This window comes from Streptomyces sp. NPDC048383 (genome assembly GCF_040651775.1).
In the GTDB taxonomy this organism is placed as follows: Bacteria; Actinomycetota; Actinomycetes; order Streptomycetales; family Streptomycetaceae; genus Streptomyces.
Window position 1 is genome coordinate 55,689 of the sequence record NZ_JBEZKS010000021.1, and the last position, 55,942, is coordinate 111,630.

A 55,942-nucleotide genomic window follows, 5' to 3' on the forward strand; every position below is an offset into this window, starting at 1 on the left:
TGGCCGTGCGTCAGGCCCAGTTCCGCGGCGGCCCGTTCCACGTCGGAGGCGGGCAGCGCGCCCGCTGTCGCGGGGCGTCCGCCGTCGCCCGCCCCGAGGTTCAGCTCGGCCCAGCGGGCGAGCCGTACCGCGTCGGCGAGGGAGGCGCGGGCCCGGTTCGCCAGGTCCGCCGTGGCGGGGGTTCCCGCCGGTGGCCGGGGGGCCGGCCGGGTTCGCCGGTCGGTCACCGCCTTGCGCGCCGTGGCGACGGAGCGCGGGGAGACGAGTCGGAGTCTGGAGTCGCGAGCCAACTGCTCATCAGGCTTTCGGGACGTCACGGATGCAGTCTCGCCCGTCACTGGCCGAAAGCCCAAACGGAACCGGTCGTTTCCACAGGTCAAGCAATGGATGAACCGGGACAATCCGCCCGACGGGTCTCGTCCGGCACCCCCCTCATGTGACCGACGCCCGGCCGACCGTCAGACGAGGGGGGTGAGGAAGCGGCGCAGCGCCTCCTCGTACCCGGCGGGGTCGACGTTCCACATCGCCCCGTGCGGGGCGCCCCGCACGGTGTGCAGGGTGACCAGGTCGGGGCGGGCGGCGGCCAGTCGCCGGGAGGGCTCCCAGGGGGCGAGGGTGTCGTCGGGCCCGTGGAGGATCAGTACGGGGACGCGCAGGGCCGCCGGGTCCGCGCCCGGGGGACGGCGGTCGGCGCGCAGGCCCGCCCGGCCCTCGGCGGCCCGAACCGCGAGGGGGAGCAGCGGGCCGGGGGTGCCGCGGGCGGCGGCGAGGGCGCGCAGGGTGGTGCGCCAGTCCAGGACGGGCGAGTCCAGCACCAGTCCGGAGATCCGGTCGGCCAGGGCGGAGCGTTCGACGGCGTGCAGGGCCATGGTGGCCCCGGTGGACCAGCCGTGCAGGACGACCCGTCGGGCTCCGTAGCGCAGGGCGTAGCGGATGGCGGCGTCCAGGTCCCGCCACTCCGATTCGCCGAGGTGGCCGAGGCCGTCCGGGGCGCCGGGGGCGCCGAGGTCGCCGCGGTAGGCGAGGTCGAGGACGGGGAGGTGGTGGCGGTGCAGGAACGGCATGACCACCATCGGGTGCTCCCGGCCGGCGCCGAGCCCGTGGACGGTGATGACCCAGGTGTCCCGGGCGGCGGGCACGAACCAGGCGGGCAGCGCCCCGAGCTCGCCCGGCACGTCCACGTCGGCGTGGTCGAGGCCCAGGGCGGTGCGCGGGTTGCCCAGGTGCACCTGGGGGGTGAGCGTGACCCGGGCGCGCGGGGCGAGGCTGCCGTGGGTGACGGCGAGGAGGCCGCGCACGACGACGTCCGGTTCGTGCGGGACGTCGGGCAGGACCGGGCCGACCACGGCGTGCACGCCGGGCGCGGACAGGCCCCAGGTGCCGGGGAGCAGGGAGGCGAGCGATCGGGTGAGCGTCACCCGGCCCTCGCTGGTGGAATGGACGCTCAGCCGGGGCCCGCCGGGCAGCGGGCGCCCGGGTTCGGGCCGCAGGGCGGCGTCGGCGGCGTACCGGCCGGCCGCGACCGCGGCTGCTCCGGCACCGATCAGGGTCGTCGTGACGGCCGCTGCCGTCGCTGTCGCGGTACGCACGCCTTCAGTCTCGGGGCGTACCGGCGGGCGGGCCACCGGAGGTGATCCTTTCGCGCCGTCGTCCGGCAGGACCGGAACGCGAACGGGACTCCACCGGAACCCGGTCGCGGCGGTGGCCGGAGCGGATCCGACGGGCGCCGGAGAGGGGGCCCCGGCGCGTGATCTGAGTCTCTTCACCGCCCCGCCGGGCATGGACCGCCGGCGGAAGTCCTTCCGGAAGAGGCGTGTTCGCCCCGCTCTGACGTGCATGAATCGCTATATTCGCGGAGGAACCGGGAGGTAGGTCCCGATCGTGACCCGCACCGAGACACCGCACCGCCCAACTCAGTTCACCTTCCGTTCATCCAGGTTGCCTACGGTCGCCGAGCCAATGACGTCAAACAGAAGCCTGGGTAAATGGAGCACATAACGCTTCTCCTCGGGATCGTGATCATCACCGCTCTCGTGTTCGACTTCACGAACGGTTTCCACGACACGGCCAACGCGATGGCCACCACCATCTCGACCGGCGCCCTCAAGCCCAAGACCGCGGTCGCCATGTCCGCCGTGCTGAACCTCGTCGGCGCTTTCATGTCCGTGGAGGTCGCCAAGACGATCTCCAAGGGCCTGGTCAACGAGGAAGGCATTCAGCCGGAGGTGATCTACGCCGCCCTGGTCGGCGCGATCCTCTGGAACCTCGTCACCTGGCTGGTCGGACTGCCCTCCAGCTCCTCCCACGCCCTCATGGGTGGCCTCATCGGCGCCGCGGTCGCTTCCGCCGGCCTCGACGCGGTCAACGGCAGCGTCGTCGTGACGAAGGTGCTGATCCCCGCGATCGCCGCCCCGCTCGTCGCCGGTGTGGCCGCCATGCTGGCCGCGAAGCTGACGTACAAGCTGGGCAACCAGGTCGGCGAGAAGACCTCCGCCAAGGGGTACCGCGCCGGTCAGATCGCCTCGGCCGGTCTCGTCTCCCTCGCGCACGGCACCAACGACGCGCAGAAGACGATGGGCATCATCACCCTGGCGCTGATCGCCGGCAACGCCCTGCCCGCCGGCGCCAACCCGCCGGTCTGGGTCATCGTCTCCGCCGGTCTGGCCATCGCGATGGGCACCTACCTGGGCGGCTGGCGCATCATCCGCACCATGGGCAAGGGCCTCACCGACCTCCAGCCGCAGCAGGGCTTCGCCGCCCAGACCTCGGCCGCGAGCGTCATCCTGGCCTCCTCCACCCTCGGTTTCTCCCTCTCCACCACCCACGCCTGCTCCGGCGCCGTCATGGGTGCGGGCCTGGGACGCAAGGGCGGCGTGGTCCGCTGGTCCACCGCCACCCGCATGTTCATCGCCTGGGGCCTGACCCTGCCGGCCGCCGCGCTCGTCGCGTCCGTCGCCGAACTGGTCATGCGCACCGGTGACATCGGGATCGCCGCCGTCACGGTCTTCCTGGTCGCCTCCTGCTTCGCCATCTGGGTCATCTCCCGCCGTCAGGTCGTCGACCACACCAACGTCAACGAGCTGGAGACCCCCGGCGCGACGGACGAGCCCGGTGTCGTCACCACGGCCATGGCCGCCGTCACCGTCCCGCCGACCACCGCCGCGGCCGGTACCACCGCCGCCGTGACCGACGAGGACCTCAAGGCCACCATCCCGGCCTCGACCACGACCCCCGCGGCTCCGGCCGCGGCGGTCTGACCCCGAGAACGACAGAGGAATCAGCGGTATGAAGATCGACTGGGCATCACTGGGCTCCGTCTTCGGAGTCAGCCTCACCGCCACGGTCGCCCTCGTGGCCCTGTTCACCCTGGGCCTGGTGGGCCTGTCCAAGCACGAGGCCGCCACCGAGCGCCGTGGCGCCGCGGTCATGGCCCGCAGCGGTGCCTACGCCTGCTTCGCGCTCTGCGCGGCCGCCGTGTCGTACGGGATCTACCTGATCGTCGCCTGAGACGGTGCGTCCGAAGCTCCCTCCGGTCTCCGGGGGGAGCTTTCGCATGCCCCGGCGCACACCCCGCCCCGCCCCCCGTCCCGCACCCGCCCCAGGTCAACGGCAAGTTGACGGGCGTTCGCGGTGCGTGGTGGACTGCGCGAGCCAATACGGCGGCATGGAAGAGGAAGTCCGGTGCGAATCCGGCGCGGTCCCGCCACTGTCACCGGGGCGCACACACCGTGCGCGCCCCGGGAGCCAGGAACTCTCGCCGCCGGACACGTCGAACCAGGGCGCGGACCCTGAGTGAGGACATACCTGCCACCATGCGTGCCGATCGCGTCTTCGCGTACGGCGCCACGGCGGGCCTGATCGGCGACCGGATCCTCGGGGATCCGCGCCGAGGGCACCCCGTGGCCGCCTTCGGGAGAGCCGCCGCCGCCGTCGAACGCGCCCTGTGGCGCGACGACCGCGCCCGCGGCGTCCTCCACACCCTGGTGTGCGCCGGAGGCGCGACCGCCGTCGGCGCACTCGCCGCCCGCGCCGTGCGCGCGCGGCCCGCGGCCGCCCGCGTCGCCCTGACCGCCGCGGCCACCTGGGCCGTCGTCGGGGGCACCTCGCTGGGGCGGGAGGCCCGTGCCATCGGCGGGGCGCTCTCCGTCGGGGACACCGACGTCGCCCGCGAGCGACTGCCCCACCTGTGCGGCCGCGACCCCCAGTCCCTGGACGGTCAGCAGATGGCCCGGGCCGTCGTGGAGTCCGTCGCCGAGAACACCTCCGACGCGGTCGTCGGGGCACTGGTGTGGGGAGCCGTCGCCGGGGTCCCCGGGCTGCTGGCCTTCCGCGCCGTGAACACCCTGGACGCCATGGTGGGCCACAAGTCGCCCCGCCACCTGCGCTACGGCTGGGCCTCCGCCCGCCTCGACGACGTGGCCGGCTGGCCCGGGGCCCGCCTGACCGCGCTCGCCGCCGTCGTGGCCGGTCCCGACCGGCGGGGAGCCGTCCGCGCCTGGCGCGCCGACGCCGCCGCCCACCCCAGCCCCAACGCCGGACCGGTGGAGGCCTCCTTCGCGGGGGCGCTCGGCGTCCGGCTCGGCGGAACCCTGTCCTACGGCGGCCGGACCGAGCACCGCGCCGTGCTCAACGGGGAGACCGGGCGGCCCGTGGAGGTCGCCGACATCGAACGGGCCGTGCGCCTGTCGCGGCGGGTGACCTGGCTGGCGCTGGGCGCCTGCGTCGCGGCCCGGCTGCTGGTGGCCCGTACCGGGCGGAAGGGGCGGCGCGGATGAGCGGCGCGAGGCGCGGCGGCGGAATGCTGGTCGCCGGCACCACATCGGACGCGGGCAAGAGCGTGGTCACGGCGGGCATCTGCCGGTGGCTGGTCCGCCAGGGGGTGAAGGTGGCCCCCTTCAAGGCGCAGAACATGTCGCTGAACTCGTTCGTGACCCGTGAGGGCGCCGAGATCGGCCGGGCCCAGGCCATGCAGGCCCAGGCGGCCCGGGTGGAGCCCACGGCCCTGATGAACCCGGTGCTGCTCAAGCCCGGCAGCGACCGCAGCAGCCAGGTCGTGCTGCTCGGCAAGCCGGTGGGCGAGATGAGCGCGCGCGGGTTCTTCGGCACGGCGGGCCCCGACCGGCTCCCCGGGTCGCCCGTGTCCGGCGGTCACCGGGAGCAGCTCCTCGGCGTCGTCACGGACTGCCTGGAGCAGCTGCGGGGCACGTATGACGCCGTGATCTGCGAGGGGGCGGGGAGTCCGGCCGAGATCAACCTGCGCCGGACCGACATCGTGAACATGGGCATCGCGCGGGCCGCGCGGTTCCCCGTCGTCGTGGTCGGCGACATCGACCGGGGCGGCGTGTTCGCGTCCTTCTTCGGGACCACCGCGCTGCTGTCCCCCGAGGACCAGTCGCTGATCGCCGGCTACCTGGTCAACAAGTTCCGGGGTGACGTATCCCTGCTGGAGCCCGGCCTGGAGATGCTGCGCGGGCTCACCGGGCGGGCGACGTACGGGGTGTTGCCGTTCCGGCACGGGCTGGGCATCGACGAGGAGGACGGGCTGCGGGTGTCGCTGCGCGGCACCGTGCGGGAGTCCGTGGTGGCCCCGCCGGTCGGTGAGGACGTGCTGCGGGTCGCGGTGTGCGCGGTGCCGCTCATGTCGAACTTCACCGACGTCGACGCCCTCGCCGCCGAACCGGGCGTGGTCGTACGGTTCGTGGACCGGGCCGAGGAGCTGGCCGACGCCGACCTGGTCGTCGTACCGGGCACGCGCGGCACCGTGAAGGCGCTCGCCTGGCTGCGGGAACGGGGGCTCGCCGACGCGCTGCTGCGGCGGGCCGCCGAGGGTCGGCCGGTGCTCGGCATCTGCGGCGGCTTCCAACTGCTCGGCGAGCACATCGAGGACGAGGTCGAGTCGAAGGCCGGCGCGGTGGACGGCCTCGGGCTGTTGCCCGTACGGGTCCGCTTCGCCCGGGAGAAGACCCTGGCCCGGCCGGTCGGCTCGGCGTTGGGCGAGCCCGTCGAGGGGTACGAGATCCACCACGGCGTGGCCGAGGTGCTGGGCGGGGATCCGTTCCTCGACGGCTGTCGCGTCGGCGCCGTGTGGGGCACCCACTGGCACGGCTCGCTGGAGTCGGACGGCTTCCGGCGGGCCTTCCTGCGCGAGGTGGCCGCGGCCGCCGGGCGCCGGTTCGTGCCCGCCCCGGACACCTCGTTCGGGCTGCTCCGCGAGGAACAGCTCGACCTGCTGGGCGACCTGATCGAGGAACACGCCGACACCGCCGAGCTGTTGCGGCTCGTCGAGTCGGGCGTCCCGGACGGGCTGCCGTTCCTGCCGCCGGGTGCGCCGTGACGGCCCCGCGCCGGGACCGGCCCCGGACGCACCGGGAACACAAGACCCCCATGGCCGACGGCCGGCGCGGCGCGACGGGCGACCGGCACAGTCCACTCGAAGGAGTGATCAGCGGATGAGCAGCACCCACTTCCCGTTCACGGCGGTGGTCGGGCAGGACGACCTGCGGCTGGCGCTCCTGCTGAACGCCGTCAGCCCGGCGGTCGGCGGCGTGCTCGTGCGCGGTGAGAAGGGGACCGCCAAGTCCACCGCCGTGCGCGCGCTCTCCGCGCTGCTGCCGCAGGTGGACGTCGTGCCCGGCTGCCGGTTCTCGTGCGCGCCCGCCGCCCCCGATGCGGCCTGCCCGGACGGCCCGCACGAGCCCGGACCCGGCAGCGCCCGTCCCGCGCGGATGGTGGAGCTTCCGGTCGGCGCCTCGGAGGACCGGCTCGTCGGCGCCCTCGACATCGAACGGGCCCTGTCCGAGGGCGTGAAGGCCTTCGAGCCGGGCCTGCTCGCCGACGCGCACCGGGGAATCCTCTACGTCGACGAGGTCAACCTCCTGCACGACCACCTCGTGGACGTCCTGCTGGACGCCGCCGCGATGGGCGCCTCGTACGTGGAGCGCGAGGGCGTCTCGGTGCGCCACGACGCCCGGTTCCTGCTCGTCGGCACCATGAACCCCGAGGAGGGCGAGCTGCGCCCGCAGCTCCTGGACCGGTTCGGGCTGACCGTGGAGGTCGCGGCGTCCCGCGAACCCGCCCTGCGCGTCGAGGTGGTGCGCCGCCGGCTCGCGTACGAGGACGATCCCGCGGGCTTCGCCGGCCGCTGGGCCGGGGACGAGCGCGAGGTCCGGGCCCGGGTGGTGGCCGCGCGGGCCCTGCTCCCGAAGGTGGTGCTGGACGACACGGCGCTGCTGCGGATCGCCGCCACCTGCGCCGGCTTCGAGGTCGACGGCATGCGCGCCGACATCGTGATGGCCCGTACGGCGACCGCCCTGGCGGCGTGGGCGGGGCGCACGGTCGTGCGCAAGGAGGACGTCCGGCAGGCGGCCCTGCTGGCGCTCCCGCACCGGCGCCGCCGCAACCCGTTCGACGCGCCCGGCCTGGACGAGGACATGCTCGACGAGATCCTGGACCGCTTCCCCGACGAGGAGCCGGACCAGGAGCCCGAGCCCGACCCGGAGCCCGGGGGCCCGGACGACGACGGCCCCGAGGGCGGTCCGGACGGCGGTCCCGACGGCGGGGGCGCTCCCCCGCAGGACGAGGGTCCGGGTCCGTCGCGGGAGCCTGCTCCGCCCGCGCCCGAGGACGCCGCGGACCCCGGGGCCCCCGACGCCGAGCCGGCGGAGCAGCAGCCGTCGGAGCCGCAGCCCGCGCGGGGCGACGCCGGCCCGGACGGGCCCGAGCAGGCCGCCGTACGGGCCTCCGAGCCGTTCCGCACCCGGATGCTCAGCGTGCCCGGCCTCGGCGAGGGCGGCGCGGCCGGGCGGCGCTCGCGCGCCCGTACCGCGCACGGCCGGACCACCGGCGCCCGGCGGCCCCGGGGGCAGCTGACGAAGCTGCACCTGGCGGCGACCGTGCAGGCCGCGGCCCCGCACCAGCGGGCGCGCGGGCGCAGCGGCACCGGTCTGGTGGTCCGCAAGGACGACCTGCGGCAGGCGACCCGGGAGGGCCGCGAGGGCAACCTCGTGCTGTTCGTGGTCGACGCCTCCGGTTCGATGGCCGCCCGGCAGCGGATGAGCGCGGTCAAGGGTGCGGTCCTGTCGCTGCTGCTCGACGCCTACCAGCGCCGCGACAAGGTCGGTCTGGTCACCTTCCGGGGCGCGGCTGCCGATCTGGTGCTGCCTCCGACCTCCTCCGTGGACGCCGCGGCGACCCGGCTGGAGCAGCTGCCCACCGGGGGTCGTACCCCGCTGGCCGCCGGGCTGTTGAAGGCGCGTGAGGTGTTGCGGATCGAGCGGCTGCGCGATCCCTCGCGGCGACCGCTGCTCGTGGTCGTCACCGACGGCCGGGCCACCTCGTCCGGCGGCGTCGGCGGTTCGGTCGGGGGGACGCCCCGCGAGCTGTCCGAGCGGGCCGCGCTGCTGCTGCGCGCGGAGGGGGTCACCTCGGTCGTCGTGGACTGCGAGGCCGGCCCGGTCCGGCTGGGGCTGGCCGGGGTGCTGGCCGCGGACCTCGGTGGTCCGTCGGTCACCCTCGACGGGCTGCGGGCAGACGCGCTGGCCGGGCTCGTGAAGAACGTACGTACCTCGGTGGCGTCCAGCGCCGGGCACAGCAGCAACAGGAGGGTCGCGTAATGCCCCAGGGACAGCCGTCCGTCGTTCCGGACGACGGGCTCACGACGCGTCAGCGCCGCAACCGGCCGCTCGTCTTCGTCCACACCGGCCCGGGCAAGGGCAAGTCGACGGCCGCCTTCGGGCTGGCGCTGCGCGCCTGGAACCAGGGCTGGCCGATCGGGGTGTTCCAGTTCGTCAAGTCGGCGAAGTGGAAGGTCGGCGAGGAGAACGCGCTGAAGGCGCTCGGGGAGACCGGCAAGGGCGGCAGCGTCGTCTGGCACAAGATGGGCGAGGGCTGGTCCTGGGTCCAGCGCGACGCCCAGCTCGACAACGAGCAGGCGGCCAAGGAGGGGTGGGAGCAGGTCAAGCGCGATCTGGCCGCCGAGACCCACAAGCTGTACGTGCTCGACGAGTTCGCCTACCCGATGCACTGGGGTTGGATCGACGTCGACGAGGTCATCGAGGTGCTGCGGAACCGGCCCGGGACCCAGCACGTGGTCATCACGGGCCGCAACGCCCCGGAGAAGCTGGTCGGGTTCGCGGACCTGGTCACCGAGATGACGAAGGTCAAGCACCCGATGGACACCGGCCAGAAGGGCCAGAGGGGCATCGAGTGGTGATGTCCGTGAACGTGCCCCGGCTGGTCATCGCCGCGCCGGCCTCCGGCAGCGGCAAGACCACCGTGGCGACGGGCCTGATGGCGGCCTTCGCGGAGCACGGCCTGGCCGTGTCCCCGCACAAGGCCGGGCCCGACTACATAGACCCGGGGTACCACGCGCTGGCCACCGGCCGGCCGGGCCGCAACCTCGACGCCTTCATGTGCGGGCCGGAGCTGGTGGCGCCGCTGTTCGCGCACGGTTCCGCCGGTTGTGACCTGGCCGTGGTCGAGGGCGTGATGGGGCTGTACGACGGGGCCGCGGGGCGGGGCGAGCTGGCTTCGACGGCGCAGGTCGCGAAGCTGCTGCGGGCGCCGGTGGTGCTGGTGGTGGACGCCTCCTCGCAGTCGCGTTCGGTGGCGGCGCTGGTCCACGGCTTCGCCTCCTTCGACCCGCTGGTCCGCCTCGGCGGGGTGATCCTCAACAAGGTGGGTTCCGACCGGCACGAGGTGATGCTGCGGGAGGCGCTGGAGGAGGCCGGGATGCCGGTCCTCGGCGTCCTGCGGCGCGCCCCCCAGGTGGCGACCCCGTCCCGGCACCTGGGCCTGGTCCCGGTCGCCGAGCGGCGTACGGACGCCCTGGCCGCGGTGGCGGCGCTGGCCGAGCAGGTCCGGGCGGGCTGCGACCTGGAGGCGCTGATGGCGCTGGCCCGGACGGCGCCGCCCTTGGAGTGCGAGCCCTGGTCGCCCGCGGCGGCCCTGGCCGAGGAGACCGGCGCCGCGGACGCGGCGGCTCCCGACGCGCTCGACGGGCGGCCCGTGGTGGCCGTCGCGGGCGGGGCGGCGTTCACGTTCTCGTACGCCGAGCACACGGAGTTGCTCACCGCGGCGGGCGCGCGCGTGGTCACCTTCGACCCGCTGCGGGACGAGGCGCTGCCGGACGGCACGGCCGGCCTGGTGATCGGGGGCGGTTTCCCCGAGGTGTACGCGCCGGAGCTGTCGGCCAACGAGCCGCTGAGGAAGGCCGTCGCCGCGTTCGCCGGGGCGGGCGGGCCGGTCGCCGCCGAGTGCGCCGGGCTGCTGTACCTGGCCCGGACCCTGGACGGGAAGCCGATGTGCGGGGTCCTGGACGCGGACGCCCGGATGTCGGAGCGGCTCACGCTGGGCTACCGCGAGGCGGTCGCGGTGTCGGACAGCGCCCTCGCCGCCGCCGGCACCCGGCTGCGCGGGCACGAGTTCCACCGGACGGTGATCGAGCCGGGCGCCGGCTCCGCCCCGGCATGGGGGTTCACCCATCCGGAGCGCCGCGTCGAGGGCTTCGTCCTGGACGGGGTGCACGCCAGCTACCTGCACACCCACTGGGCGGCCCGGCCGTCGGTGGCCCGCCGGTTCGCGGAAGCCGCGGCGCGGCGCCGGTGACCGGCAGGTGAGTTCACTCCGCGAGGCCCACGACGAGCCAGATCCCCGCCACCCCGCCCACCGTGCACATCAGTGTCGACAGGGCGGGGTGCTCGTGGTGCGCCTCGGGCAGGATCTCGGCCGCCGCGAGGTACAGCAGGACCCCGCCGAAGAAGCCGAGGTACGCCCCCAGAGGTTCCTCCGGAAGGGTGAACAGCAGGGTGGACGCGGCGCCCACGACGGGTGCGGCGGCGTCCGCGAAGAGCATCAGCACGGCCTTGCGGCGGGCGTTCCCGTACAGCCGGGTCAGCGTGTACGTGTTGAACCCGTCGGCGAAGTCGTGGGTGATGACGGCCAGTGCGACGGCGACGCCCATGCCGCCGCCGACCTGGAACGCGGCGCCCAGCGCCACCCCGTCGGCGAGGCTGTGGCCGACCATCGCGGCGGCCGCGGTGAGCCCGACCTGGGGGACCCGGGCGCCGTCCTCGGCGCCGTGCGCGGCCTGACGTACGGCCAGCAGGCGTTCCACGACGTGGCCGACGAGGAAGCCCGCGACGAACAGCAGCAGCGCGAGGGGCACGCCGAACACCTCGCTGCCCGCCGCGTGCATCGCCTCGGGGAGCAGGTCGAGGCCGACGACGCCGAGCATCAACCCGCCGGCCAGGCCCAGCACGAGGTGGCGGCGGTCGGTGACGCGTTGCGCCGTCCAGCCGCCCGCCAGCGTCATCAGGAACGCGCCCAACGCCACGATCACCGCCATGTGCCCCTGCATACCGATTGCGGGGGGCGGGCGCACGTCCGGGCGCGGGTGGCGGATGACGCCGTGTTGACGTGGGAACCCGGTCGTCGGCGAGGGTCGACGGGCGTACGGACGGACGGCCGACGGGTGACCGCGGCCGTGACGAAGGAGGCAGGATCCCGGTGGGCGACTACGTGACGCGGCTGGTGGTCGGGGTCGGCGGACGCGCGGGGGTTTCCGTGGCGGAGGTCTGCGCGCTGATCGAGGAGACCTTGCGGGGGGCCGGACTCACCGCGGAGGCGGTGGCGGCGCTGGCGACCGTGGAGGCGAAGGCGGCGGAGCCGGGCCTCGTCGGTGCGGCGGAACGTTTCGGCGTGCCGTTGGTGGGCCACCCCGCCGCGGAACTCGCGCTGATCTCCGTACCGCACCCGTCGGGGGCCGTGCGCGAGGCCGTCGGGACCGGGTCCGTCGCGGAGGCGGCGGCGCTGGCGGGCGGCGGGGAACTCCTGGTGCCCAAGCGCCGGTCGATGGCGGCGACCTGCGCCGTGGCCACCCTCCGGGCGCACGACCTGCGCCACCACGGGGACGCGGAGGTGCTGGACGCGGACGACGCGCTGGTCGACCTGGCGGTCAACGTACGGGCGGACACGCCGCCGGCGTGGCTCAAGGAGCGGATCGCGGCCTGCCTCGGGGACCTCGCCGCGTACCCGGACGGCCGGACGGCCCGCGCGGCCGTGGCCCGACGGCACGGGCTGCCGGCGGAGCGGGTACTGCTGACGGCGGGGGCGGCGGAGGCGTTCGTACTGATCGCGCGCGCCCTGGACGCGGTGCGGCCCGTGGTGGTGCACCCGCAGTTCACCGAGCCGGAGGCGGCCCTGCGGGACGCCGGGCACCGGGTGGAACGGGTGGTGCTGCGGGCCGCCGACGGCTTCCGGCTGGACCCGGCGGCGGTGCCCGAGGACGCGGACCTCGTGGTGATCGGGAACCCGACCAACCCGACGTCCGTCCTGCATCCGGCGGCGACCCTGGCCGCGCTGGCCCGGCCGGGCCGGATCCTGGTGGTCGACGAGGCGTTCATGGACGCCGTCCCGGGCGAGCGGGAGGCCCTGGCCGGGCGGCTCGACGTGCCGGGTCTGGTGGTGTTGCGCAGCCTGACCAAGACGTGGGGGCTGGCGGGGCTGCGGATCGGCTACGTCCTGGCGGAGCCGGAGGTGATCGCGAAGCTGGCGGCCGCGCAGCCGCTGTGGCCGGTGTCGACCCCGGCGCTGGTCGCGGCCGAGGCCTGCCTGGAGCCGGCCGCGCTGGCCGAGGCGGAGGCGGCCGCCGGGCGGATCGCCGTGGACCGGGCGCACCTGCTGGCCGGGCTCGCCGAGTTCGACGAGGTCACCGTCGTCGGCGAGGCCGAGGGGCCGTTCGTGCTGATCCGGGTGGAGGGGGCGATGGAGGTGCGGACGCGGCTGCGCGCCCTCGGCTTCGCCGTCCGGCGCGGGGACACCTTCCCGGGCCTCGACGGATCCTGGCTGCGCCTGGCCGTCCGCGACCGCACCACGACGGGCCGCCTCCTCCAGGCCCTGGACCACGCGCTGGCCCTGGTCGGGCGGTAGCCGGGGGCCCGGAACCGGCTGCGGACCCTGGGGGCTCGGGCCGGGCGGCGGGGGTGGTGGGGGACGCCTACGATGGCGGCCTCGGCGGGTGTGGCGACAAGGTGCGACGACAAGGGGGGCGGCGGCCGTGAAGGCTTCCATACGGATAGGCGTGGTGCTGGCGGGGCTGGTGGTGGCGGGCGGCGCTACCGTGTACGCGGTGCCCGGCCTGCTGGACAGGGGCGGCGACGCCGCGACCGACCAGCGTTTCCAGGGTCGACCCGGCGAGACCGGATCCGACGCGCCGGAGGGCGGCGGCGGCTCCGGAAAGCCGTTCACGCTGGTGGCGACGGGCGACATCATCCCGTACCCGTCGATCATCCAGCGGTCGGCGACCGACGCGGGCAAGGCCGGCGAGTACGACTTCCGGAAGATACTCGCGGGGGTCAAGCCCCTGGTGTCCGCCGCCGACCTGGCGATCTGCCACCACGAGATACCGTACGGGCGGCCCGGCGGCCCCTACACCGGGTACCCCACCTTCAAGGCCCCCCACCAGCTGGCCGACGCCCTCAAGGACGCCGGGTACGACAGCTGCTCGACCGCCTCGAACCACACCCTGGACGACGGCTGGGACGGCCTCGTCCGCACCCTCGACCACCTCGACCGGGTCGGGATCCCCCACGTCGGTTCCGCCCGCAGCGCCGAGGAGGCCAAGGCCCCCGCCCTGCTCTCGGCGGGCGGCGCGAAGGTCGCCCAGCTGTCGTACACGTACGGCACCAACGGCATCCCGCTGCCCGCGGGCAAGCCCTGGGCGGTCAACCTCATCGACCAGCAGCGGATCATCGCCGACGCCCGGGCGGCCCGGGCCGCCGGGGCGCACGTGGTGGTGCTCAGCATCCACTGGGGCACGGAGTGGCAGACCGCGCCCGACCAGCAGCAGCGCGATCTCGCGCAGGCGTTGACCGCCTCCCGTTCGGCCGACGGCCTCGCCGACATCGATCTGATCATCGGCACGCACAACCACGTGCCCCAGCCGTACGAGAAGATCAACGGCACCTGGGTGGTCTTCGGCATGGGCGACCAGGTCGCCAGCTTCGTACCGGCCGACAAGCTGCGCGGCAACCAGTCCTCGATCCCCCGCTTCACCTTCTCCCCCTCGGCTGCGCACAAGGGCCGCTGGGAGGTGGTGAAGGCCGAGTACCTCACCCAGTACTCGGACATGGGTCCCCCGTTCCGGGTGGTCTGCGCCTCCTGCGCGGCCTCCGACACCGCGCTCCCCGCGGCCAAGCGCGCGGAGTACGGGCGCATCGACCGCCAGGTCACCGAGGCCGTCACCTCGCGCGGGGCGAGCGCCCAGGGCCTGGAGCACGCGGGCCGCTGAGCCGGTCGCGGGAGGGGCTCCGCACCGCCCCGCCGCGGAACCCCGTAGCCACGGGTTACGAACCCTGCGGGGCCTTGCCGCGCCGGGTGACGACGAGCGCGCCCCCGCCGATGCCGAGCAGGAGCAGCGCGCCGCCCGCCACGTACGGGGTCACCGAACCGGCGCCGGTCTCGGCGAGGTTGGCCTGGGCGGCGGGCTTGCCGCCCGTCGCGGTCTGCGGTTTGACGTCGGCGACGGCCGCCGGCTTGGTCTCCGGCTTCGTCACCGGCTCGGCGCTCGGGGCGGGGCCCGCCGGGGCGGTGCAGTGCGCCTCGGCGAGCACGATCTCGCCGTTGACCTCCGCGACGTTCAACTTGGCCGGGTTGACCGCCACCTTGAGCCGCAGCGCGGTCGCGGCGGCCGTGGTGGAGGTGGTCCCGGTGGCGGACAGCTCAAGGGTGACCGCGCCGACTCCGGGCACGTCCACCACGGTGGGTCCGGCGGCGGACAGGGTGGTCCTCTTGCCCAGGGCGGTCACCGAGCCGAGGACGTTGGAGGTGGCCACGGGCTTCTTGCCGGCTTCGCAGACGGCCTTCGAGGTGACCTTCTCGACCTCGATGAGGGAGAGTCCGGGCAGCCCCGGGACGTGCACGCGGGCCTTGGCGAGGTTGGCCTCGGCCTCGGCCCGGTTCTTGTCGGCGCTCGCCTTGGAGGTGGCGACGTCCGCCTTGAGGATGCTGACCGGCTGCCCCTGCTCGACTCCGTCGAGGGTCACGGTGAGAGCCGTCTTCTGAGCCGTCGCGGGCGCGCTGACCTCGTTGAGCGAGGTCCGCACCGGTACGTTCACGGTCTTGTTGAGCAGGCTCACGTCCAGTCCGGCCCGTAGGACGACGGCGCCGGAACTGCCCTCGCGGCCACCGCCGGCGGCGCCCGTGGCGAGGGCGGGCGGAGCGGCGAGCAGGGCGACCGCTCCCGCGGCGAGCAGGGTGGCCGCGGGCATGCGGAAGGTGTTGCTGTTCAAGGTGGTGGAACCCCCGGGGAGATGGGAGCCGTCGCGCCGCCAATGGGGGACATTGCGCGCGCCGACGGCCTCGACCCTGGGAATTTTTACGCACTCCGAGTGAACGGGCGGAAACCTGGAGTGAGTTCACCCCAACGGGTGGTTTCCACGCACACATTCGATTCATTGCGCCCCGCGCGGCCCACGCGTTCCCTTTCGTCCCGCCCGCCGGGCCCCGCACCCCTTTGACAGGGCGTTTCAAACGACGGACGGGCCGTGACGTCACGGCCCGTCAACCCGGAGCGCGCGGGTACCGGGACTCGTCAGGCGCGGACCGTCCCGTTCACGATCACCCGCTCCGGCTGCGCCAACACCCGTACGTCGGCTCGCGGATCGGTGCCGTAGACAACGAGGTCCGCCGGCGCGCCCTCGGTCAGACCGGGTCTGCCGAGCCACTCGCGTGCCGCCCAAGCCGTCGCCGAGAGCGCGTCCCGGGCCGGGATCCCGGCCTTGACGAGTTCCATGACCTCGGCGGCGACCAGGCCGTGCGGCAAGGAACCCCCCGCGTCGGTGCCGACGTACACCGGGACGCCCGCGTCCCAGGCCGCCCGGACGGTGTCGTACCGCCGCTCGTGCAGCCGCCGCATGTGCGTCGACCAGCGGGGGAACTTGGCCTCGCCGCCCGCGGCCATCTTCGGGAACGTGGCGATGTTGACGAGGGTCGGCACGATGGCCACGCCGCGCTCCGCGAACAGCGGGATGGTGTCCTCGGTGAGCCCGGTGGCGTGTTCCACGCAGTCGATGCCCGCCTCGACGAGGTCCTGCAGGGAGTCCTCGGCGAAACAGTGCGCGGTGACCCGGGCGCCCAAGCGGTGGGCCTCGGCGATGGCCGCCTCGACCTCGGCGCGCGGCCAGCAGGCCGTCAGGTCGCCGACCTCGCGGTCGATCCAGTCCCCCACCAGCTTGACCCAGCCGTCGCCGCGCAGCGCCTCGCGGCCGACGTACGCGACGAGGTCGGCCGGTTCGATCTCGTGGGCGTAGTTGCGGATGTAGCGCCGGGTGCGGGCGATGTGCCGGCCGGCCCGGATGACCTTCGGGAGGTCGTCGCGGTCGTCGATCCAGCGGGTGTCGGAGGGGGAACCGGCGTCGCGGATGAGGAGGGTGCCGGCGTTCCGGTCGGTGAGGGCCTGCCGTTCGGCGGTCGGCGCGTCGACGGCGCCGTGTCCGTCCAGGCCCACGTGGCAGTGCGCGTCGACCAGGCCCGGCAGCGCCCAGCCCGTGACCGTGGTGACCTCGCGGGCGGTGCGCGGCCGCTCGTAGGAGATCCGGCCGCCGACGACCCAGAGTTCGTCGCGCACCTCGTGGGGCCCGACGAGCACGCGTCCCTTCACATGCATGACTGCGCCGTCATGCATGGCCATTGCATCGGTCATGTCGGCACTGTACGTGCGTGCTGGGTACGCTCGACCGGTAACCCCGGACGAAGAGAGCACCCCTGTGACGCACCCCCTCCTGGACCTTCCGCCGCTCACCGCCGAGCACTTCGCGTCGATCGAGCGGGGGGTCGCGCGGCTCCTCGACACCCGGCAGGACGTGGTGATCACCCAGGGCGAGGCGCTGCTCCCGCTGGAGGGCTGCATCCGGTCGGGGGCGCGGCCCGGCTCTACGGCGCTGAACATCGTCACCGGCCCGTACGGGACCACGTTCGGCAACTGGCTGCGCGACTGCGGGGCGAGCGTGGTGGACCTGGCGGTGCCGTTCGACACGGCGGTGACGGGCGCGCAGGTGGCCGAGGCGCTGGCCGCGCATCCGGAGATCGACTTCGTGTCGCTGGTGCACGCCGAGGCGGCCACCGGCAACACGAACCCGGTCGCCGAGATCGGCGAGGCCGTACGGGCCCACGGGGCGCTGTTCATGCTGGACGCGGTCGCTTCGGTGGGCGCCGAGCCGCTGCTGCCGGACGCGTGGGGCGTCGACCTGTGCGTGATCGGCGCGCAGAAGGCGATGGGCGGCCCGGCGGGCGTCTCGGCGGTGTCGGTGTCGGAGCGCGCGTGGACGCGGTTCGCGGAGAACCCGGCGGCTCCGCGCCGCTCGTACCTCTCGCTCCTGGACTGGAAGGACCGCTGGATCGACGGGGGTCGCACGACGCTGCTGCACGCGCCCGCGCAGTTGGAGATGTTGGCCCTGGAGGCCTGCCTGGAGCGGATCGGGGCGGAGGGCCTGGACGGGGTGCTGGCCCGGCACCAGGGCGCGGCCCGGGCGACGCGGGCGGGCGCCGCCGCGCTGGGCCTCTCCCCCTGGGTGCGGGAGGCCGCGCAGGCCGCTCCGGTGGCGACGACGCTGCGGGTGGCGGACGCCTCGTCACTGGTGGCGAAGGCCTTGGCGGCGGACCCGACGGTCCCGCTCGCGGCCGGCGGTGGGGCGCTGGCCTCGGAGATGATCCGGGTCAACCACTACGGCCCGGCGGCCTCGCCGGAAGCGGTCGACGCCTCGCTGCGCGCCTTGGCCGCGGCCCTCACCGCCGACCCGACCCCGGCCCTGACGGCCGCGGCGGCGGCCTGGCGGTAGGGGCGGGGGCGGGCGGTAGGAGCGGGGGTCGGGCGGTAGGGGCGGGGGCGGGCCGAAGGGGTGGGGGTCGGGCGGTAGGAGCGGGGGCCCGGGGCACGCCTGACCGCGGACGCCGTCGCCGACGGGCCCGGGCCGCGGGTGGGGCAGCGGCCGGTGCGGGCTCGTGTCGGCAGTGGTGGTCAGCCGGCCAGTACGTCCAGCAGGCGGTCCACTTCCGCCTCCGTGTTGTAGAGGTGGAAGGAAGCCCGCAGGGCGCCCGCGCGGGCGGCGGTGGACACGCCGGCGGCGAGCAGTTCGGGCTGGCGGTGGGCCAGGCCGGGGACGGAGACGATCGGGGCGGTGCCCGGCACGGGTTCGTGGCCGAGGCGGGCCAGGCCGGCCCGGTAGCGGTCGGCCAGGGCGGTGTCGTGGGCGTGGACGACCTCGATGCCGATCCGCTCCAGCAGCGCCAACGAGGGCTCGGCGGCGTGGTAGGAGAGGAAGGCCGGTGACTCGTCGAAGCGGCGCGCGTCGTGGGCGAGTTCCGGCATCGGCCCGTAGGTGGCGTCCCACATGGACTCCGCCGCCACCCACCCGGCGTGCAGCGGCGTCAGGTCCCGCTGGGCCTCCTCGGACACCGTGAGGTACGAGGCGCCGCGCGTGCCGAGCAGCCATTTGTAGCCGGCGGTCACGGTGTACTCGTACGGCGCGGCGTCGAACGGCAGCCAGCCCGCCGCCTGGGTCGCGTCGACGAGCATGCGCGCTCCGTGGGCGCGCGTCGCCTCGCGGACGGCGGCGAGGTCGGCCGTTCGCCCGTCGGCGGACTGTACGGCGCTCAGAGCCACGAGGGTCGTCTCCGGACCGACGGCGGCGGCCATCGCTTCGAGGGGCGCGTAGCGGACCTTGAGGTCGCCGCGCAGGACGAAGGGGTTGATGACGGAGGCGAACTCGTTCTCGGGGCACAGGACTTCGGCGCCGGGCGCGAGCGAGGCGGCGACCAGCCCGACGTGGGTGGCGACTGCGGAGCCGACGGCGACCCGGGCCGGGGCGACGCCGACCAGTCGGGCGAAGGAGGACCGTACCCGGTTCACCCGGTCGAAGTCGCCGAAGCCGGCGGGCTCCGCGGCTCCGGCCGCGTCGGCCATGGCCCGTACCTCGGCGACGGCCGCCCGCGGGAGGATCCCGCAGGTGGCGGTGTTCAAGTAGGTGGTGGAATGCGCGAACTCGGCGCGGGACACGTCGGAGAGCGAATGATCCATGGCGTCAACTCTGCGCCAGGATCAACCCACAGTCCATTGCCTGGTTCTACGCGTCCGCCCCAAGGTTTCCTTATATGCAAGGGGGGCGGGCAGTCGGGGGCCCCGGCCGGCCCGCCTCCTCGTACCTCAGGACCGCTACCGCGGGACTCCTACCGCGGGACGGCGCAGGAACCGTCGGGCTCGCACGCGTCGGCCGCGGCCGGCTCGGTGACCTCGCGGCCGGCCCAGGCCTGCTCCAGGGCCCGGGTGAAGACCTCGGCCGGCTGCCCGCCGGAGATGCCGTAGCGGCGGTCCAGGACGAAGAACGGCACGGCGTTGGCGCCGAGTTCGGACGCCTCCCGCTCGTCGGCCCGCACCTCGTCGGCGTAGGCGGAGTCGTCGGCGAGGACCGTGCGGGCCTCGGCCTCGTCCAGTCCGGCCTCCACGGCGAGGGCCACCAGGACCTCGGGGTCGAACACGGAGCGTTCCTGGCCGAAGTTGGCGAGGTAGGCCAGGTCGAGCAGTTCCTCCTGCCGGCCGCGGGCGGCGGCCAGGTGCAGGAGGCGGTGGATGTCGAAGGTGTTGCCGTGGTCGCGGCCCTCGGTCAGGTACGTCAGCCCCTCGGCGCGGGCGGCGGAGGCCACCTGCTCCTCCATGCCGCGGGCCTCTTCGAGGGTCCGGCCGTACTTGCGGGCGAGCATCTCCACGACGGGGGCGGTGACGCCCTTGGCGGCGCCCGGGTCGAGCTCGAAGGACCGGAAGGCGACCTCCACCTCGTCACGGTGCGCGAACTCGGCCAGGCCCTTGGTGAAACGGGCCTTTCCGATGTAGCACCACGGGCAGGCGATGTCGCTCCAGATCTCGACGCGCATGTTCCTTCTTCTCTCCGGGTCCGGGGGTGAACGGTTTGAGCTTCAACCGTTCGCCGGGCCGTCTCATTCCCCGGACACCGACCCCGGAGGCACGCGCAGCCTGAGGGTGAGGTGGGAGCCGGAGCGGCCGGACTGCGGCTCCGGCCGCCAGCCGTGGGCCGCGTAGAAAGCCTGGGCGCGGAGGTTGGGCCCGAAGACCTCCAGGCGGACCTGTTCGATCCCGACCCGGCGCCAGGCGTCGAGGCAGGCCTCGTGGAGGGCGGCGCCGGTGCCCCGGCGCCAGTGGTCGGGGTCGACGTGGAGCTGGGTGAGGGTGGTCTCGCCGTCGGCGGTGCGGAACGCGGCGACTCCGGTGACCTTCCCGTCCCGCTCGGCGCACAGGACCTCGCCCTCCGGCGCGGTCCGGGCCACGGCGCGCGACCAGGCCTCGCGGGCCCGGGCGAGCGCGAGGTCGCCCGCGTAGGTCTCCTCCGGTACCCGGCCTTCGTAGTAGGTGGCCCGGGCCCGGACGTGCAGGGCGGCTATGGCGTGGACGTCTGCGGCGCGCGCGTTCCTGATCACGGCAGGGAAAACGCGTCGCGAAGCAGGTCGGTTCCCGACGCGTGGACGATACCGGTGGGTGCACCGCTGCCGCCCGCCCGGCGCCTGCCGCGGCGGCGACGCCACCCGGCGGGGCGGCGCTCCCGCAGTGGTGACGCCCCGGCGGGTGGTGCCGCCCGGCCGGGCGGCACCACCCGAAGCCGTGGCTGTACTCGGTCGGGCGGACGCGCGAGGGGCCGTCGGGCCCGGCGGGCTGCGCTCCCGGCCGGGGCGTCGTGCCCGAGGTGGTCATGCCCGAGGCGGTCACCCACGGGGCGGTCGTGACCGGGCTACTTCTTCACCCAGGCCGCCATCATCTTCTGGGCGATGGGCGCGGCCAGCTTGCCGCCGCCGATCTCGGTGCGGTCCGTGTCCGAGTTCTCGATCATCACGGCCACCGCGATCTGCTTGTCCCCGGCCTTGGCGTACGAGGTGAACCAGGCGAGCGGCGGGATGCTGTTGTTCACGCCGCGCTGGGCGGTGCCGGTCTTGCCGCCCACCTCGGCGCCCGCCACCTGGGCGGGCTTGCCGCCGCCCTCGGTGGCGACCGTGCGCATCGCGTCCGCGAGCATCGACGCCGTCTTGCCGCTCATGACCTCTTCGGACTTGGGGTCCTTGAAGCTCTCCAGGACGTTGCCGTCCGCGTCGGTCACCTCGGAGACCATGTGCGGGGCGACCAGCTTGCCGCCGTTCTGGATCGCGGCGGTCACCATGGCCATCTGCAGCGGGGTGGCCTGCACGTCGAACTGGCCGATGCCGGTCTGCGCGACCTGGTCGACGGACATCTTCTTCGAGGGGTACTTGCTGGGCGGGTTCGTCCGGACCGGGGTGTCGATCTGGACGTTGAAGCCCAGCTTCTCCGCCATCGCGAGCATCTTGTCCTGGCCCAGCTTGGAGGCCAGTTCCGCGAAGACGTTGTTGCAGGACAGCTTGAGCGCGGTGCGTGCGGAAACGTTGTTGCAGGCCGCGTCCCCCGCCTCGCTGGGCAGGTTCGTGCGGGTGCCGGGGATCGTGTACGGGGCCTGGATCCCGGTCGGCTGGTCGATGCCGGTGATCAGACCGTTCTCGATCGCCGCGGCGAGGGTGACCAGCTTGAAGGTGGAGCCGGGGGCCTGCGGCTTGCGCAGGGCGACGTTCTCCATGGCCTTGCCCTTGTCGGCCGAGAGTTCCTGCCAGGCGGCCGAATCGTTGGCACCGGCGATGCGCCCCGGGTCGAAGGACGGGTTGTTGACGACGGCGAGGATCGCACCGGTCGCCGGGTCGATCGCGACGGCCGAACCCTGCTTGCCGTTGAGGGCGTCGTACGCGGCTTTCTGGACGCCCTTGTCGATCGTGGTCAGGACGTTGCCCGGGTCGGCCCGCTTGTTGGTGAGCATGTCCATCACGGTCTTCAGCCGGGTGTCCGAGCCGTTCAGGATGTTCTTGTAGACACCCTCCAACATGCTCGTGCCGTAGGCCTGCGAGCTGTAGCCGGTGACCGGGGCGTAGAGGGGGCCGTCGACGTAGGTCCGCTTGTAGGCGAAGTCCTTGCCGCCCGTCTTCTCCGAGCCGGTGATCGCCTCCCCGCCCACGATGATGTTCCCCAACGGGTTCTCGTACTGCCCGATGAGGTTGCGCCGGTTGTGTTTGTCGTCTGCGAGGGCCTGGCCTTGGTACGCCTGCACCCAGGTGACCCGCACCAAAAGGGCCAGCACCAGAAGCAGACAGAAGACCGACGCACGCCTGATCGTCTTGTTCATCCCCCAAAAGGACGTACCAAGGGCCTCGGACGTTCCACTCTGCCCCGATTGTGGCGGGGTTCTCAGCCTTTCTTCATGATGAATCCCCCTTCGTACGCCGCGATGACCGCCTGGGTCCGGTCACGGGAGCCGGTCTTGGCGAGGACGGACGCCACGTGCGTCTTGACGGTCTGCGCTCCCACCCCGAGCCGCTCGCTCAGCTCGTGGTTGGACAGGCCGGTGGCCATCAGGCGCAGTACGTCGGCCTCCCGCTCCGTCAACCGGCCCGCCCAACCCGGAACGGCGGACGGGACGGTCGCCGCGTGCGCGGCGGCCAGGCTGCGGACGGCCGCCGGGAAGAGCAGCGAGTCCCCCCGGGCGACGAGCCGGACGGCGCCGATCAGCTCGTCCGGATCGGCCCGCTTGAGCAGGAACCCTGCGGCGCCCGCGCGCAGCGCGTCGTACACGTAGGCGTCGTTCTCGAAGGTGGTGACCACCACGATCCTGGGCGGCCGTTCCATGGTCCGCAAGATCTGTTCGGTGGCCCTGATCCCGTCGATCTCGGGCATCCGGACGTCCATCAACACCACGTCGGGGGCCAGCGAGCGGACCTGCGCGACGGCCTCGGCGCCGGAGGCCGCCTCGCCGACGACCTCCAGGTCCGGTTCGGCCTCCAGGATGACCCGCAGGGCGGTGCGGACCATGCGCTCGTCGTCGGCGAGGACGATGCGCAGCGGGGCCCGGCTCATCGCGCGGCCCCGTCGAGCGGCAGGACGGCCCGCAGCCGCCAGCCGCCCTCGTACGGACCGGCCTCGATGAGGCCGCCGAGGAGCGCGGCGCGCTCGGCGGAGCCGCGCAGTCCGCGTCCGCCGCCCGTGCGCGGCTCCGCCTGCGCCTCCCCGTGCGGGGAGGGGAGGGCGGCCGGTGGATTGGTCATGGTGATCTCCAGTTCACGGTGTGCGTCGCGGACGCGGACGACGATCGACAGGACGACGGGGCCCGCGCCGTGGCGCAGGGCGTTGCTGAGGCCCTCCTGGACGATGCGGTACGCCTCCCGGGAGGTGATGGCGGGCAGGTGCGCCCAGTCGCCGACCGGCCCCGGGTCCTGGTGGGCGGTGACGGTGGTGCCGCCGGCCCGGGTACGGGCCAGCAGCCCGGCGAGGTCACGGGCCAGGGTGGGGGCGGGGACGGACTCGGCCCGGGCCGGGTCGCCGTCTCGCAGCAGGCCGAGGACCGCGTCCAGCTCGCCGACCGTGCGCCGGGTGGTGTCCTCGATCGCGGCGAGCGCCTCCCGGACGAAATCCGGATCGCGGTCGAGCACCCGGCGGGCCGCGCTCGCCTGGAGGGTGACGGCGCTCAGCGCGTGCCCGACGGCGTCGTGCAGTTCCCGGGCCAGCCGGTTGCGCACCGCCAGGTCGGCGGCCCGTTCCTCGGCGGCGGCCAGCCGGTCCGCCGCGGTCGGCCCGAGCAACAGGGGTGCGCACCGGGCCAGCAGCGCCCCCGACCAGGCGGCGCACAGGACGAGCCCGATCAGGGTTCCCGCCCCGAGCAGGGGCGCGGCGTGGGCCACGTCCCCGAGCCAGGACCAACTGCCTGCGGTCGATTCCCGCAGCCGCCGCGAGAACGGCATCAGCAACAGCAGCACCGCCATCGGCGGTATCGCGAGGCTGAGCCCGCTGACCAGCGCGCCGACCCCCAGGTGCAGGGTCCACCAGGCCGAGGCCCGCCACCGCGCGGCCCAGGACCGGGCCGGCCCGTCGGCCAGCCGCTCTCCCGACACCCCGCACAGGGCCCGTACGGCGGCCACCGACAGCGGCCGGACCGGCCCGAACAGCGCCGTGGCGGCGGCTGCCGGAAGCGCGATGGCGTAGGAGAGCAGGGCCTGCGGCAGGGAGCGCAACATCCGGCCCTCTCCGAAAGCCGTGCTGACGCCCACCTCGGCGAGGAGGAAATAGGGCATCAGCATGGCGCCACCGAGGATCAGGTGCACCCACCGCAGCCGAAACCACGCCCCCAGCGCTCCCTGAAGCCCCGAGCCGCTCGCACCCGCGCCCCGACCACCCCGCTCCCGCCGCCCGTCCGGACCGGCCGCCGCGGCGCGGTGCTCGTCCCTGCCATCCCCACCCGTCCCGGTACGGTGCCCGTCCCTGCCGCCCCCGGCCGTCCCCGTGCGGTGCCCGCCCCTGCCGTCCCCGGTCATCGGTCCCTCCCCTATCAAGCCGCGCGGTTCGAGCCGAGGTACCGGACGAGGACCGCGGCGGCGAGCAAGCCGGTGAGTGTCTGGCCGGCAAGGGTCAACATGATCATGACGGTGGGCGGATCGGTCGGGCCGAAGTCCAGCCCCAGGTGCATGGTCAGCATCCAGCAGCCCCAGGCCGCGGCCGCGGAGCCGCCGATCCAGGTCAGGGCGAGCGGCCACCGCGCCCGGTGGCTCGCTCCCCTCGCCAGCAGCGCCGCGCCCACCCCGGCAGCCGACGCGCACACCCCGTGGACCGCCGACACCACGCCCGCCTCCGCGGAGTACTCCGCGATGCGCCCCGCGGACAGCCCGGCCGTCCCCCCGAAGGCCCAGTACAGGTACACCGCGCCGACCACGACACCGAGCGCCGCGGCGGCCCCCGCCACCACCCCCGTGGGTGAGGGGAGCCGCCGCCCCGGCGCACCCAGCCCTCGCCCACCCCAACGCTCCCGCGCATAGGGGACGAACAGCCCGGCCAGCGCGAGCCCTTGGACCGTGAAGCCGCCGTAGACCACGGTGAACACCCACGGGTCGAGGAAGGGCTCCCGCGCCGCCCTCACCGCCTCCCCCGCCCCGAACCCCAGCGCTCGGAGCAGCATCTGGCCCGGGAAACCGATGAGGATCGGGGTGAGCAGACCGGTCGCGACGAACACCGGGACCGTCAGCAGCCATCCCGGTACGCGCATGCCCCAGGGTCGGGTGAGCACCAGTACGAGCACGATCAGGCAGGCGTCCATGGCCAGGGTCGCGGTGTTCGCCACGACGACGACCGGCCCGGATTCCCGCAGCACACTGCCCTCGGGTATCCCGAGGTGACTCCCCGCCACCCAGGCGGTTTTGAGGGCCAGGTAGGGCACGGTCGCGGCCAGGGCGACGGCCCGCAGGATCCGCCGGCCGGCCCCAAGGGCGGGGACCGGTGGCCGTGTCGCGTGCGTGGGGAGAACAGCTCGTGTGGTCATGCGCCAACGATCCCGCCTCCCGCCGCCCCGCCACCTCCCCCACGAAGGTGAACCCCCTCCCCCACGTGGGGGAGACGAGCCCACCCGCCCCACCCCGACGCGGCGCCCGAGCCACCCCCGCCCCCTCACACGCGCTGCACCCCTCCCACGCGCCGAACCCTCCCACGCGCCGCCCCTCACATGCGCCGCGTCACCACCGACAGCCGGTCCCGGGCCTCGAAGAGCGCGGCCTTGATCACCTGCTCGTGACCCGCCGTCAGCCGGGCCACCGGCACCGAGCAACTCACTGCGTCCCGTGCCGGCGTGCGGTACGGCACCGCCACCCCGAAGCAGCGCAGTCCGAGCGTGTTCTCCTCGCGGTCCACCGCGTACCCCTGCTCCCGCACCAGCGCCAACTCCTCCACCAGCCGCTCCCGGTCGGTGATGGTGTGCTGCGTGACCGCCTCCAACCGCCGCGGCAGCAACCGGCGCACCTCCTCGTCGGTGTGCGTGGCCAGCAACGCCTTGCCCAGCGCCGTCGAGTGGACCGGCAGCCGCCGTCCGACCCGGGTGAAGGGCCGCAGGTAGTGCTGCGACTGGCGGGTGGCGAGGTAGACCACGCTCGTCCCGTCCATCCGGGCCAGGTGGATGGTCTCGGTGGTGTCGTCGGAGAGCCGGTCCAGGCTGGGCCTGGCCGCCGCGACGACCTCGTCCCCGTCGATGTACGAGCTGCCGACCAGCAGGGCCCGGACGCCGATCCCGTACCGGGTGCCGGTGGCGTCCGTCTCCACCCACCCCAGGCTCACCAGGGTGCGCAGCAGCATGTAGAGGCTCGACTTCGGCAGGCCGAGGTCGTTCTGGATGTCGGCGAGGCTGTGCAGGCCCGGTCGCGCCGCGAAGTGTTCCAGCAGCAGGACGGTACGGACCGCCGACTTCACCGGCGTCGCCTGGCCGGCACCGGACCCACCCGGCCCCTCCGCGCCCCCGGCGCCCCCGGTGCCCTCCGCGCCCTCCCCGCGCCCCGCTCCCGCCGTGTCCTGCGCACCCTCCGCCGCGGCAGGGTCCTCCGTCTCGGCTGTGGTCATGCGCCACGTTCCCCTCTGGTCGGCTCTGATCGCCTCTTGTCACGCGGTGGACGCGGAAATAGGCTCCGCGGCAGAAGTGATCATTCATCCACCGGAACGGCGTTCAGAATACTGAACGATCCAGGAGGTAGCGGGCGATGGCAGCGACACCAGTCTGGAGTGTGGACCCCCGCACCGGGAAGCAGCGCGAACGGGTTGCGGTGGAAGCCACACCCCGCGCGGTGGACGACGCCGTGCGCGCGGCGCACGCCGGCCTCCGCGCCCTGGCCGACGCCGCCGTCCGCGCCGCCTTCCTGCGCGGCGCCGCCGACCTGCTCGACGGCGCCGCCGCCGACGTCGTCGGGGCCGCCGACGCCGAGACCGCGCTGGGCACCGCCCGGCTCACCGGCGAGCTGGCCCGTACCACCGGTCAGCTACGGGCGTTCGCCGACGCCGTCGACGAGGGGGCGTACCTCGACGTACGCATCGACCGGGCCGATCCTTCGCTCACCCCGCCCCGCCCCGAACTGCGCCGCTACAAGGTGCCGCTGGGCGTGGTCGCCGTCTTCGCCGCCTCCAACTTCCCGCTGGCCTTCTCCGTGCCCGGCGGGGACACCGCGAGCGCCCTGGCCGCCGGGTGCCCCGTCGTCGTCAAGGCGCACCCCGACCACCCCGCCACCTCCGAACTGTGCGCCTCGCTGCTGCGCCGGGCGGCGGTGGCGGCCGGGCTGCCCGCCGACGTGGTCGGCCTGGTCCACGGTTTCGACGCCGGTCCGGAGCTCGTCCGCCACCCGCTGGTCTCCGCCGCCGGGTTCACGGGCTCCCTCCGGGGCGGCCGGGCCCTGTTCGACGCGGCCGCGGCGCGCCCCGTACCGATCCCCTTCCACGGCGAACTGGGTTCCCTCAATCCCGTCGTCGTCACCGCGGCGGCCGCCGCGGAACGGGCCGAGGAGATCGGTGCCGGGCTCGCGGGGGCCGTCACCCTGGGCGTGGGCCAGTTCTGCGTCAAACCCGGACTGGTCCTGGTGCCCGGGGGCCCGGAGGGCGACCGGCTCACCGACGCGCTCGCCGAGGCCCTCGGGCAGAGCGCGCCGGGCGTACTGCTCGACCACCGGATGCGGGAGAACTTCCTCGCCGGGGTCCGCGACCGCGCCGCCCTGCCCGGGGTCACCGCCCCGGTGACCCCGGGCCCCGACGGCGACCACGCCGTCGTGGCGGGCTTCCTCGGCGTCGACGCCCGCACGCTGCTGGCGGGCGCGGAGCACGAGCTGCTGCTGGAGGAGTGCTTCGGCCCGGTCACCGTCGTCGTCCGGTACGCCGGGCAGCGCGAGGCGGTCGACGTGCTGGGGCGCCTCGGCGGGAACCTGAGCGCCACCCTCCAGCTGTCCCGCGCCGAGGGCGAGGGCGCGCCGGGTCCGGCCGCCGAGCTGATCGAGCGGGTCACCCGGCTCGCGGGCCGGATCGTGGTGAACGGTTGGCCCACCGGGGTGGCCGTGGCCCCGGCCCAGCACCACGGCGGCCCCTACCCGGCCGCCACCTCCCACTCCACCTCGGTCGGCGGCACCGCCATCGAGCGCTGGCTGCGCCCGGTGGCCTACCAGGCGGTCCCGGACGCCCTGCTGCCCCCGGAACTGCGCGAGGCCAACCCCCTCGGCGTCCCCCGCCGCGTGACCGGGGCCTGAACCGGAACCGGCACGACGGCCCGCCGGTCGGCCGGGAGCGGCCGCCGACCGGCCGCCGACCGGCCGGAAACCGCCCGCCGACCGGCCCGCAACGGCGGCCCTCGGCCCGCCCCATCCCGGCCCCGGCCCCCGCCCCCGCCCCGGCGCCGGAAATTGCGTTGCCGCCCCGCCCGCGCCCCGGCAGGCTGCCCCCCATGCCGAAGCCACAGGGATTCACGTACGAGACGCACCGCGACGGCGCCGTCGTCATCACGCACCGGGGCCGTGACGCGGGCACCCTGCGCGGGGGTCGGGCCGCCAAGTTCCTGGCAGAGGTGGAGTCCGGTGACGCGCAGCTGGTGATGGCCCGCTGGACCGGCGCGTACAAGTTCGGCAACGAGCGCACGGCGAAGAACCACCCGCGCAACCGGCACTGAAATTGGCCCCGAGGGTAAGGGAACGGCAAAGCCCCTCCGGTCGTTCACCCGGCATGACCGCTATGACCCCTGGTTCCAACCTGCCGCTCAATACCGCCCGTGTGACGGTCGACGTGGCTGCCCCGGTGCGGCTCGACGTGTCGGGACTCCTCCTCACGGCGGACGGCAAGGTGCGTTCCGACGCCGATTTCATCTTCTACAACCAGCCCTCCGGCCCCGGTGTCACCTACCGGTCCGGCGGCGGGTCGGCGCCCGACTCCATCACGGTGGACACCGCCGCGGTGCCGCCGGGCATCGAGCGCATCGTGGTCACGGCCAGCCCCGACGCCGCCGGGCAGACCTTCCAGGGCGTCGAGCCCACCGCCACCGTGCGGGACGCGGTCGGTGGCGCGGTGATCGCCACCTTCACCCCGCCGCAGCTCGGCTCCGAGACGGCGCTCGTGGTCGTCGAGGTGTACCAGCGGGGCGGCGCGTGGAAGGTCCGCGCGGTAGGCCAGGGGTACGCCGACGGCCTCGCCGGCATCGCGACCGACTTCGGCGTCTCGGTGGAGGACGAGCCGGCCGCGGTGGCCGCTCCCGCGCCCGTCGCGCCGCCCGCTCCCCCGGCACCCCCGGCTCCCCCGACCCAGCACGCCCCCTCCCCCTGGCTCGGCGGTCCCACCACGCCCGCGGCCCCTCCCGTGCCGCAGGCCGCCCCGTCCGCCCCGCCGGTCGCCGCGCCGGGCGCCGGGAAGATCAACCTCGACAAGGGCCGGGTCAACCTCCAGAAGAACCAGACGGTGTCCCTCGTCAAGGGCGGCCGTCCGCTGTTGTCGCAGGTCAAGATGGGTCTGGGCTGGGAGCCCGCGTTCCGCGGCCGGGACATCGACCTCGACGCGTCCGTCATCGCGTACGGCCCGCAGCGCAACCACCTCGACAGCTGCTACTTCGGCAAGCTGTCCATTCTGAACGGCTCCATCAAGCACTCGGGCGACAACCTGACCGGCGAGGGCGCCGGGGACGACGAGGTCATCGTCGTGGACCTCGGCCGGCTCCCGGCCGACGCCACCGGTCTCGTCTTCACGGTCAACTCCTTCTCCGGACAGAAGTTCAGCGAGGTCGCCAAGGCCTACTGCCGGCTGATCGACGCGGCGAGCGGCGAAGAGCTGGTGCGCTTCGACCTGACCGGCGCCGAACCGCAAACCGGCGTCATGATGGCCAAGTTGATCAAGCAGTTCACCGGCGAATGGGAGATGACCGCCCTCGGAGACTTTGTGAAGTCCCGCACAGTGCGCGGCATGGTGAAGCCCGGTTCGCAGGCACTCTGAGCAGGTGGGCGGGCACATGGCGCTACGGACGGCCGTACCGGGTGATCGACCACACCCGTAATACGGAAGTCTGCGCCGGTGCCCGCCCGTAGCCTTGACCCATGCAGAAGACACTCCGGCCCGCGGGTCCCGAGCGCCCGTCCGCCGCCGAGGCGAACGAGGCGATCCGGCACCTCGTCGAGACCAGGGTGGACGGCGAGTGGCCCTCGGACGCGTACGAGTTCCTGCTGGAGGAGTGGGCCACGGCCGCCCGCGCCGAGGGAACCGCGGCCCCGTAGCCGCCCCGACCCACGTCCGGCCCGCCGTCCCCGCCCACGCTCCGTTCGCCGTCCCGACCCACCCTCATCCGCCGCGCGGGCCCCGGGCCCGCGCCGCCACGATCCTCAGCGCCCGCGCCGCCACGGTCCGGTGACGGCCAGCATGATGCCCGGGTCCTGGATGTTCGCGTACAGGGTGCGGCCGTCCGGGGAGAAGCACACCCCGGTGAACTCCGCGTACTCGGGCTCCTCGGCCGATCCGATGTTCAGCTCGTTGCGCGCCAGCGGGTAGGTCCGGCCCGATTCGGTGGCGCCGAACAGGTGCTGGAGCCCGCTGCCGTCCTCGGCGATGACCAGCCCGCCGTACGGCGAGACGGTGATGTTGTCCGGGCCGTCGTACCCGCCCTCGGCCGACGGGTCGGCGTTCACCCCGATGAGGAGGGTCAGTCGCACCGTCCGCCGCTTGGGGTCGTAGAACCACACCTGGCCGTCGTGTGCGGCGCCCGGGCTCTCCTCCCGCGCGTACGAGGAGACGAAGTAGGCGCCGCCGTCGGCCCACCACATGCCCTCCAGCTTGCGCCCCCGGGTCACGGCGCCGTCGGTGAACTGCTTGCGGACCGGTACCGTCCGGGCGTCGCGATCGGCCACCGGCACCCAGTCGACCCCGTACACCGTGCCGATCCGCGTCGCGCGTGAGAGGTCGTCCACGAAACGGCCGGAGCTGTCGAAGCACTTGGCGGCGGCGAGGACGCCGGCGTCGGCGGCGAGCGTACGCAGCCTGCCGCGCCCGTGCCGGAAGCCGCGCGGCGGAGTCCAGCGGTAGAGCAGCCCGTTGGGCCCGGAGGCGTCCTCGGTGAGGTAGGCGTGGCCTTGGCGCGGGTCGATGACCACGGCCTCGTGGTCGTACCGGCCGAAGGCCTTGACCGGGCGCGGGTCGCGGTTGGCCCGACGGTCGTGGGGGTCGACCTCGAAGACGTAGCCGTGGTCCTTCGTCATGCCGTTCTTGCCTGCGAGGTCCGAGTTCTCCTCGCAGGTGAGCCAGGTGTCCCAGGGGGTTGAACCGCCCGCGCAGTTGGTGGAGGTACCGGCGATGCCCACCCATTCGGCGACCTCGCCGCCGCGTCGGACCTCGACGACCGTGCAGCCGCCCGCGGCGGCCGGGTCGTAGACGAGGCCCTCGGTGAGCGGTACGGGATGCTTCCAGCCCGTACGGGGGCCCTTCAGCTCGTGGTTGTTGACGAGGAGGGTGACCCCTCGGTGGCCGGCGAAGGCGGCCGTGCCGTCGTGGTTCGAGGGGGTGCTCTCGCCGGAGTCGAGGCGGGTGACACCGCTGTGGGTGATCACCCGGTAGCTGAACCCGGCGGGCAGCGCGAGCAGTCCGGCCGGGTCCGGCAGGAGCGGTCCGTAGCCGGGGCCGTGCGGCCGGCCCTGCTCGTCGGGTCGCGAACCGTCACCGGCCGCCAGCGCTCCGGGGGCGGTGGCGAGCGCGCCGACCGTGCCGGTCAGGGCGACGCCCGCCCCGGCGAGGGCGGTTCGGGCGGTGAAGTCTCTACGGCTGAGGGGCATCGGGTCTCCAGGGTGGGGAGGTGGCGTGCCTGACGTACGGTCGTCGGCGCACACGCTCCCGCCCGTACGTGAACGGCCGCTGAACTACCCAGAAATGCGGCACGCGCCCTTGGAAGGGCCCGCAATGGCGGACTCCGACCCGGGAAAGGCCTGTTGTGCATCCCCGGTCGGAGTCCCCATCGGCGTCTCCCATCGGAGTCCCCGATCGCGACCGCCCGGTGTCAGGGCTGCCGCGAGCGCGCCTTGAACGCGGCCTTGCGGGCCTCCTTCGAGGCCTTCTTGTCCGGGTGCAGCCGGCCCATGGCCTCCAGGACGTACGCCGTCGCGGGGTGCTCCACCCGCCAGACCTGGTCGAAGAAGCCCGTGTGGTGTTCCGTCAACGACTGCATGAGCAGCGGCAGTTCCTCGGTCTCGCCGTCCGCCGCCAGTTGCGCCGCGATCGTGTCGACCGTCAGCCAGAACACCATGGCCCCGTCCGGCGCCGGTACGTCGGCCACCCCGCGCTCCGCCAGCCAGACCCGGGCGAGTCCGCCGAGCTCCGGGTCGTCGAGCACGGCCCGGACCGCCTCCTCGGCCTCCGGTCCGGCGGCGGGGGCGAGGGCCTGCTGGCAGCGCAGCCGGCGCAGCGGGCCGCCCTCGTCCACCCCGCGGGCCGCGGCGAGCAGTTCGGTGACCGCCGCGGCCGACTCGCGCCCGGCCAGCCACTGCTCGATCTCGGCCTGGGCGGCGCTCTCCGGGTAGAAGGAGACCGCCTCGAGCAGGGTGTCCGCGCCCTTGTCGGCGAGGTCCCCGATCGCGGGGGCCTCCACTCCGGCCTCCAGCATGCGGGCGCGCACGCCGTACAGGCCGAGCGGCGTCAGCCGGACCATCCCGTACCGGGACACGTCCTCGTCATCGTCGTCCCAGCTCCCGGTGTCCGCGCCCGGCGCCTGCGCCCCGTCGCCGTCGGCCCCGGGGAAGTCCTCCGCCTCCACCATGAGGGCCTCGTCGACCGGCTGGAACTCGACCAGCCCGATCGGTTCCAGCTGCCGGAACTGGTCGTCGAGGCGCATCATCGCATCCGACACCTGCTCCAGCACGGCGTCGCTGGGCTCGCCCATGTCGTCGGGCACGATCATCGACGCGGCGAGCACCGGCAGCGGCACCGGCGCCTCGCCCGCGCCGCCCTCGGCGACGCTGAGCAGGTACAGGTTGGCGAGGACGCCGTCGAGGAAGTCGGCCTCGCGCTGCGGGTTCCAGTCCAGCCGGTCGAAGTCGATCTCGCCGCCCGCGTCCATGGCGTCGACGAGATCGTCCAGGTCGGGCACGGCCGCGTCCGCGAGGACGGTGTCCAGGGCCGCAAGCCACAGGTCGAGCACGTCGCCGGGGGCCCCGCCGGTCAACAGCGCGAGGTCCTCGCCCGGGGCGGCGGCGCCGTACTCGGGCTCCCCGCCCTCGGCGCCGGCGCCGTCACCGTTGTCCTCCTCGGGCTCGGTCACGTCGACCAGCCCGGTGTCCACGGCCACTCGCCAGGCCTGACTCGCGTGGACGGGTCCGTCCTCGTCGGCGGCGGCGAGGCCGAGCACGGCCGCGGCCTCGGGCAGTTGGTCGGCGACGAGTTCACCGCCGACGTCGACGCGGGTGTCGGGCCCGGCCCAGCGGGCCAGCCGGACGGCGCGGGCGAACAGCGGGGCGACGAGGGCGTCGCGGGCCAGCTCCGCATCGGAGTGCAGCCGTACCGGCGGCAGCGTGGGGTGCGGCTCTGCGGACATGGGGTGGTTCTCCTCGGACACGACGGGACGGTGGGGCGGTGACGCGGTGGGGCGGGTGACGCGGTGGGGCGGGTGACTCGACCGGACGACGGGACGGTGACGCGCTGACGCGGCGCGACGGTGGGGCGGGTGACTCGACGGGGCGGCGGCCCGACGGGACGCCCTCGCGCGGGCGAGCCCCCCGCGGGGACCCCGGCCCCAAAAGCCGGTGCCGGGTCGTCAGGTCTCGTACGGCGACCCAGCGTAGACGCAATCCGGGCAGCTCCGGGGGGCCATCGCCTTTGGTTCATCCCACAGTCAGCTGCCGTATCCCCTGGAGGCCTTGACAACGTCGATGGTCACCCAGGAAATTGACGCGCGTAGATGTATCGGGACCCTCAGGGTTCACCCTCCACCTCCTCCACACACCGGAGTTCCCGCCCATGCGCTCCTCGCATCCCCGTTCCGCCGCCGTCGCGGCCCTCGTCGCCACCGCGCTGGCCACCGGCCTGCTCGTCGGTACCGCCGACGCGGCCGAAGGCGCCGTGTCCGCCGATCCGATACGCATTCACGACATCCAGGGCACGACCCGGATATCCCCGCTCAACGGCAAGGCCGTCGCCGACGTCGAGGGCATCGTCACGGGCGTGCGCACGTACGGTTCGCGCGGCTTCTGGATCCAGTCCGCCGACGCCGACGACGACGCCGCGACCAGCGAGGGCGTCTTCGTCTTCACCAGTTCGGTCCCGACCGTCGCGGTCGGCGACGCGGTCAAGGTCTCGGGCACGGTCGGCGAGTACGTCCCCGGTGGCGTCAACTCCGGCAACCAGTCGGCCACCCAGATCTCGAAGCCGACGGTCACCGTGGTCTCCTCGGGCAACGCGCTGCCCCAAGCCACCGCCATCAACGAGTACACGGTCCCCGCCGAGTACGCCCCGGCCGGCGACACCGCCGCCGGTGGCAGCATCAACGGCCTGGCCCTGGAGCCCTCGCGCTACGCGCTCGACTTCTACGAGTCGCTGGAGGGCATGAACGTCAAGATCGGCACCTCCCGCGTCGTCGGCGCCACCGACCCGTACTCCGAGCTGTGGGTCACGGTGAAGGGCTGGGAGAACGCCGCCAAGCGCGGCGGGACGGTCTACGGCTCGTACGAGTCCCAGAACACCGGCCGCCTCCAGATCCAGCAGCTCGCGCCCGTCGCGCAGCAGCCCTTCCCGGTCGCCAACGTCGGCGACAAGTTGACCGGCACCACCGAGGGCCCCCTGGACTTCAACCAGTTCGGCGGCTACACGCTGGTGGCCCGCACCCTGGGCACCGTGAAGGCGGGCACCCTCGCCCCCGAGAAGACCAAGGCGCAGGCGGCGAACGAGCTCGCGGTGGCCACGTACAACGTGGAGAACCTCGACCCGAGCGACCCGCAGGAGAAGTTCGACGCGCTGGCCAAGGCGGTCGTGGAGAACCTGGCCTCCCCGGACATCCTGGCCCTGGAGGAGATCCAGGACGACAACGGCGCCAAGAACGACGGCGTCGTCTCGGCCGAGCAGACGCTGACTAAGTTCACGGCGGCGATCGCGGCGGCCGGCGGCCCGGCCTACCAGTGGCGGACCGTCGACCCGGAGAACAACAAGGACGGCGGCGAGCCCGGCGGCAACATCCGCCAGGTGTTCCTCTTCAACCCGGCGCGGGTCTCCTTCACCGAGCGCGCCCCGGGCGACGCGGTGACGGCGACCGGCGTGACCTCGGTGAACGGCAAGGCCGCGCTGACCCGCTCCCCCGGTCGCGTCGACCCGGCGAACCCGGCGTGGGCCGACAGCCGCAAGCCGCTCGCGGGCGAGTTCTCCTTCAAGGGCAAGCCGGTCATCGTGATCGCCAACCACTTCGGCTCGAAGGGCGGCGACGAGGGCCTGACCTCGCACCACCAGCCGCCGGTGCGCTCCTCGGAGGCCAAGCGACTGCTCCAGGCCCAGGCGGTGAACAGTTTCGTCAAGGACGTCCTGGCGGTCCAGAAGAACGCCAACGTGCTCGTCCTCGGTGACATCAACGACTTCGAGTTCTCGGCCACGACCGAGGCGCTCGCCGACGGCGGCGCGCTGTACCCGGCGATCAAGTCGCTGCCGAAGGCGGAACGGTACTCCTACGTGTACCAGGGCAACGCGCAGGTGCTGGACCAGATCCTGACCAGCCCGGCGATCAAGACCTTCACGTACGACAGCGTCCACATCAACGCGGAGTTCGCGGCGCAGAACAGCGACCACGACCCGCAGGTGCTGCGCTTCCGCCCGTAACACCCGCGGACCGCGGGGGCCCGGGCGCCGTCCCGCCCGGGCCCCCCGCCCCGTTTCCGGCCGCGGCCGGGGCCGTCGGGTCGGGGCGGTTGCGCGGGCACGACCGGACAAGTAGGGACTTTCGACCCTGGCGTGACGCTCGCCACATCTCTCCCGAATGGGCCGGTTGTGGTGGTTGAGTATCCGCACGCCCGATCTTTGACCCGTGTTCGTACCGGCTCGTCCCGCTCGCACCCCGCGGAGGACCGCGTGTTCCCCTCCATCTCGCCCGCCCAGGAAATCGGCCTCGCGGTGCTGTTCGTGGCCGCGCTGGTCTGGATCGTCGGCCTCGGCCACATGCTGTGGGACAGCCGTTTCCACCACCCCGAGCCGGCCGCGTACGAGGGCCTGCCGATCATCCCGGCCCAACGCGGCCCCCAGGGGCACCCGATGGAGTCGGTGGAGTTGACGGAGGCCGAGCAGCAGGCCTTCGCGGGCCTGATCCGCACGATCGCGCCGCGCTGACACCGAAGCGCCGGAGCACCGCGAAAGCACCGGGCCACGCGCGACGGCGCCCCCCACCCGTCGGGTGGGGGGCGCCGTTCGTACCGGCCCGCGCGGGTCAGTTGTGGCTGTGCAGGACCTCGTTGAGGCCGCCCCAGGCCGCCTTGTACGGGCGGGCCTCGACGGCGCCGGTGACCGAGTTGCGGCGGAAGAGGATGTTGTCGGCGCCGGAGAGCTCCAGGGCCTTGACGATCTGGCCGTCCGGCAGGGTGACGCGGGTGCCCGCGGTCACGTACAGGCCCGCCTCGACGACGCACTCGTCGCCCAGCGCGATGCCGATGCCCGCCTCGGCGCCGACCAGGGTGCGCTCGCCGATCGAGATGATCTGCTTGCCGCCGCCCGAGAGGGTGCCCATCGTGGACGCGCCGCCGCCGATGTCGGAGCCGTCGCCGACGACGACGCCCGCGGAGATGCGGCCCTCGACCATGGACGTGCCGAGGGTGCCGGCGTTGAAGTTGACGAAGCCCTCGTGCATGACGGTGGTGCCCTCGGCGAGGTGCGCGCCGAGGCGGACCCGGTCCGCGTCGGCGATGCGCACGCCCTTGGGGGCGACGTAGTCGGTCATCCGGGGGAACTTGTCGATCGAGGTGACCTGGAGGTGCAGGCCCTCGGCGCGGGCGTTCAGGCGGACGGTCTCGACCTGGTCGACGGCGACCGGGCCCAGCGAGGTCCAGGCGACGTTGGTCAGCAGGCCGAAGACGCCGTCCAGGTTCTGGCCGTGCGGCTTGACCAGGCGGTGGCTCAGCAGGTGCAGGCGCAGGTACGCGTCGTGCGCGTCGAGCGGCTTGTCGTCCAGGGAGGCGATGACGGTGCGGACGGCTACGACCTCGACGCCGCGGACGGCGTCCGAGCGGATGGCCTTGGCCGCGGCGGCGCCGAGGAGTTCCACGGCCTGCTCGGCGGTGAGGCGCTCGGTTCCGGCCGGGCCCGGCTCGGCGGACAGCTCGGGGGCGGGGAACCAGGTGTCGAGGACGGTGCCGTCGGCGGTGAGGGTGGCAAGTCCGGCGGCGACGGCGCCGGTGGTACGCGTAGCAGTCATGCCCGAAACCTAACCGGCGACGGCCCGCGGTCGCGAACCGGTCTCATGTGACGGTCGCGCGGCGCGTCGGGCCTGTCGCAGCGAGAGGGCGATGACGGCCGCGCCCGCCCCGGCAGCCAGCGCCGCGCACAGCGGCCACAACAGCCCCGGGGCAGCCGTGTAGAGCGCTCCGCCCGCGACGGGCCCGATGACGACCCCGCTGACCGAGACCCCCGCGCACAGGCTCTGGAACCGGCCGATGACGTGGTCGGGGGCCTGGTCGGCGACGTAGGCGGTGGCGGTGGTCTTGTAGAGGATCTCGCCGAAACTCAGCAGCACCATCATCGTGACGGCGCTCACCGGCCCGGCGCCCCCGATCAGTGCCGCGTACCCGGCCCCGACGAGGACGAGGCCGGTTCCGATGACCGCGAGCGGCGGCCGGTGGCGCAGGGCCACGGCGGCGGGCAGTTCCAAGAGCAGGACGACGGCCCCGTTCAGGGCGATGACCAGGCCGAACGCGCGGACGTCGAGGCCGTGGTCGGCGAGGAAGACGGGGAAGGTGAAGTACTGCTGCCGGTAGACCACGTCCACCACCAGGATCGCCGCGAGCAACGCCGGCACGGCGGGGCGGGCCCGTAGCTCCGCGAGGACGCCGCGGCCCGGCCCCCCGTCCGGGACCGCGGCGCCCTCGCGGGCGGCGCCCCGGGCGGGTACGGCCCGGGCGGTCCACAGCGCGAAGAAGAGGGTGCCGAGGCCGTCGCCGACGAAGAGCCACTCGTACGAGAGGCCGCTCGCGACCAGGGCGCCCAGGGGCGGCCCGAGGGTGAAGCCACCATTGGCCGCGCACCGTACGACGGCGAACGCCTGTCGGCGGTTCCCGTCGGGGACGGTGACGGCCACCAGGCCGCGTTGGCCGCGCGGACCACACCGGAGGCGTACTGCGCCAGCGGCAGGGCCGCGTACAGCAACGGGGTGGTGAGCAGCGGGAAGGCCATCAGGGTCAGGCCGCCGAGGGTGGAGGCGGCGAGCAGGACGCGGCGGTGGCCGAAGCGGTCGCCGTACCAGCCGCCGGTGAAGTTGCCGGCGACCAGGCCGATGCCCCCGACGCCGGTGACGACGCCCGCTTCGGCGGCGCCGAGGCCGCGCGGGCCGGTCAGGTAGAGGAAGACGAAGACGAACGTGAAGCTGACGACGGCGTTGACGAACACACCCGCGGCCAGCAGCCACACGACCCTCGGTACGTCCTTGAACCCCTTCAGCACACCGCACCCCCGTCCTTCAACCCCCGGTAAGTTCCCTTTGGGAACGGACTATGACAGCATGACAGCCTGGGGTCAACGGACGAAGGAGTATCCATGGCCCAGCGCACGCACCTCGGCGAGGCGGACTGTTCCATCGCGCAGGCCCTCGACGTCGTGGGCGACTGGTGGACGCTGCTGATCGTGCGCGACACCGCGCGCGGCCTGCACCGCTTCGACGAGCTCCAGCGCGAACTCGGCATGTCCCGCAAGGTGCTCACCGAGCGGCTGAAGATGCTGGTCGAGGCCGGGGTGCTGACGCGCGAGCCGTACCAGGAACGCCCGGTGCGGCACGAGTACCGGCTGACCCCGCGCGGGCGGGGGCTGCTGCCCGTCCTGGTGGCCCTCCAGGACTGGGGTGACACCTGGGTCCTGGGAGAGGGAGAGATGACGGCCACTGCGGGGGAATCCTCGAAGGAAGCGGTACGGGTCCACGCGCTGCGCGGCACCCGGTTGCCCGAATTGCTGCTGCCGGACCGGTTCGGCGAGCTCCGCGACCCGGTCGCGGACACGCCCTTCACCGTCCTGTACTGCTTCCCGGGCGCGTACGCCCGGGCGGAGTCCTACCCGCCCGGCTGGGCGGGGATCCCCGGGGCGCCGGGCTGCACCCTGGAGTCGTGCACGTTCCGCGACCAGCTCGCGGAGTTCACCGCGGCCGGCGCCACCGTGCACGGGGTCTCGACCCAACGCCCCGACGAGCAGAAGGAGTTCGCGGAGAAGGAGCAGCTGCGCTTCCCGCTCCTGTCGGACGCGGGGCTCGATCTGGTGACGGCGCTGCGGCTGCCGACGTTCCGCGCGGCGGGGATGACCCGGATCAAGCGGCTGACGCTGGTGGTGGACCGGGACCGGACGGTGCGCGAGGTGTTCTACCCGGTCCGGGACATCGAGGCGAGCGTGGCGGCGGCCCTGACCGCGGTCCGCGGAGCGGCCTGAGCCTTCGGGCCGGGGACCTCAGGCCCCGCCCAGCACCCGGGAGAGGACCTCGCGGGCGTACGTCTCGTCGTACGGGACGTCGGTCAGCAGGACCTGGAGGCAGATCCCGTCGAACACCGCCACCAGTGCCCGCGCGGTCACCGGATCGGTGTGTTCCGCCAGGGTGGCCGCGAACGCCTCGCACCACTGCGCCGCGATCGGCCGCAGCACGGGCCGGCGCAGGGCGGCGAGGTAGAGCTCGTACTCCAGCTCCGCCCGCCCCCGGTCGGCCGTGAGCAGCTCGCCGAGCAGGCGGGCGAGCGCGCCCGCGAGGTCCCCGTCCCGTACGTCGGGCACCAGGACGAACCCGGCGTTCGCCTGCCGCAGGGCGGCGACCAACAGGTCGTCCAGGGTCTTGAAGTGATAGGTCGTCGAGCCAAGCGGTACGTCCGCCTCGGCCGCCGCGCTGCGGTGGCTCAGCCCGGCGATGCCCCGGTCCGCCACGACGCGGATCGCGGCGTCGATGATGCGCTGCCGGCGGTCCGGGTCGTAGCGGCGCGTTGCGGTGGGCATCAGTGCGCCGCCCCGCCGAGGTTCAGCAGGACGACGCCGCCGATGATCAGCCCGATCCCGGCGATCTTCGCAGCGGTGGCCGCCTCCCCCATGAACACCATGCCGATCGCGGCGATGGCCGCGGTGCCGACACCGGCCCAGATCGCGTACGCGGTACCCACCGACATGGACTTCAGTGTCTGGGCGAGCAGGGTGAACGCGATGAGGTAGCCCAGCACCGTGCCCAGGGAGGGCCACAGCCGGGTGAAGCCGTCGCTGTACTTCATGGCGGTGGTGCCGGCCACCTCGGCGGCGATCGCCGCCGCAAGCAGTACGTAGGGCATGCGTACAAGAGTACACATCGATGCGTACGGCCGTACACATGGGCACTCGCGCCCGAGCGCGAGGTGGACCCCGGTCAGCGCAGGGTGAACCAGGCGGACCGGGACTTCTTCCACTCCGGGTGGTCCAGGTCCTTGGCCTCGGTCCCGTCCCCGTACAGGTCGGCGGCGCCGCTGTCGGTGATCAGCTGGACGCGGGCGCCGCGCCACCGCAGGTCGGGAACGTTCACCACGGCCTCCCAGCCGCCCGGGTCGCCGGTCGGCAGGTCGGCGCGCTTCTTCGGGGCGTGGCCCGCGATCCCGTCCCACTGGTAGAGGGCGTACGGGTCGGAGTTGTCGTCGGCCGCCCAGGAACCGGCCAGGATCAGGTACTGGTCGGCGGCGTTCTTGCGGATGTCGCGCACCGCGAGCCCGCCCAGGTCCATCTCGATCGGCCGGCCGAACACGGCCTCGGCGCCCTCCGCCACGACCTTGTCGATGTTGGTGACGGGCACGACCAGTGCCTTGCCGCCGGGTACCGCCGGGGCCAGCGGCGCCCGGAAGCCAAGGTAGGCGGTGGTCTTGGAGCCCGGGGCGAACTCCAGCCCCTCGACGTTGAACCCGTCGATCTGCTTGGGCACCTCACCGGCGGCCGTCCCGGCGGCGAAGCCGTAGCGGTTGCCGTTCGCCGCGTCCCAGGCGACCAGGTCCTCGCGCAGGCCCTTGTGGGCGGCGCGGAAGGTGATCTCGGTCGCCGCGCCGGAACCCGTGATCCGGGTGGTGAACACCGTGTTCCGTTCGGCCTTGTACTTGCCGTCCTTGTTGTTGCCGAGCGAGCCCGTCCAGTAGACGGTGTCGCCGACCCGGGCGGCGCCCTCGATGTCGGCCTCCTTCTTCCAGCCCAGGGCCGGGCCGAGGTCCCAGCTCTTCACGGGCCCGCCCGAGCGGGCGCGGTCGTACAGCCGCAGCACGTTGGACTCGTCGTCGGCGACCAGGACGTGCCCGCCGCCCACGTCCACCGCCGCCGAGGCGTCCGAGGAGCCGGTGAGGTAGCGGGTGCCGGCCGCGTCCGCGGTCCGCGCCGAGGCGGCGTAGGAGAGGGTCGCGGTGGCGGTCTTCCCGCCGCGCCCGGTGACCTCCAGGGTCAGGTCGGTGTAGCCCTGGCCGCGGGCGCTCACAGTGAGCCGGCGCTCGCCGTTCCGCTCGCGCACCTGCCGTACGTCGCCGACGCGCGCGACGGCCGGGTTGCTGGAGGAGACGACCCGCAGCCGCAGGAAGCCGGCCGAGATGCCCTGCTGCTCCACGTCCACCGTGACGGCCGGGTCGCCGAAGGCGCCCACCGCGCCGCTCAGGTGCGTCGCGGACAGCGCGATCGTCGGGGCGGCCCAATCCCGCGCGGGCCCGCTCGCGGCGTGCGCGGACGCGGGCGCGGTGAGCCCGGCGAGGAGCAGGGCCGCGGCGCCGGCGGCTCCGGCGGTACCCCGGCGGCGTCCCGGTGCAAGGCGAAGGGTCACAGGTGTTCCTCTCGTGTGCGGCGTCACCGAGTGACGGCCGTCGAGAAGGTTCGGCGACTGCGGCGAACTCCCGGTGCACGGTGCCCGTCCGCCCGGAGAACGCTGCCCCGGAGAACGTCGCCCCGCCTCCGGGCCCCCCGCCCGGAGAACAGGAGGGGCCCCCGGCACGACCGTGCCGGGGGCCCCTCCGGTGTCCGTCGCTCAGACGTTGAAGCCGAGCGCGCGCAGCTGCTCACGGCCGTCGTCCGTGATCTTGTCCGGGCCCCACGGGGGCATCCAGACCCAGTTGATGCGGAGCTCGTTGACGATGCCCTCCGTCGCCGACTTCGCCTGGTCCTCGATGACGTCGGTCAGCGGACAGGCCGCCGAGGTCAACGTCATGTCGAGGGTCGCGATGTTCGCGTCGTCGACGTGGATGCCGTAGATCAGGCCCAGGTTGACGACGTCGATGCCCAGCTCGGGGTCGACCACGTCGTAGAGGGCCTCACGGACCTCTTCCTCGCTGGCCGGCTTGATCGACGCCTCGGGCGTCGCGTTCTCGGTCATGCCGTCTTCCTCTCCGCGTCGCCCAGTGCCTGGGCGGTCGCGTCCTTCCACGCCATCCAGCTCAGCAGAGCACACTTCACGCGCGCCGGATACTTGGAGACGCCGACGAACGCGACCGCGTCCTCCAGCACCTCCTCCATGGCCTCGTCGGGCTCGATCTGGCCCTTGGACTGCATCAGCTCCAGGAACACGGCCTGGATCTTCTGCGCGTCCGCCAGCTCCTTGCCGACGAGCAGCTCGTTCAGTACGGAGGCGCTCGCCTGGCTGATGGAACAGCCCTGGCCCTCGTAGGAGACGTCGGTGAGCGTCTGCCCGTCGTACTTCACGCGCAGCGTGATCTCGTCCCCACACGTCGGATTGACGTGGTGCACCTCGGCGTCGCCGTCGCGCAGGCCACGCCCGTGCGGGTGCTTGTAGTGGTCCAGGATCAGTTCCTGGTACATCGAATCCAGCTTCACAGCGTCCTCGTCAGCCTCTTGTCGTCCGACTCGTCGTCATCCGAAGAAGTTCCGTACGTGCTCCAGCCCGTCGATCAGCGCGTCGACCTCGGCGGGAGAGGAGTACAGGTAGAAAGACGCCCGCGTCGTCGCGGGAATTCCGTACCGCAGGCAGACCGGACGCGCGCAGTGGTGTCCCACGCGGACGGCGATGCCCTGCTCGTCGAGCACCTGGCCGACGTCGTGCGGGTGGATGTCCCCGAGCGTGAAGGAGATCGCGGCGCCGCGGTCCTCGGCCGTGGTGGGGCCGATGATCCGCAGGTCGGGCACCTCCAGGAGGCGCTTGACCGCGTACTCCGTGATCGCGTGCTCGTGCGCGGCGATCTTGTCCATGCCGATCGCGGTCAGGTAGTCCACGGCCGCACCGAGGCCGACGGCCTGGGCGATCGGGGGCGTACCCGCCTCGAACTTGTGGGGCGCCGGGGCGTACGTCGACGAGTGCATCGACACGGTCTCGATCATCTCGCCGCCACCGAGGAACGGGGGCAGGTCCTCCAGCAGCTCCTGGCGGCCCCACAGGACGCCGATGCCGGTCGGGCCGCACATCTTGTGGCCGGTGAAGGCGACGAAGTCGGCGCCGAGGGCCTGCACGTCCAGCGGCATGTGCGGAGCGGCCTGCGAGGCGTCGATCAGCACCAGCGCGCCGACCTCCTGCGCGCGCCGGACGATCGCGTCGACCGGGTTGACCGTGCCCATGATGTTGGAGACCAGCGTGAAGGAGACGATCTTCGTCTTCTCCGTGATGACCTCTTCGATGTTGGACAGGTCGAGCCGGCCGTCGTCGGTGAGGCCGAACCACTTCAGCTTCGCGCCGGTGCGCTGCGAGAGCAGCTGCCACGGGACGATGTTGGAGTGGTGCTCCATCTCCGTGATGGCGATCTCGGTGTCCTGGTCGACCCGGTAGGGCTCGTCGGCCCAGCCGAGCATGTTCGCGACGAGGTTGAGCGACTCCGAGGCGTTCTTGGTGAAGATCACCTCGTTGCGGCTCGGTGCGTTGATGAAGGCGGCGACCTTGTCGCGAGCGCCCTCGTACAGCGCCGTGGCCTCCTCGGCGAGCACGTGCACGCCGCGGTGGACGTTGGCGTTGTGCTGCTCGTAGTACTCGTTCAGCGCGTCGAGCACCTGGCGCGGCTTCTGCGAAGTCGCCGCGTTGTCCAGGTAAACGATCTTCTTCCCGTCGTGGACCACACGATCCAGAAGGGGGAAGTCCTTGCGGATCGCCTCGATGTCGAGGAGGCCAGGCAGCTGTGTCACGCGGTCGCGCCACCCTTCGTGCTGTACGACTCGTAGCCTTCGGCCTCCAGCTTGTCGGCGAGCTCGGCGCCGCCGGACTCGACGATGCGGCCCTCGGAGAAGACGTGGACGAAGTCGGGCTTGATGTAGCGGAGGATCCGCGTGTAGTGCGTGATCAGCAGGGTGCCGACCTCGCCCGTGTCGCGGACGCGGTTGACGCCCTCGGAGACCTGGCGCAGGGCGTCGACGTCGAGGCCGGAGTCGGTCTCGTCGAGGATCGCGATCTTCGGCTTCAGGAGCTCCAGCTGGAGGATCTCGTGGCGCTTCTTCTCGCCGCCGGAGAAGCCCTCGTTGACGTTGCGCTCGGCGAAGGCCGGGTCCATCTGGAGCTGCTCCATCGCGGACTTGACCTCCTTCACCCAGGTACGCAGCTTCGGCGCCTCGCCGCGGATGGCGGTGGCCGAGGTGCGCAGGAAGTTGGAGACCGAGACGCCGGGGATCTCGACCGGGTACTGCATGGCGAGGAAGACGCCGGCGCGGGCGCGCTCGTCGACGGACATCTCCAGGACGTCTTCGCCGTCGAGGGTCACGGTGCCACTGGTGATCGTGTACTTCGGGTGGCCCGCGAGCGCGTACGCGAGGGTGGACTTGCCGGAGCCGTTCGGACCCATGATGGCGTGCGTCTCACCCTGCTTGATGGTGAGGTTGACGCCCTTGAGGATCTCGCGGGCGGCGTTCTCGGCCTCGACGGAGACGTGCAGGTCGTGGATTTCAAGCGTTGCCATGGATACCTCAGGACTCCTGGGTGAGGGAGGCGCGTACGTCGACAAGGACGTTGCCCCCTTCGATCTTTACGGGGTATACGGGTACGGGGCGCGTCGCGGGCAGACCGGACGGCTTTCCGGTGCGCAGGTCGAAGGCCGACCCGTGCAACCAGCACTCGATCATGCAGTCCTCGACCTCGCCCTCCGAGAGCGAGACGTTCGCGTGCGAGCAGATGTCGTTGATCGCGAACACCTCGCCCCCGGTGGAGACGATGGACACCGGCGTGCCGTCGAGCTCGACCCGCTTGGGGGCGTCCTCTTCCAGCTCGCTCAGCGCACAGGCCTTGACGTAGGTCATCAGACGGACGCCTGCAGCTCGGTTTCGATCTTCGCGAGCAGGCGCTCCTCGATGTCGGGGACACCGATCTGCTGGACGAGCTCGCCGAAGAAGCCGCGCACGACCAGGCGGCGGGCCGTGTCGGCCGGGATGCCGCGGGACTGGAGGTAGAAGAGCTGCTCGTCGTCGAAGCGGCCGGTCGCGGAGGCGTGGCCGGCGCCGACGATCTCGCCGGTCTCGATCTCCAGGTTCGGCACCGAGTCGACCCGCGCGCCGTCCGTCAGGACGAGGTTGCGGTTCATCTCGTAGGTGTCGGTGCCCTCGGCGGTCTTCTCGATGAGCACGTCACCGATCCAGACCGCGTGGGCGTCCTGACCCTGGAGCGCGCCCTTGTAGACGACGTTCGACTTGCAGTGCGGGGCCTTGTGGTCGACCAGGAGGCGGTGCTCCTGGTGCTGACCGGCGTCCGTGAAGTACAGGCCGAAGAGCTCGGCCTCGCCGCCGGGGCCCGCGTAGTTCACGCGGGGGTGCAGGCGGACGAGGTCGCCGCCGAAGGTGACCACGATCGACTTGAACGTCGCGTCGCGGCCGATCAGCGCGTTGTGCTGGGAGACGTGGACGGCGGTGTCGTCCCAGTCCTGCACCGATACGACGGTCAGCTTCGCGCCGTCGCCGACGAGGAAGTCGACGTTGGCGGCGCGCACGCCGTCACCGGTGTGGTCGATGACGATGACGGCCTCGGCGAAGGCCTGGACGTCGAACACGGTGTGGCCGAAGGTGGTGCCGCCCTCGCCGTGCAGCGAAACGCGCACGGGCTCGGTGAGCACCAGCTCCTTGGGCACGGTGACGACCGTGGCCTTGGCGAAGGACGAGAACGCCTGGGCGGCGACCCGGTCCACGGGGGCGCCGGCCTTGCCGATGCGGGCGTCGCCGCGCTCGACGGATTCGATCGTGACGCCCTCGGGCGCGTCGATCTGTGCCTTCATGGTGCCGTTGGCGACCGCGGTGCCGTCGTGCAGGCCCTTGAGACGGGCGAGCGGGGTGAACCGCCACTCCTCCTCGCGGCCGTGCGGAACCGGGAAGTCGGCCACGTCGAAGGACGGGGGCGCGCTCATCCGGGTGGCGACGGTGGACTCGGCGGCCACCGCGATCGCGCCGGCGGTGGTGGAACCGGCCGGAATGTTCTGAGCCTCAGCCATGGCTGTCTTCGTGCTCTCTTTCCTACGTCAAAGAATGTCTGCGGGCGGTCGGGCGGTCGGGACTAACCGACCGACCCCTCCATCTGCAGCTCGATCAGCCGGTTCAGCTCCAGGGCGTACTCCATCGGCAGCTCGCGCGCGATCGGCTCGACGAAGCCGCGCACGATCATGGCCATGGCCTCGAACTCGGTCAGACCGCGGCTCATCAGGTAGAAGAGCTGGTCGTCGGAGACCTTGGAGACGGTCGCCTCGTGGCCCATCGACACGTCGTCCTCGCGGACGTCCACGTACGGGTACGTGTCCGAGCGGGAGATGGTGTCGACCAGCAGCGCGTCGCAGAGCACGTTCGACTTGGAGCCGTGGGCGCCCTCGCCGATCTCCACCAGGCCTCGGTAGGAGGTACGGCCACCGCCGCGCGCCACCGACTTGGAGACGATGTTGGAGGAGGTGTACGGCGCCATGTGGACCATCTTGGAGCCGGCGTCCTGGTGCTGGCCCTCGCCCGCGAAGGCGATGGACAGGGTCTCGCCCTTGGCGTGCTCGCCCATCAGGTAGACCGCCGGGTACTTCATGGTGACCTTGGAACCGATGTTGCCGTCGACCCACTCCATGGTCGCGCCCTCGTACGCCACGGCGCGCTTGGTGACCAGGTTGTAGACGTTGTTCGACCAGTTCTGGATCGTCGTGTAGCGGCAGCGGCCGCCCTTCTTCACGATGATCTCGACCACGGCGCTGTGCAGCGAGTCCGAGGAGTAGATTGGGGCGGTGCAGCCCTCGACGTAGTGGACGTAGGCGTCCTCGTCGACGATGATCAGCGTCCGCTCGAACTGGCCCATGTTCTCCGTGTTGATACGGAAGTAGGCCTGGAGCGGAATGTCGACCTTCACGCCCTTGGGGACGTAGATGAAGGAGCCGCCGGACCACACCGCGGTGTTCAGCGACGCGAACTTGTTGTCGCCGACCGGGATGACCGTGCCGAAGTACTCCTGGAAGAGCTCCGGGTGCTCCTTGAGCGCGGTGTCCGTGTCGAGGAAGATGACGCCCTGCTCCTCCAGGTCCTCGCGGATCTGGTGGTAGACGACCTCGGACTCGTACTGGGCCGCGACACCCGCGACGAGGCGCTGCTTCTCGGCCTCGGGGATGCCGAGCTTGTCGTACGTGTTCTTGATGTCCTCGGGCAGGTCCTCCCAGGAAGCGGCCTGCTTCTCGGTGGAACGCACGAAGTACTTGATGTTGTCGAAGTCGATGCCCGAGAGGTCGGAACCCCAGTTGGGCATGGGCTTCTTGCCGAACAGCTTGAGGCCCTTGAGGCGGAGGTTCAGCATCCACTCCGGCTCGGACTTCTTCGCCGAGATGTCTCGGACGACGTCCTCGGACAGGCCCCGCTTGGCAGCGGCGCCGGCCGCGTCGGAGTCGGCCCAGCCGTATTCGTAGGTGCCCAGGCCATCGAGCTCAGGGTGAGCAGTCTCCGTGGTCATGCGGGGTTCCTCCCGGCCGTACTTGAAGATACTGATGTGTCGGTCTGTGTGGCGCTTCGCGGAATGAACGTCGTGCACACCCCGTCGCCGTGGGCGATCGTGGCGAGGCGCTGCACATGCGTCCCGAGCAGGCGGGAGAAGACCTCGGTCTCCGCCTCGCAAAGCTGCGGGAACTGCTCGGCGACGTGTGCGACCGGGCAGTGGTGCTGACAGAGCTGTTCACCGCTGTGCGGACCGGGAGCGCTCTTCGCCGTAGCAGCGTACCCGTCCCCGGTCAACGCCTTGGCGAGGGCCTCGGCGCGGTCCGCGGGGGCGGCCGCCTCGACGGCTTCCCGGTAGGGCTCCGCCTGCGCCTCCATCCGCGCCCTGGCGAAGGCGGCGACGGCCGCCTCCCCCTGCTCCCCGCCGCCGGCGGCCCGCGCGATCCAGCGCAGGGCGTCCGCGGCGAGCGCGTCGTAGGACTGGTCGAAGGCGTCGCGGCCGCAGTCGGTGAGCGCGAAGACCTTGGCGGGTCGACCCCGGGTGCGCGCACCGTACACACGCTGCTCACGGGGTTCGACCACCTCGTCGGCGACGAGCGCGTCGAGGTGGCGTCGCACGGCGGCCTGGGTGAGGCCCAGACGCTGCGCGAGGTCGGCGACGGTGGACGGACCGTGGTCCAGGATGGAGCGCGCGACCCGGTTGCGGGTTGACCGCTCCCCGGTCACGAGTTCCCCCTGGGGGGTCTCGATCATCCGTTCGCCGTATTTCACAACGCCATTGTTGCGTAATTAACCGAGCGACGACAAGCCGTGATGGACGCCACTCCTGGTGGCATCCATCACTAAGGGTTACCTAATTTCTCTACGGAGAGTTAAGCGGACCCCATGGATCCGCGCTCTCGGTGAGCACCACCGGTGAACCAATAAACGGCTCCCACCAGCAAGCCTCCGCCCACGACGTTCCCCGGAACGGTGAACATCAGGTTCCGGAAAAGCTCACCGAAACCGACTGGGCCATCCAGGATCGCCAAGCTGAAAAGAGCCGTGTTCGCGACGCAGTGTTCGAATCCGACGGCCACGAAAACGGCCACGGGCAGCACAGGACGAAGATCTTCGCCGCGTCCCCGCGGGCCCGGGTGAACATCCAGATCGCCAGGCAGACGAGCATGTTGCAGAGCACCGCGCGCCAGAACAGCTGACCCCCGCCCAGTTCCGTCTTCGCGTGGACCATCCCGGTCAGCATCGCCCGCGCGGACGGCGAGGACGTCACCCCGGAGGCGTGCACCATCGCCCCGAACACGAACGCGCCGACGCGGTTCCCCGCCAGCGACAGCCCCCAGGACGCGCACAGGTCCCGCGGCGGATGTCCCAGGTCGTGGGCCTTGTGCGCGGCCTGCCCGGAGGTGGCCTCGACGTTCTGAGCGATGCTGTTCACCACTCAACGCCAGGGCGCCGGCCCGCCCCCGAGCGCCCGAAAAGGTCACCGACCGCAGGGCCCCCGACCCCGTCGCCCCCAGGACCAAGGACCCCTGCCGCGCTCCGTAGACTCGACCCCCATGAGCAACGACCCCGCCGTGGAGATCCGCGGACTGGTGAAGCGGTACGGCCCCAAAACAGCGGTGGACGGCCTGGACCTCACCGTTCCCGGCGCCTCGGTCACCGCGGTCCTCGGCCCCAACGGCGCGGGCAAGACGACGACCGTGGAGACCTGCGAGGGCTACGTCCGCCCCGACGCGGGCACCGTCCGCGTCCTCGGCCTCGACCCCGTCACCCGCGCGGAGGCCCTGCGCCCCCGGATCGGCGTCATGCTCCAGTCCGGCGGGGTCTACTCCGGCGCCCGCGCCGTCGAGATGCTCCGCCACGTGTCCCGGCTGTACGCGCACCCCCTCGACGTCGACGTCCTGGTCGAGCGCCTCGGCCTCGGCGGCTGCGGCCGCACCCCCTACCGGCGCCTGTCCGGAGGCCAGCAGCAGCGCCTCGCGCTCGCGATGGCCGTGGTGGGCCGCCCCGAGCTGGTCTTCCTGGACGAGCCGACCGCCGGCCTCGACCCCCAGGCCCGCCGCGCGACCTGGGAACTCGTACGGGAACTGCGGGCCGACGGGGTCACCGTCGTCCTCACCACCCACCACATGGACGAGGCCGAGCAGCTCGCCGACGAGGTCGCCATCGTGGACGCGGGCCGGGTCATCGCCCACGGCAGCCCCGAACAGCTGTGCCGGGGCGGCGCCGAGAACACCCTGCGCTTCACCGGCCGCCCCTCCCTCGACCTGGCCTCGCTGCTCAAGGCCCTGCCCGACGGCACCCGGGCCGCCGAGCTGACGGCCGGCTCCTACCGGGTCACCGGCGACGTGGACCCCCAGCTGCTGGCCACCGTCGCCTCCTGGTGCGCCCAGCACGGGGTGATGCCGAGCAGCCTCTCGGTGGAACGGCACACCCTCGAAGACGTCTTCCTGGAACTGACCGGCAAGGAGCTGCGCTGATGACCCCGATCGACACGGATCCCCGCCGGGGGTCCGGGGGTCGCCCCCCGGGACAGCACGGCCTGGAACCGACCGGCAAGGAGCCGCGTTCATGAGCGTCGGTACGTTCACCCCCCGGCCGGGAGCCGCGCCGGTGTCCCGGATGATCCTGGCGCAGACCGCGCTGGAGACCCGGATGCTGCTGCGCAACGGCGAACAACTGCTGCTCACCGTGATCATCCCGGCGCTGTTGCTGACCCTCTTCTCCTCGGTGGACATCATCACTGTGCCCATTCGAGGGGGCGGCGCCGAGAAGTCCGTCGACTTCCTGGCCCCCGGCATCCTCGCCCTCGCCGTGATGTCCACCGCCTTCACCGGCCAGGCCATCGCCACCGGCTTCGACCGCCGCTACGGGATCCTCAAGCGGCTCGGCGCCTCCCCGCTGCCCCGCTGGGCCCTGATGGCCGCCAAGACCCTGTCGGTGCTGGTCACCGAGGTGCTCCAGATCGCACTGCTGACGGTGATCGCCTTCGCCCTGGGCTGGTCCCCGCACGGCAACCCGCTCGCGGTGGCCGCCCTGGTCCTGCTGGGCACGGCCGCCTTCTCCGGCCTCGGCCTGCTGATGGCCGGCACCCTCAAGGCCGAGGCGACGCTGGCCGCCGCGAACCTGGTGTTCCTGCTGCTGCTCGTCGGCGGCGGCGTGATCGTCCCGCTCGACAAGTTCCCCGGAGCCGTCCAGTCCGTCCTCGAACTGCTCCCCATCTCCGCCCTCTCCGACGGGCTGCGCGAGGTGCTCCAGCACGGGGCCGCGCTGCCCTGGACGGATGCCGCGGTGCTGGCCGGCTGGGCCGTCCTCGGTCTCGGCGCGGCCGCCCGCACCTTCCGCTGGGAGTGAATCCCTTCCCCTGGACGTTGGCCTGGCAGGAGGATGAGCGCCTCCACACATCAGCGACGCACGGCGGGGCGACGCACGACCAGGATGCCGGGGGCGGGCATGGCGCAGCGGGAAGCCGTTCTGCGGCTGGACGAACAGTGGGCGCGGATCCGGTCCGGCGCCGCGCAGGCGGACCCCGCCGAGAGCGAGCGGCTGCTGGGCGAACTCATCGGCGCGCTCCGCGAGCCCGCCCGGACGGACGCCGAGTGCGCCGCCCGGCTCGGGCTGCGCCTCGGTGACCTCGCCGCGCGCCGCTTCGCGGCCGGCGACCGGGCCGGGGCCCTGGCCGCCATCGAGGAGGGGCTGCACCACGGACAGCAGGCCGCCGAACACGCGCCGGAGTACGCCCGGTGGTACGCCCGGGGTCTGATCAACCAGGGCGTCTGGCTGGCCTGGCCGCTGAGCGACGCGGACCGCCTGCCGCGCCACCCGCTCGGCACCGGCTCCGAGTACGGCCCCAGCGCGATGGAACGGGCCGCCGGCGAACGCGCCCGCGACCTGACCCGGGCCGCCGTCGAGGTGTGGGCCGGCCTCGACCAGCACGACCCGGTCAACCGTCGGGGGCTCGCCCAGGCCAAGGTCTTCCTCGGCGACCGGCTCGCCGAGCTGGGCTTCGCCGCGGACGCGGTCGCCTGGGCGGTGGACGCCGAGGCCGGGTTCCGCAGCCTGCTGCTCGCCGCGCCCGGCCCGGAGGAGGCGCAGGAGGCCGAGGAGGCCCTGGACCACGTCGGGCGGCAACTGGAACTGCGGCTGCGTTTCCTCGCCTTCGACTCCCTCGCCGGGCTGCGCGCCGACGGGCTGCTGCCCGAACGGCTGTTGCCGCAGGCCGTGGTGGCCGCCCGGATCCAGGGGGTGCCCGCCCCCGAGATCGCCGCCCGGCTGGGGCTGGAGGCCGACCAGGTCTCCACGATGCTGGAGGTCACGCCTTGGCGGGCCGTGTGGCGCGTCGACGTGCGCGGCGCCGATGGACTGTGGAACGTACAGGGACATCCCTGGCGTGACGGGGCAGACGTGCGCAATCGGACGGCGGAGGACGTAGCGGGTGAACTGGTCCGCGGCTTCCGGGAGTCGCCGGACTACCCCGGCGACAGCGGCCTCTGGTGCGTGCGCGTGTGGTGGCACGCCGAGGGCGACCCGGCCGGCGCCCGGTTCCGCCTGGTCGTCGGCCCGGACGCGACGGCACCCACCCCCTCGTGAAACTTTGCACAAGGCGCGGCCTACGATAGGTCCGTGCTCAATCCCTTCGCCTACCTCGCCGCCCGCTGGACCCCCTCACCCCGGATCGTCCAGCGAGCCGCGCTCGCCGCCCTCGTCATGACCGTCGTCATCGTCATCACCGGCGGGGCGGTGCGGCTGACCGGATCCGGTCTCGGCTGCGACACCTGGCCCAAGTGCACCGACGACAGCCTGATCACCACTCAGGCCCAGGGCATCCACGGCGCCATCGAGTTCGGCAACCGGATGCTGACCTACGTGGTCAGCGCCGCCGTCGGCTGGTGCATCCTGGCCGCCCGGTGCGCCAAGCCGTGGCGCCGGTCCCTGACCAAGCTCGGCTGGGCCCAGTTCTGGGTCGTGTGCGGCAACGCCGTGCTCGGCGGGATCACCGTCCACACCAAGCTCAACCCGTGGAGCGTGGCCGGGCACTTCCTGCTCGCCACCGCGCTGATCACCGTGACGACGCTCACCTGGCAGCGCGCCCGCGAGGGTGACGGCGCCCCCAAGCCCCGGGTGCCCGCTCCGGTGCGCGGGCTCTCCTGGGTCCTGGTCACCACCACGTTCGTCCTGATCGCCGCGGGCACCGTGGTGACCGGGTCCGGTCCGCACGCCGGCGACAGCAGCGAGGTCCCGCGCATGCCGTTCGACTGGGCCACCACCGCCCACGTCCACGCCATCGCCGCCTGGCTGGTCTGCGCGCTCGCCGTCGCGATGTGGCTGGTGCTGCGCGTCGTGGACGCCCCCACCGACACCCGGGCCCGGGCCCGCGACCTGCTGGTCGTGCTGCTCGCCCAGGGCGCCATCGGCTACGTGCAGTTCTTCACGGAGCTGCCCGAGGTGCTCGTCGCCGCCCACATGTTCGGCTCCTGTCTGGTGTGGATCGCGGTCCTGCGGGTGGCCCTCTCCCTGCGCGAGCGCCCCGCCGTCCACACGGAGGTCCCCGTTCAGGGCGACCCGCGGCTCTCGACTGTCTGACGCTTCCCGGTGCGGCGGGCGGAGCGGTTCAGCCCCGCTCGTCCAACCGGTAGACCCGCCGGGCGTTGCCCGCCGCGAGCATCCCCGCGACCCGGTCCGCGTCCCGCCTCGACCAGGACCCGTCGGCGGCCCAGCCGCCCAGGACCCGGCCCAACGCCTCGCGGAACACCAGGGCGCCCACCGCGTGCAGCTCGGGAAGCTCTCGACCCCCGCTGGAGAACAGCAACTTCCCGAACGGCGCGAGTTCCAGCAGCTCCGCCAGTACGGCCGCCGTCCGGGCCCCCGTACGCGCCGGGCCCGGGCCGAGGTCGACGTACACGTGCGGATGGGCCGCCGCGAGCCGGGCCGCCTGCCGGTGGTGCGGGTAGCTGCCCAGCAGGACCAGCCGCGTACCCGGCCCCGCGGCGGCCCGGACGAATCCGGTCAGCGGCTCCGGAGCGGCTCCACCGACGTGCAGTTGCAGCGGCAGCCCCGAAGCGACCGCGCTCCACAGCAGGTGCCGCAGCAGGACCGGATCCCGTACGGCGCCGCCCCTGCGCCGGTCGGCGAGCCACCGCCCGGCCGCCCCGCGCACCTCACCGGGGCCCGGCGGCTCGGCCTCGCCGGCGGCCGCGACCGCGGCGGCCCCGCAGCCGAAGGCGACGGCGCCCGCGGCGGCGTGGTGGACGGCCCCGGACAGGTTGGCCAGGAAGGCGGCCACGGTCCCCGAGGTGTCGGCGACCTGCTGGGCCAGTAACTCCAGCCGGACCACCTCGTGGGTCGGCGCGTCCCCGGCCAGGGCCAGCTCCTTGGGGCCGGTGAGGTCGCCCGGCAGGCCCGTGTCCACGAGGTACGCCCCGACGCCCGCCCCCCGCAGCAGCCTGCGCCCGGCCTCGGCGACGCCCAGCTCCCGGCGCCGCGCCAGGTAGCGGGCGGGCGCGCAGTGCGGTTCGAGCCCCAGCAGCGGCGGACACCAGCGGCGCACCGCGAAGCCGGTCTGGGTGTCGAAGAGGGTGGTGCCCGCGGCGGGCGGGCCGGCCGACGGGACCAGTGCGGCCTCGAAGGTGCCGAGGCCCAGCTCCGTACGGAGCACCCCGTGGCAGTACTGGTCCACCAAGGGCGGCGTTTCGATCATCCGGGCATCCCGTTGCGGACGTGAGGAAGCGGCTTCCACACGTCCTAACGGGTGAGCGGGGCATGAGGTGTTGCCCCGGGCGCATTTTCGCGGTGCGCCGCCGCGCCGGTCAGGCCTTCGGGTTGGCGGGGCCGCCGAGCTGGAGGCCGGCCATCCGGGACCACTCGTACGGGCCCGTCCGCACCCGGGCGGCCAGCTCCCCGTCGAACTCGTCCGCGAAGGTCAGGCCGGACTTCTCCGCCGCCAGCCGGGCCACCTCGTAGGTCGGGGCGACGAGGTCGCCCCAGCCGCCGTCGGTGCCCACCAGGACGATCCGGGTGCCGGCCTGGCCGATGTGCGCGAGCTGGCCCTCGGCGCCGCCGTGCTCCTTGGCGAACGCGCCGATCTGACGGGCCAGCTTCGCCGCCGTACGGTCCTGCTTCTTGTCTACGGTGTCTGCGGTGTCCGCGGTCTCTGCCATGCAGGGCATGCTACCGGCGGGTAACGAGCGGAGGAAGCGTCAGCGGAGGAAGGGATCCACGGCCACGGCGACGAACAGGAGCGAGACGTAGGTGATCGACCAGTGGAACAGCCGCATCTCCTTGAGCTTCGCGCCCGTCAGCCCGGACTTGGCCCGGGCGTGCAGCGCGTGCGCCTCCCACAGCCACCAGCCGCCGGCCAGCAGCGCGACCGTCGTGTAGAACCAGCCGGTGTAGTCCAGCGGGGTCAGCAGGAGCGAGACGCCCACCATGACCCAGCTGTAGAGGACGATCTGGCGGGCGACCACCTGGTTGCCGGCCACGACCGGCAGCATCGGCACGCCGACCCGGGCGTAGTCGTCCTTCACCTTCATCGACAGCGGCCAGTAGTGCGGCGGCGTCCAGAAGAAGATGACCAGGAAGAGGATGATCGCGGCCCAGGAGACCTCGTTCTTCACCGCCGACCAGCCGATGAGCACCGGCATGCAGCCGGCGATCCCGCCCCACACGATGTTCTGCGAGGTGCGCCGCTTCAACAGCATCGTGTAGACGACGACGTAGAAGAGGAGCGCGCCCAGCGCGAGGGCGGCCGACAGCCAGTTGATGAGGAGACCGAAGAACAGGGTGGAGATCACCCCGAGGGAGATGCCGAAGACCAGGCACTCGCGCGGGCTCACCATGCCGGTCACCAGCGGCCGCTGCGACGTGCGGTCCATCAGCGCGTCGATGTCACGGTCGATGTACATGTTCAGCGCGTTCGCGCCGCCCGCGGACAGGTAACCGCCGAAGCAGGTCGCGAGGACCAGCCACAACGACGGCACACCCTGTTCCGCGAGGAACATGACCGGCACCGTCGTGATGAGCAGCAGCTCGATGATCCGCGGCTTCGTC

At 73.1% G+C, this 55,942-nt stretch carries 51 protein-coding genes, 2 pseudogenes and 1 riboswitch (2 of these 54 only partly in view); of the genes and pseudogenes, 21 read left to right on the top strand and 32 right to left on the bottom strand.

Translation table 11 applies throughout. From position 1 onward, the window contains the following. A protein-coding gene (locus tag AB0D46_RS17035) for a hypothetical protein (protein ID WP_362878195.1) crosses the window boundary here: on the bottom strand, nucleotides 1-227 show its 5' portion. It extends 1,114 nt beyond the left edge of the window; 227 of the gene's 1,341 nt are visible here — the first part of the coding sequence; it begins with the start codon at nucleotides 225-227; the stop codon falls past the left edge of the window. A 231-nt stretch (nucleotides 228-458) separates the two neighbouring features. Then, nucleotides 459-1,589 carry a hypothetical protein gene (locus AB0D46_RS17040; protein ID WP_362878114.1) on the bottom strand — a complete coding sequence of 377 codons (1,131 nt, stop codon included), beginning with the start codon at nucleotides 1,587-1,589 and terminating at the stop codon, nucleotides 459-461. 396 nt (nucleotides 1,590-1,985) lie between these two features. On the opposite strand from AB0D46_RS17040, the gene AB0D46_RS17045 reads away from it, so the two are divergent. From AB0D46_RS17045 to AB0D46_RS17075, 7 genes are all read left to right on the top strand, one after another. After that, nucleotides 1,986-3,257 (top strand): inorganic phosphate transporter, encoded by a 1,272-nt coding sequence (locus tag AB0D46_RS17045; RefSeq protein ID WP_362878115.1) that lies wholly within the window; start codon nucleotides 1,986-1,988, stop codon nucleotides 3,255-3,257. Between the two features lie 28 nt (nucleotides 3,258-3,285). Next, nucleotides 3,286-3,507 (top strand): hypothetical protein, encoded by a 222-nt coding sequence (locus AB0D46_RS17050; RefSeq protein ID WP_362878116.1) that lies wholly within the window; start codon nucleotides 3,286-3,288, stop codon nucleotides 3,505-3,507. A 161-nt stretch (nucleotides 3,508-3,668) separates the two neighbouring features. Then, nucleotides 3,669-3,754, top strand: a riboswitch (cobalamin riboswitch). Between the two features lie 58 nt (nucleotides 3,755-3,812). Further along, a complete protein-coding gene (locus tag AB0D46_RS17055) occupies nucleotides 3,813-4,775 on the top strand; it encodes a cobalamin biosynthesis protein (protein ID WP_362878117.1) in 963 nt (320 codons plus the stop codon). Beyond that, entirely contained in the window at nucleotides 4,772-6,334 is a 1,563-nt protein-coding gene (locus AB0D46_RS17060; RefSeq protein WP_362878118.1) for a cobyric acid synthase, read from the top strand. The genes AB0D46_RS17055 and AB0D46_RS17060 overlap by 4 nt, the downstream gene beginning before the upstream one ends. 115 nt (nucleotides 6,335-6,449) lie before the next feature. Then, a complete protein-coding gene (locus AB0D46_RS17065; RefSeq protein WP_362878119.1) occupies nucleotides 6,450-8,612 on the top strand; it encodes a putative cobaltochelatase in 2,163 nt (720 codons plus the stop codon). Further along, nucleotides 8,612-9,211 (top strand): cob(I)yrinic acid a,c-diamide adenosyltransferase, encoded by a 600-nt coding sequence (gene cobO, locus AB0D46_RS17070; protein ID WP_362878120.1) that lies wholly within the window; start codon nucleotides 8,612-8,614, stop codon nucleotides 9,209-9,211. Before AB0D46_RS17065 ends, cobO begins: the two co-directional genes overlap by 1 nt. After that, a complete protein-coding gene (locus tag AB0D46_RS17075; RefSeq protein WP_362878121.1) occupies nucleotides 9,211-10,605 on the top strand; it encodes a cobyrinate a,c-diamide synthase in 1,395 nt (464 codons plus the stop codon). Before cobO ends, AB0D46_RS17075 begins: the two co-directional genes overlap by 1 nt. Nucleotides 10,606-10,618: 13 nt before the next feature. Here the strand turns inward: AB0D46_RS17075 and AB0D46_RS17080 are convergent, their stop codons facing one another. After that, complete coding sequence (locus tag AB0D46_RS17080) at nucleotides 10,619-11,344, bottom strand: ZIP family metal transporter (RefSeq protein ID WP_362878122.1); 726 nt, start codon at nucleotides 11,342-11,344, stop codon at nucleotides 10,619-10,621. A gap of 173 nt (nucleotides 11,345-11,517) precedes the next feature. Between AB0D46_RS17080 and cobC the strand changes: the two genes are divergently transcribed. Together cobC and AB0D46_RS17090 are read left to right on the top strand one after the other, a co-directional pair. Next, entirely contained in the window at nucleotides 11,518-12,927 is a 1,410-nt protein-coding gene (cobC, locus tag AB0D46_RS17085; protein WP_362878197.1) for an Rv2231c family pyridoxal phosphate-dependent protein CobC, read from the top strand. 127 nt (nucleotides 12,928-13,054) lie between these two features. After that, entirely contained in the window at nucleotides 13,055-14,287 is a 1,233-nt protein-coding gene (locus tag AB0D46_RS17090; protein WP_362878123.1) for a CapA family protein, read from the top strand. 55 nt (nucleotides 14,288-14,342) lie between these two features. Here AB0D46_RS17090 and AB0D46_RS17095 read toward each other — a convergent pair whose 3' ends face one another. Continuing rightward, entirely contained in the window at nucleotides 14,343-15,287 is a 945-nt protein-coding gene (locus tag AB0D46_RS17095) for an SCO1860 family LAETG-anchored protein (RefSeq protein ID WP_362878124.1), read from the bottom strand. Between the two features lie 302 nt (nucleotides 15,288-15,589). Further along, nucleotides 15,590-16,681 carry an amidohydrolase family protein gene (locus tag AB0D46_RS17100; RefSeq protein ID WP_362878199.1) on the bottom strand — a complete coding sequence of 364 codons (1,092 nt, stop codon included), beginning with the start codon at nucleotides 16,679-16,681 and terminating at the stop codon, nucleotides 15,590-15,592. An 82-nt stretch (nucleotides 16,682-16,763) separates the two neighbouring features. On the opposite strand from AB0D46_RS17100, the gene AB0D46_RS17105 reads away from it, so the two are divergent. Beyond that, nucleotides 16,764-17,834, top strand: coding sequence for an aminotransferase class V-fold PLP-dependent enzyme (locus AB0D46_RS17105; protein WP_362878125.1), 1,071 nt, complete (start codon nucleotides 16,764-16,766; stop codon nucleotides 17,832-17,834). A gap of 179 nt (nucleotides 17,835-18,013) precedes the next feature. Here AB0D46_RS17105 and AB0D46_RS17110 read toward each other — a convergent pair whose 3' ends face one another. The 8 genes from AB0D46_RS17110 to AB0D46_RS17145 all read right to left on the bottom strand — a co-directional run bounded on the left by AB0D46_RS17110 (nucleotide 18,014) and on the right by AB0D46_RS17145 (nucleotide 26,482). Then, complete coding sequence (locus tag AB0D46_RS17110) at nucleotides 18,014-19,072, bottom strand: aminotransferase class V-fold PLP-dependent enzyme (protein ID WP_362878126.1); 1,059 nt, start codon at nucleotides 19,070-19,072, stop codon at nucleotides 18,014-18,016. Between the two features lie 149 nt (nucleotides 19,073-19,221). Then, nucleotides 19,222-19,923, bottom strand: coding sequence for a DsbA family oxidoreductase (locus tag AB0D46_RS17115; protein ID WP_362878127.1), 702 nt, complete (start codon nucleotides 19,921-19,923; stop codon nucleotides 19,222-19,224). Between the two features lie 63 nt (nucleotides 19,924-19,986). Next, nucleotides 19,987-20,484 carry a GNAT family N-acetyltransferase gene (locus AB0D46_RS17120; protein ID WP_362878128.1) on the bottom strand — a complete coding sequence of 166 codons (498 nt, stop codon included), beginning with the start codon at nucleotides 20,482-20,484 and terminating at the stop codon, nucleotides 19,987-19,989. Between the two features lie 308 nt (nucleotides 20,485-20,792). After that, nucleotides 20,793-22,241 carry a penicillin-binding transpeptidase domain-containing protein gene (locus AB0D46_RS17125; protein WP_362878130.1) on the bottom strand — a complete coding sequence of 483 codons (1,449 nt, stop codon included), beginning with the start codon at nucleotides 22,239-22,241 and terminating at the stop codon, nucleotides 20,793-20,795. Nucleotides 22,242-22,303: 62 nt separating this feature from the next. Then, nucleotides 22,304-22,969: a response regulator transcription factor gene (locus tag AB0D46_RS17130; RefSeq protein ID WP_362878131.1), complete on the bottom strand. Its 666-nt coding sequence runs from the start codon at nucleotides 22,967-22,969 to the stop codon at nucleotides 22,304-22,306. After that, nucleotides 22,966-24,186 carry a histidine kinase gene (locus AB0D46_RS17135; protein WP_362878200.1) on the bottom strand — a complete coding sequence of 407 codons (1,221 nt, stop codon included), beginning with the start codon at nucleotides 24,184-24,186 and terminating at the stop codon, nucleotides 22,966-22,968. The genes AB0D46_RS17130 and AB0D46_RS17135 overlap by 4 nt, the downstream gene beginning before the upstream one ends. A gap of 248 nt (nucleotides 24,187-24,434) precedes the next feature. After that, nucleotides 24,435-25,418: a hypothetical protein gene (locus AB0D46_RS17140; protein WP_362878133.1), complete on the bottom strand. Its 984-nt coding sequence runs from the start codon at nucleotides 25,416-25,418 to the stop codon at nucleotides 24,435-24,437. Nucleotides 25,419-25,594: 176 nt separating this feature from the next. Beyond that, entirely contained in the window at nucleotides 25,595-26,482 is an 888-nt protein-coding gene (locus AB0D46_RS17145; protein ID WP_362878135.1) for an IclR family transcriptional regulator, read from the bottom strand. Nucleotides 26,483-26,619: 137 nt separating this feature from the next. Between AB0D46_RS17145 and AB0D46_RS17150 the strand changes: the two genes are divergently transcribed. The 4 genes from AB0D46_RS17150 (at nucleotide 26,620) to AB0D46_RS17165 (ending at nucleotide 30,144) form a co-directional block, all read left to right on the top strand. Next, nucleotides 26,620-28,143, top strand: coding sequence for an aldehyde dehydrogenase (NADP(+)) (locus AB0D46_RS17150; protein ID WP_362878136.1), 1,524 nt, complete (start codon nucleotides 26,620-26,622; stop codon nucleotides 28,141-28,143). Nucleotides 28,144-28,337: 194 nt separating this feature from the next. Continuing rightward, the gene (locus AB0D46_RS17155; protein ID WP_362878138.1) at nucleotides 28,338-28,559 is read left to right on the top strand and encodes a hypothetical protein; all 222 of its coding nucleotides are present in this window, start codon (nucleotides 28,338-28,340) and stop codon (nucleotides 28,557-28,559) included. 62 nt (nucleotides 28,560-28,621) lie between these two features. Then, complete coding sequence (locus tag AB0D46_RS17160) at nucleotides 28,622-29,866, top strand: TerD family protein (protein WP_362878140.1); 1,245 nt, start codon at nucleotides 28,622-28,624, stop codon at nucleotides 29,864-29,866. Between the two features lie 101 nt (nucleotides 29,867-29,967). Beyond that, entirely contained in the window at nucleotides 29,968-30,144 is a 177-nt protein-coding gene (locus tag AB0D46_RS17165) for a hypothetical protein (protein ID WP_362878141.1), read from the top strand. A 105-nt stretch (nucleotides 30,145-30,249) separates the two neighbouring features. Here the strand turns inward: AB0D46_RS17165 and AB0D46_RS17170 are convergent, their stop codons facing one another. Both AB0D46_RS17170 and AB0D46_RS17175 read right to left on the bottom strand, forming a co-directional pair. Further along, nucleotides 30,250-31,689, bottom strand: a complete 1,440-nt coding sequence (locus AB0D46_RS17170; protein WP_362878143.1) for an alkaline phosphatase PhoX — start codon at nucleotides 31,687-31,689, stop codon at nucleotides 30,250-30,252. A gap of 221 nt (nucleotides 31,690-31,910) precedes the next feature. After that, on the bottom strand, nucleotides 31,911-33,440 hold the full coding sequence (locus AB0D46_RS17175) for a hypothetical protein (RefSeq protein ID WP_362878145.1): 1,530 nt from the start codon (nucleotides 33,438-33,440) through the stop codon (nucleotides 31,911-31,913). 422 nt (nucleotides 33,441-33,862) lie between these two features. Between AB0D46_RS17175 and AB0D46_RS17180 the strand changes: the two genes are divergently transcribed. Then, nucleotides 33,863-35,704, top strand: coding sequence for an endonuclease/exonuclease/phosphatase family protein (locus AB0D46_RS17180; protein WP_362878147.1), 1,842 nt, complete (start codon nucleotides 33,863-33,865; stop codon nucleotides 35,702-35,704). 249 nt (nucleotides 35,705-35,953) lie between these two features. Next, nucleotides 35,954-36,208 carry a hypothetical protein gene (locus AB0D46_RS17185; protein WP_362878149.1) on the top strand — a complete coding sequence of 85 codons (255 nt, stop codon included), beginning with the start codon at nucleotides 35,954-35,956 and terminating at the stop codon, nucleotides 36,206-36,208. Between the two features lie 97 nt (nucleotides 36,209-36,305). Here the strand turns inward: AB0D46_RS17185 and dapD are convergent, their stop codons facing one another. Together dapD and AB0D46_RS17195 are read right to left on the bottom strand one after the other, a co-directional pair. Next, nucleotides 36,306-37,286, bottom strand: coding sequence for a 2,3,4,5-tetrahydropyridine-2,6-dicarboxylate N-succinyltransferase (gene dapD, locus AB0D46_RS17190; protein ID WP_362878151.1), 981 nt, complete (start codon nucleotides 37,284-37,286; stop codon nucleotides 36,306-36,308). 9 nt (nucleotides 37,287-37,295) lie between these two features. Continuing rightward, nucleotides 37,296-38,524, bottom strand: a pseudogene (locus AB0D46_RS17195) (MFS transporter). A gap of 96 nt (nucleotides 38,525-38,620) precedes the next feature. Here AB0D46_RS17195 and AB0D46_RS17200 point away from each other — a divergent pair. Beyond that, on the top strand, nucleotides 38,621-39,496 hold the full coding sequence (locus AB0D46_RS17200; protein WP_362878153.1) for a winged helix-turn-helix transcriptional regulator: 876 nt from the start codon (nucleotides 38,621-38,623) through the stop codon (nucleotides 39,494-39,496). A gap of 18 nt (nucleotides 39,497-39,514) precedes the next feature. Here AB0D46_RS17200 and AB0D46_RS17205 read toward each other — a convergent pair whose 3' ends face one another. The 12 genes and pseudogenes from AB0D46_RS17205 to AB0D46_RS17260 form a co-directional block, all read right to left on the bottom strand. After that, nucleotides 39,515-40,048, bottom strand: coding sequence for a TetR family transcriptional regulator (locus tag AB0D46_RS17205; RefSeq protein WP_362878154.1), 534 nt, complete (start codon nucleotides 40,046-40,048; stop codon nucleotides 39,515-39,517). Beyond that, nucleotides 40,048-40,371, bottom strand: coding sequence for a multidrug efflux SMR transporter (locus AB0D46_RS17210; protein ID WP_362878156.1), 324 nt, complete (start codon nucleotides 40,369-40,371; stop codon nucleotides 40,048-40,050). Before AB0D46_RS17210 ends, AB0D46_RS17205 begins: the two co-directional genes overlap by 1 nt. Before the next feature lie 74 nt (nucleotides 40,372-40,445). Continuing rightward, nucleotides 40,446-41,720 carry a DUF3616 domain-containing protein gene (locus tag AB0D46_RS17215; protein ID WP_362878202.1) on the bottom strand — a complete coding sequence of 425 codons (1,275 nt, stop codon included), beginning with the start codon at nucleotides 41,718-41,720 and terminating at the stop codon, nucleotides 40,446-40,448. A 342-nt stretch (nucleotides 41,721-42,062) separates the two neighbouring features. Beyond that, the gene (locus AB0D46_RS17220; protein WP_053681645.1) at nucleotides 42,063-42,407 is read right to left on the bottom strand and encodes a metal-sulfur cluster assembly factor; all 345 of its coding nucleotides are present in this window, start codon (nucleotides 42,405-42,407) and stop codon (nucleotides 42,063-42,065) included. Continuing rightward, nucleotides 42,404-42,865 carry a Fe-S cluster assembly sulfur transfer protein SufU gene (gene sufU, locus AB0D46_RS17225; protein WP_362878157.1) on the bottom strand — a complete coding sequence of 154 codons (462 nt, stop codon included), beginning with the start codon at nucleotides 42,863-42,865 and terminating at the stop codon, nucleotides 42,404-42,406. The genes AB0D46_RS17220 and sufU overlap by 4 nt, the downstream gene beginning before the upstream one ends. Nucleotides 42,866-42,901: 36 nt before the next feature. Next, on the bottom strand, nucleotides 42,902-44,158 hold the full coding sequence (locus AB0D46_RS17230) for a cysteine desulfurase (RefSeq protein WP_362878159.1): 1,257 nt from the start codon (nucleotides 44,156-44,158) through the stop codon (nucleotides 42,902-42,904). Then, on the bottom strand, nucleotides 44,155-44,922 hold the full coding sequence (gene sufC, locus AB0D46_RS17235) for a Fe-S cluster assembly ATPase SufC (RefSeq protein WP_362878160.1): 768 nt from the start codon (nucleotides 44,920-44,922) through the stop codon (nucleotides 44,155-44,157). Before sufC ends, AB0D46_RS17230 begins: the two co-directional genes overlap by 4 nt. 7 nt (nucleotides 44,923-44,929) lie before the next feature. Beyond that, on the bottom strand, nucleotides 44,930-45,259 hold the full coding sequence (locus AB0D46_RS17240; protein WP_362878162.1) for a bifunctional 3-phenylpropionate/cinnamic acid dioxygenase ferredoxin subunit: 330 nt from the start codon (nucleotides 45,257-45,259) through the stop codon (nucleotides 44,930-44,932). Continuing rightward, nucleotides 45,259-46,437 carry a Fe-S cluster assembly protein SufD gene (gene sufD / locus AB0D46_RS17245; protein WP_362878164.1) on the bottom strand — a complete coding sequence of 393 codons (1,179 nt, stop codon included), beginning with the start codon at nucleotides 46,435-46,437 and terminating at the stop codon, nucleotides 45,259-45,261. Before sufD ends, AB0D46_RS17240 begins: the two co-directional genes overlap by 1 nt. Nucleotides 46,438-46,499: 62 nt before the next feature. Next, nucleotides 46,500-47,915 (bottom strand): Fe-S cluster assembly protein SufB, encoded by a 1,416-nt coding sequence (sufB, locus tag AB0D46_RS17250; protein WP_362878166.1) that lies wholly within the window; start codon nucleotides 47,913-47,915, stop codon nucleotides 46,500-46,502. Further along, on the bottom strand, nucleotides 47,912-48,649 hold the full coding sequence (locus AB0D46_RS17255) for an ArsR family transcriptional regulator (protein ID WP_362878168.1): 738 nt from the start codon (nucleotides 48,647-48,649) through the stop codon (nucleotides 47,912-47,914). The genes sufB and AB0D46_RS17255 overlap by 4 nt, the downstream gene beginning before the upstream one ends. A 119-nt stretch (nucleotides 48,650-48,768) precedes the next feature. Beyond that, a pseudogene (locus AB0D46_RS17260) lies at nucleotides 48,769-49,334 on the bottom strand (formate/nitrite transporter family protein). Between the two features lie 118 nt (nucleotides 49,335-49,452). Between AB0D46_RS17260 and AB0D46_RS17265 the strand changes: the two are divergent. The 4 genes from AB0D46_RS17265 to AB0D46_RS17280 all read left to right on the top strand — a co-directional run bounded on the left by AB0D46_RS17265 (nucleotide 49,453) and on the right by AB0D46_RS17280 (nucleotide 53,479). Then, nucleotides 49,453-50,376 carry an ABC transporter ATP-binding protein gene (locus AB0D46_RS17265; RefSeq protein ID WP_362878170.1) on the top strand — a complete coding sequence of 308 codons (924 nt, stop codon included), beginning with the start codon at nucleotides 49,453-49,455 and terminating at the stop codon, nucleotides 50,374-50,376. Nucleotides 50,377-50,467: 91 nt separating this feature from the next. Further along, entirely contained in the window at nucleotides 50,468-51,250 is a 783-nt protein-coding gene (locus AB0D46_RS17270) for an ABC transporter permease (protein WP_362878172.1), read from the top strand. A gap of 99 nt (nucleotides 51,251-51,349) precedes the next feature. Beyond that, the gene (locus tag AB0D46_RS17275; protein WP_362878174.1) at nucleotides 51,350-52,486 is read left to right on the top strand and encodes a hypothetical protein; all 1,137 of its coding nucleotides are present in this window, start codon (nucleotides 51,350-51,352) and stop codon (nucleotides 52,484-52,486) included. A gap of 33 nt (nucleotides 52,487-52,519) precedes the next feature. Further along, nucleotides 52,520-53,479, top strand: coding sequence for a COX15/CtaA family protein (locus tag AB0D46_RS17280; protein WP_362878176.1), 960 nt, complete (start codon nucleotides 52,520-52,522; stop codon nucleotides 53,477-53,479). 28 nt (nucleotides 53,480-53,507) lie between these two features. Here the strand turns inward: AB0D46_RS17280 and AB0D46_RS17285 are convergent, their stop codons facing one another. From AB0D46_RS17285 to AB0D46_RS17295, 3 genes are all read right to left on the bottom strand, one after another. Next, on the bottom strand, nucleotides 53,508-54,593 hold the full coding sequence (locus tag AB0D46_RS17285) for an amidohydrolase family protein (protein WP_362878178.1): 1,086 nt from the start codon (nucleotides 54,591-54,593) through the stop codon (nucleotides 53,508-53,510). 109 nt (nucleotides 54,594-54,702) lie between these two features. Next, entirely contained in the window at nucleotides 54,703-55,053 is a 351-nt protein-coding gene (locus AB0D46_RS17290; protein ID WP_362878180.1) for a hypothetical protein, read from the bottom strand. A gap of 39 nt (nucleotides 55,054-55,092) precedes the next feature. Next, nucleotides 55,093-55,942: the 3' portion of a heme o synthase gene (locus tag AB0D46_RS17295; protein ID WP_362878182.1), read on the bottom strand. Its footprint extends 92 nt past the window's final position; 850 of the gene's 942 nt are visible here — the last part of the coding sequence; its start codon lies beyond the right edge, outside the window — the gene reads right to left on this strand; it ends in the stop codon at nucleotides 55,093-55,095.

Coding starts and splice junctions, on each gene's coding strand:
- sufD (WP_362878164.1), bottom strand. CDS start 46,437: ATGGCTGAGGCTCAGAACATTCCGGCCGGTTCCACCACCGCCGGCGCG.
- AB0D46_RS17200 (WP_362878153.1), top strand. CDS start 38,621: ATGGCCCAGCGCACGCACCTCGGCGAGGCGGACTGTTCCATCGCGCAG.
- AB0D46_RS17255 (WP_362878168.1), bottom strand. CDS start 48,649: ATGATCGAGACCCCCCAGGGGGAACTCGTGACCGGGGAGCGGTCAACC.
- AB0D46_RS17265 (WP_362878170.1), top strand. CDS start 49,453: ATGAGCAACGACCCCGCCGTGGAGATCCGCGGACTGGTGAAGCGGTAC.
- AB0D46_RS17285 (WP_362878178.1), bottom strand. CDS start 54,593: ATGATCGAAACGCCGCCCTTGGTGGACCAGTACTGCCACGGGGTGCTC.
- AB0D46_RS17165 (WP_362878141.1), top strand. CDS start 29,968: ATGCAGAAGACACTCCGGCCCGCGGGTCCCGAGCGCCCGTCCGCCGCC.
- AB0D46_RS17080 (WP_362878122.1), bottom strand. CDS start 11,344: ATGGCGGTGATCGTGGCGTTGGGCGCGTTCCTGATGACGCTGGCGGGC.
- AB0D46_RS17290 (WP_362878180.1), bottom strand. CDS start 55,053: ATGGCAGAGACCGCGGACACCGCAGACACCGTAGACAAGAAGCAGGAC.
- sufC (WP_362878160.1), bottom strand. CDS start 44,922: ATGGCAACGCTTGAAATCCACGACCTGCACGTCTCCGTCGAGGCCGAG.
- AB0D46_RS17210 (WP_362878156.1), bottom strand. CDS start 40,371: ATGCCCTACGTACTGCTTGCGGCGGCGATCGCCGCCGAGGTGGCCGGC.
- AB0D46_RS17060 (WP_362878118.1), top strand. CDS start 4,772: ATGAGCGGCGCGAGGCGCGGCGGCGGAATGCTGGTCGCCGGCACCACA.
- AB0D46_RS17130 (WP_362878131.1), bottom strand. CDS start 22,969: ATGAGCCGGGCCCCGCTGCGCATCGTCCTCGCCGACGACGAGCGCATG.
- AB0D46_RS17270 (WP_362878172.1), top strand. CDS start 50,468: ATGAGCGTCGGTACGTTCACCCCCCGGCCGGGAGCCGCGCCGGTGTCC.
- AB0D46_RS17170 (WP_362878143.1), bottom strand. CDS start 31,689: ATGCCCCTCAGCCGTAGAGACTTCACCGCCCGAACCGCCCTCGCCGGG.
- AB0D46_RS17155 (WP_362878138.1), top strand. CDS start 28,338: ATGCCGAAGCCACAGGGATTCACGTACGAGACGCACCGCGACGGCGCC.
- AB0D46_RS17065 (WP_362878119.1), top strand. CDS start 6,450: ATGAGCAGCACCCACTTCCCGTTCACGGCGGTGGTCGGGCAGGACGAC.
- AB0D46_RS17240 (WP_362878162.1), bottom strand. CDS start 45,259: ATGACCTACGTCAAGGCCTGTGCGCTGAGCGAGCTGGAAGAGGACGCC.
- AB0D46_RS17160 (WP_362878140.1), top strand. CDS start 28,622: ATGACCCCTGGTTCCAACCTGCCGCTCAATACCGCCCGTGTGACGGTC.
- AB0D46_RS17275 (WP_362878174.1), top strand. CDS start 51,350: ATGGCGCAGCGGGAAGCCGTTCTGCGGCTGGACGAACAGTGGGCGCGG.
- dapD (WP_362878151.1), bottom strand. CDS start 37,286: ATGACTGCTACGCGTACCACCGGCGCCGTCGCCGCCGGACTTGCCACC.
- AB0D46_RS17050 (WP_362878116.1), top strand. CDS start 3,286: ATGAAGATCGACTGGGCATCACTGGGCTCCGTCTTCGGAGTCAGCCTC.
- AB0D46_RS17180 (WP_362878147.1), top strand. CDS start 33,863: ATGCGCTCCTCGCATCCCCGTTCCGCCGCCGTCGCGGCCCTCGTCGCC.
- AB0D46_RS17175 (WP_362878145.1), bottom strand. CDS start 33,440: ATGTCCGCAGAGCCGCACCCCACGCTGCCGCCGGTACGGCTGCACTCC.
- sufB (WP_362878166.1), bottom strand. CDS start 47,915: ATGACCACGGAGACTGCTCACCCTGAGCTCGATGGCCTGGGCACCTAC.
- AB0D46_RS17135 (WP_362878200.1), bottom strand. CDS start 24,186: ATGCTGATGCCCTATTTCCTCCTCGCCGAGGTGGGCGTCAGCACGGCT.
- AB0D46_RS17125 (WP_362878130.1), bottom strand. CDS start 22,241: ATGAACAAGACGATCAGGCGTGCGTCGGTCTTCTGTCTGCTTCTGGTG.
- AB0D46_RS17140 (WP_362878133.1), bottom strand. CDS start 25,418: ATGACCACACGAGCTGTTCTCCCCACGCACGCGACACGGCCACCGGTC.
- cobO (WP_362878120.1), top strand. CDS start 8,612: ATGCCCCAGGGACAGCCGTCCGTCGTTCCGGACGACGGGCTCACGACG.
- AB0D46_RS17100 (WP_362878199.1), bottom strand. CDS start 16,681: ATGCATGACGGCGCAGTCATGCATGTGAAGGGACGCGTGCTCGTCGGG.
- AB0D46_RS17205 (WP_362878154.1), bottom strand. CDS start 40,048: ATGCCCACCGCAACGCGCCGCTACGACCCGGACCGCCGGCAGCGCATC.
- AB0D46_RS17220 (WP_053681645.1), bottom strand. CDS start 42,407: ATGACCGAGAACGCGACGCCCGAGGCGTCGATCAAGCCGGCCAGCGAG.
- AB0D46_RS17115 (WP_362878127.1), bottom strand. CDS start 19,923: ATGCGCGTCGAGATCTGGAGCGACATCGCCTGCCCGTGGTGCTACATC.
- AB0D46_RS17150 (WP_362878136.1), top strand. CDS start 26,620: ATGGCAGCGACACCAGTCTGGAGTGTGGACCCCCGCACCGGGAAGCAG.
- AB0D46_RS17110 (WP_362878126.1), bottom strand. CDS start 19,072: ATGGATCATTCGCTCTCCGACGTGTCCCGCGCCGAGTTCGCGCATTCC.
- AB0D46_RS17145 (WP_362878135.1), bottom strand. CDS start 26,482: ATGACCACAGCCGAGACGGAGGACCCTGCCGCGGCGGAGGGTGCGCAG.
- AB0D46_RS17055 (WP_362878117.1), top strand. CDS start 3,813: ATGCGTGCCGATCGCGTCTTCGCGTACGGCGCCACGGCGGGCCTGATC.
- AB0D46_RS17045 (WP_362878115.1), top strand. CDS start 1,986: ATGGAGCACATAACGCTTCTCCTCGGGATCGTGATCATCACCGCTCTC.
- AB0D46_RS17075 (WP_362878121.1), top strand. CDS start 9,211: ATGTCCGTGAACGTGCCCCGGCTGGTCATCGCCGCGCCGGCCTCCGGC.